General features: G+C 68.4%; 56 protein-coding genes and 1 other RNA gene (1 of these 57 only partly in view). 13 read left to right on the forward strand and 44 right to left on the reverse strand.

Annotation, left to right across the window (positions count from 1 at the left end; genetic code table 11):
• The 5 genes from BLU22_RS00285 to BLU22_RS00305 form a co-directional block, all read right to left on the reverse strand.
• A protein-coding gene (locus BLU22_RS00285) for a sensor histidine kinase (protein ID WP_090211248.1) crosses the window boundary here: on the reverse strand, positions 1–380 show its 5' end (the start). It extends 886 nt beyond the left edge of the window; the window shows 380 of its 1,266 coding nt (coding positions 1–380); it begins with the start codon at positions 378–380; its stop codon lies off the left edge, out of view.
• Entirely contained in the window at positions 370–1,050 is a 681-nt protein-coding gene (locus BLU22_RS00290) for a response regulator transcription factor (protein WP_090211250.1), read from the reverse strand. Before BLU22_RS00290 ends, BLU22_RS00285 begins: the two co-directional genes overlap by 11 nt.
• A gap of 178 nt (positions 1,051–1,228) precedes the next feature.
• Positions 1,229–2,869: a chaperonin GroEL gene (groL, locus tag BLU22_RS00295; protein WP_090211252.1), complete on the reverse strand. Its 1,641-nt coding sequence runs from the start codon at positions 2,867–2,869 to the stop codon at positions 1,229–1,231.
• A 53-nt stretch (positions 2,870–2,922) separates the two neighbouring features.
• A complete protein-coding gene (locus BLU22_RS00300; protein ID WP_090211254.1) occupies positions 2,923–3,216 on the reverse strand; it encodes a co-chaperone GroES in 294 nt (97 codons plus the stop codon).
• Positions 3,217–3,406: 190 nt separating this feature from the next.
• Positions 3,407–3,880, reverse strand: coding sequence for an FxsA family protein (locus BLU22_RS00305; RefSeq protein WP_090211256.1), 474 nt, complete (start codon positions 3,878–3,880; stop codon positions 3,407–3,409).
• A gap of 295 nt (positions 3,881–4,175) precedes the next feature.
• Between BLU22_RS00305 and BLU22_RS00310 the strand changes: the two genes are divergently transcribed.
• A complete protein-coding gene (locus BLU22_RS00310; RefSeq protein WP_090211258.1) occupies positions 4,176–4,934 on the forward strand; it encodes an SDR family oxidoreductase in 759 nt (252 codons plus the stop codon).
• A gap of 118 nt (positions 4,935–5,052) precedes the next feature.
• Here the strand turns inward: BLU22_RS00310 and BLU22_RS00315 are convergent, their stop codons facing one another.
• Positions 5,053–6,051 (reverse strand): DUF481 domain-containing protein, encoded by a 999-nt coding sequence (locus BLU22_RS00315; protein WP_090211259.1) that lies wholly within the window; start codon positions 6,049–6,051, stop codon positions 5,053–5,055.
• A 111-nt stretch (positions 6,052–6,162) separates the two neighbouring features.
• Between BLU22_RS00315 and BLU22_RS00320 the strand changes: the two genes are divergently transcribed.
• Both BLU22_RS00320 and BLU22_RS00325 read left to right on the forward strand, forming a co-directional pair.
• Positions 6,163–6,507, forward strand: a complete 345-nt coding sequence (locus tag BLU22_RS00320; RefSeq protein ID WP_090211261.1) for an MGMT family protein — start codon at positions 6,163–6,165, stop codon at positions 6,505–6,507.
• A gap of 34 nt (positions 6,508–6,541) precedes the next feature.
• Positions 6,542–8,086 (forward strand): AmpG family muropeptide MFS transporter, encoded by a 1,545-nt coding sequence (locus BLU22_RS00325; RefSeq protein ID WP_090211263.1) that lies wholly within the window; start codon positions 6,542–6,544, stop codon positions 8,084–8,086.
• A 65-nt stretch (positions 8,087–8,151) separates the two neighbouring features.
• Here the strand turns inward: BLU22_RS00325 and BLU22_RS00330 are convergent, their stop codons facing one another.
• Both BLU22_RS00330 and BLU22_RS00335 read right to left on the reverse strand, forming a co-directional pair.
• The gene (locus tag BLU22_RS00330; RefSeq protein ID WP_090216137.1) at positions 8,152–8,982 is read right to left on the reverse strand and encodes a mechanosensitive ion channel family protein; all 831 of its coding nucleotides are present in this window, start codon (positions 8,980–8,982) and stop codon (positions 8,152–8,154) included.
• A 169-nt stretch (positions 8,983–9,151) separates the two neighbouring features.
• Positions 9,152–9,631, reverse strand: a complete 480-nt coding sequence (locus BLU22_RS00335; protein ID WP_090211264.1) for a YajQ family cyclic di-GMP-binding protein — start codon at positions 9,629–9,631, stop codon at positions 9,152–9,154.
• Positions 9,632–9,760: 129 nt separating this feature from the next.
• On the opposite strand from BLU22_RS00335, the gene BLU22_RS00340 reads away from it, so the two are divergent.
• Genes BLU22_RS00340 through BLU22_RS00350 form a run of 3 tightly spaced genes read left to right on the forward strand, consistent with a single transcriptional unit; the run spans position 9,761 to position 11,563 of the window.
• Entirely contained in the window at positions 9,761–10,714 is a 954-nt protein-coding gene (locus BLU22_RS00340) for a putative 2-dehydropantoate 2-reductase (protein WP_090211266.1), read from the forward strand.
• Between the two features lie 50 nt (positions 10,715–10,764).
• Complete coding sequence (locus BLU22_RS00345) at positions 10,765–11,343, forward strand: cob(I)yrinic acid a,c-diamide adenosyltransferase (RefSeq protein WP_090211267.1); 579 nt, start codon at positions 10,765–10,767, stop codon at positions 11,341–11,343.
• Position 11,344: 1 nt separating this feature from the next.
• Positions 11,345–11,563, forward strand: a complete 219-nt coding sequence (locus BLU22_RS00350) for a DUF3820 family protein (RefSeq protein ID WP_090211269.1) — start codon at positions 11,345–11,347, stop codon at positions 11,561–11,563.
• Between the two features lie 99 nt (positions 11,564–11,662).
• Here BLU22_RS00350 and BLU22_RS00355 read toward each other — a convergent pair whose 3' ends face one another.
• Positions 11,663–12,037 carry a YidH family protein gene (locus BLU22_RS00355; RefSeq protein WP_090211271.1) on the reverse strand — a complete coding sequence of 125 codons (375 nt, stop codon included), beginning with the start codon at positions 12,035–12,037 and terminating at the stop codon, positions 11,663–11,665.
• 75 nt (positions 12,038–12,112) lie between these two features.
• On the opposite strand from BLU22_RS00355, the gene BLU22_RS00360 reads away from it, so the two are divergent.
• Entirely contained in the window at positions 12,113–12,463 is a 351-nt protein-coding gene (locus BLU22_RS00360; RefSeq protein ID WP_090211272.1) for a DUF3147 family protein, read from the forward strand.
• A gap of 18 nt (positions 12,464–12,481) precedes the next feature.
• Here BLU22_RS00360 and BLU22_RS00365 read toward each other — a convergent pair whose 3' ends face one another.
• The 3 genes from BLU22_RS00365 to BLU22_RS00375 are packed head-to-tail and all read right to left on the reverse strand — an operon-like array spanning position 12,482 to position 16,095.
• On the reverse strand, positions 12,482–13,405 hold the full coding sequence (locus tag BLU22_RS00365) for an FAD:protein FMN transferase (RefSeq protein WP_231975251.1): 924 nt from the start codon (positions 13,403–13,405) through the stop codon (positions 12,482–12,484).
• The gene (locus BLU22_RS00370; RefSeq protein ID WP_090211275.1) at positions 13,389–15,608 is read right to left on the reverse strand and encodes a PepSY domain-containing protein; all 2,220 of its coding nucleotides are present in this window, start codon (positions 15,606–15,608) and stop codon (positions 13,389–13,391) included. The genes BLU22_RS00365 and BLU22_RS00370 overlap by 17 nt, the downstream gene beginning before the upstream one ends.
• A 16-nt stretch (positions 15,609–15,624) precedes the next feature.
• Positions 15,625–16,095, reverse strand: a complete 471-nt coding sequence (locus BLU22_RS00375; protein ID WP_090211276.1) for a DUF2271 domain-containing protein — start codon at positions 16,093–16,095, stop codon at positions 15,625–15,627.
• 131 nt (positions 16,096–16,226) lie between these two features.
• Here BLU22_RS00375 and BLU22_RS00380 point away from each other — a divergent pair, with 131 nt between their 5' ends.
• Positions 16,227–18,527 (forward strand): heavy metal translocating P-type ATPase, encoded by a 2,301-nt coding sequence (locus tag BLU22_RS00380; protein ID WP_090211278.1) that lies wholly within the window; start codon positions 16,227–16,229, stop codon positions 18,525–18,527.
• Positions 18,528–18,674: 147 nt separating this feature from the next.
• On the opposite strand, the gene BLU22_RS00385 is transcribed toward BLU22_RS00380, so the two are convergent.
• The 3 genes from BLU22_RS00385 to secA form a co-directional block, all read right to left on the reverse strand.
• Complete coding sequence (locus BLU22_RS00385) at positions 18,675–19,616, reverse strand: Nudix family hydrolase (protein WP_090211279.1); 942 nt, start codon at positions 19,614–19,616, stop codon at positions 18,675–18,677.
• A gap of 76 nt (positions 19,617–19,692) precedes the next feature.
• On the reverse strand, positions 19,693–20,910 hold the full coding sequence (gene argJ / locus BLU22_RS00390; RefSeq protein ID WP_090211281.1) for a bifunctional glutamate N-acetyltransferase/amino-acid acetyltransferase ArgJ: 1,218 nt from the start codon (positions 20,908–20,910) through the stop codon (positions 19,693–19,695).
• Positions 20,911–21,013: 103 nt separating this feature from the next.
• On the reverse strand, positions 21,014–23,755 hold the full coding sequence (gene secA / locus BLU22_RS00395; protein WP_090211283.1) for a preprotein translocase subunit SecA: 2,742 nt from the start codon (positions 23,753–23,755) through the stop codon (positions 21,014–21,016).
• A gap of 234 nt (positions 23,756–23,989) precedes the next feature.
• On the opposite strand from secA, the gene BLU22_RS00400 reads away from it, so the two are divergent.
• Entirely contained in the window at positions 23,990–24,454 is a 465-nt protein-coding gene (locus tag BLU22_RS00400) for a DUF721 domain-containing protein (protein ID WP_090211284.1), read from the forward strand.
• A 66-nt stretch (positions 24,455–24,520) separates the two neighbouring features.
• Here the strand turns inward: BLU22_RS00400 and lpxC are convergent, their stop codons facing one another.
• From lpxC to rsmI, 18 genes are all read right to left on the reverse strand, one after another.
• On the reverse strand, positions 24,521–25,432 hold the full coding sequence (gene lpxC, locus BLU22_RS00405; protein ID WP_090211285.1) for a UDP-3-O-acyl-N-acetylglucosamine deacetylase: 912 nt from the start codon (positions 25,430–25,432) through the stop codon (positions 24,521–24,523).
• A gap of 111 nt (positions 25,433–25,543) precedes the next feature.
• Positions 25,544–26,740: a cell division protein FtsZ gene (gene ftsZ, locus BLU22_RS00410; protein ID WP_090211287.1), complete on the reverse strand. Its 1,197-nt coding sequence runs from the start codon at positions 26,738–26,740 to the stop codon at positions 25,544–25,546.
• 51 nt (positions 26,741–26,791) lie between these two features.
• Positions 26,792–28,030 (reverse strand): cell division protein FtsA, encoded by a 1,239-nt coding sequence (gene ftsA / locus BLU22_RS00415; RefSeq protein WP_090211288.1) that lies wholly within the window; start codon positions 28,028–28,030, stop codon positions 26,792–26,794.
• 21 nt (positions 28,031–28,051) lie between these two features.
• Positions 28,052–28,909: a cell division protein FtsQ/DivIB gene (locus BLU22_RS00420; RefSeq protein WP_090211290.1), complete on the reverse strand. Its 858-nt coding sequence runs from the start codon at positions 28,907–28,909 to the stop codon at positions 28,052–28,054.
• A gap of 3 nt (positions 28,910–28,912) precedes the next feature.
• Entirely contained in the window at positions 28,913–29,860 is a 948-nt protein-coding gene (locus BLU22_RS00425) for a D-alanine--D-alanine ligase (RefSeq protein WP_090211292.1), read from the reverse strand.
• A complete protein-coding gene (murC, locus tag BLU22_RS00430) occupies positions 29,857–31,323 on the reverse strand; it encodes a UDP-N-acetylmuramate--L-alanine ligase (RefSeq protein WP_090211293.1) in 1,467 nt (488 codons plus the stop codon). The genes BLU22_RS00425 and murC overlap by 4 nt, the downstream gene beginning before the upstream one ends.
• On the reverse strand, positions 31,316–32,386 hold the full coding sequence (gene murG, locus BLU22_RS00435) for an undecaprenyldiphospho-muramoylpentapeptide beta-N-acetylglucosaminyltransferase (RefSeq protein ID WP_090211295.1): 1,071 nt from the start codon (positions 32,384–32,386) through the stop codon (positions 31,316–31,318). The genes murC and murG overlap by 8 nt, the downstream gene beginning before the upstream one ends.
• Positions 32,376–33,590, reverse strand: coding sequence for a putative lipid II flippase FtsW (gene ftsW / locus BLU22_RS00440; protein ID WP_090211296.1), 1,215 nt, complete (start codon positions 33,588–33,590; stop codon positions 32,376–32,378). The genes murG and ftsW overlap by 11 nt, the downstream gene beginning before the upstream one ends.
• The gene (gene murD, locus BLU22_RS00445; protein ID WP_090211298.1) at positions 33,590–34,951 is read right to left on the reverse strand and encodes a UDP-N-acetylmuramoyl-L-alanine--D-glutamate ligase; all 1,362 of its coding nucleotides are present in this window, start codon (positions 34,949–34,951) and stop codon (positions 33,590–33,592) included. The genes ftsW and murD overlap by 1 nt, the downstream gene beginning before the upstream one ends.
• A gap of 6 nt (positions 34,952–34,957) precedes the next feature.
• On the reverse strand, positions 34,958–36,040 hold the full coding sequence (mraY, locus tag BLU22_RS00450) for a phospho-N-acetylmuramoyl-pentapeptide-transferase (RefSeq protein WP_090211299.1): 1,083 nt from the start codon (positions 36,038–36,040) through the stop codon (positions 34,958–34,960).
• Positions 36,041–37,414: a UDP-N-acetylmuramoyl-tripeptide--D-alanyl-D-alanine ligase gene (locus BLU22_RS00455; protein WP_090211302.1), complete on the reverse strand. Its 1,374-nt coding sequence runs from the start codon at positions 37,412–37,414 to the stop codon at positions 36,041–36,043.
• Positions 37,407–38,873: a UDP-N-acetylmuramoyl-L-alanyl-D-glutamate--2,6-diaminopimelate ligase gene (locus BLU22_RS00460; protein WP_090211303.1), complete on the reverse strand. Its 1,467-nt coding sequence runs from the start codon at positions 38,871–38,873 to the stop codon at positions 37,407–37,409. The genes BLU22_RS00455 and BLU22_RS00460 overlap by 8 nt, the downstream gene beginning before the upstream one ends.
• On the reverse strand, positions 38,873–40,606 hold the full coding sequence (locus tag BLU22_RS00465; RefSeq protein ID WP_394327531.1) for a peptidoglycan D,D-transpeptidase FtsI family protein: 1,734 nt from the start codon (positions 40,604–40,606) through the stop codon (positions 38,873–38,875). Before BLU22_RS00465 ends, BLU22_RS00460 begins: the two co-directional genes overlap by 1 nt.
• On the reverse strand, positions 40,603–40,890 hold the full coding sequence (gene ftsL, locus BLU22_RS00470; protein ID WP_090211306.1) for a cell division protein FtsL: 288 nt from the start codon (positions 40,888–40,890) through the stop codon (positions 40,603–40,605). Before ftsL ends, BLU22_RS00465 begins: the two co-directional genes overlap by 4 nt.
• A complete protein-coding gene (rsmH, locus tag BLU22_RS00475; RefSeq protein ID WP_090211308.1) occupies positions 40,887–41,831 on the reverse strand; it encodes a 16S rRNA (cytosine(1402)-N(4))-methyltransferase RsmH in 945 nt (314 codons plus the stop codon). The genes ftsL and rsmH overlap by 4 nt, the downstream gene beginning before the upstream one ends.
• A 3-nt stretch (positions 41,832–41,834) precedes the next feature.
• Positions 41,835–42,290 carry a division/cell wall cluster transcriptional repressor MraZ gene (gene mraZ, locus BLU22_RS00480; protein ID WP_090211310.1) on the reverse strand — a complete coding sequence of 152 codons (456 nt, stop codon included), beginning with the start codon at positions 42,288–42,290 and terminating at the stop codon, positions 41,835–41,837.
• A 330-nt stretch (positions 42,291–42,620) separates the two neighbouring features.
• Positions 42,621–42,968, reverse strand: an RNA gene (gene rnpB, locus BLU22_RS00485) — RNase P RNA component class A.
• A 40-nt stretch (positions 42,969–43,008) separates the two neighbouring features.
• Entirely contained in the window at positions 43,009–43,878 is an 870-nt protein-coding gene (rsmI, locus tag BLU22_RS00490) for a 16S rRNA (cytidine(1402)-2'-O)-methyltransferase (protein ID WP_090211312.1), read from the reverse strand.
• 106 nt (positions 43,879–43,984) lie between these two features.
• On the opposite strand from rsmI, the gene BLU22_RS00495 reads away from it, so the two are divergent.
• The 4 genes from BLU22_RS00495 to BLU22_RS00510 are packed head-to-tail and all read left to right on the forward strand — an operon-like array spanning position 43,985 to position 47,316.
• Positions 43,985–45,799 (forward strand): penicillin-binding protein activator, encoded by a 1,815-nt coding sequence (locus tag BLU22_RS00495; RefSeq protein WP_090211313.1) that lies wholly within the window; start codon positions 43,985–43,987, stop codon positions 45,797–45,799.
• Positions 45,796–46,170, forward strand: a complete 375-nt coding sequence (locus BLU22_RS00500; protein WP_090211316.1) for a YraN family protein — start codon at positions 45,796–45,798, stop codon at positions 46,168–46,170. Before BLU22_RS00495 ends, BLU22_RS00500 begins: the two co-directional genes overlap by 4 nt.
• Before the next feature lie 25 nt (positions 46,171–46,195).
• Positions 46,196–46,789 carry a phosphoheptose isomerase gene (locus tag BLU22_RS00505; RefSeq protein WP_090211318.1) on the forward strand — a complete coding sequence of 198 codons (594 nt, stop codon included), beginning with the start codon at positions 46,196–46,198 and terminating at the stop codon, positions 46,787–46,789.
• On the forward strand, positions 46,786–47,316 hold the full coding sequence (locus BLU22_RS00510) for a BON domain-containing protein (protein WP_090211319.1): 531 nt from the start codon (positions 46,786–46,788) through the stop codon (positions 47,314–47,316). Before BLU22_RS00505 ends, BLU22_RS00510 begins: the two co-directional genes overlap by 4 nt.
• Positions 47,317–47,366: 50 nt before the next feature.
• Here BLU22_RS00510 and BLU22_RS00515 read toward each other — a convergent pair whose 3' ends face one another.
• The 11 genes from BLU22_RS00515 to BLU22_RS00565 all read right to left on the reverse strand — a co-directional run bounded on the left by BLU22_RS00515 (position 47,367) and on the right by BLU22_RS00565 (position 54,437).
• Positions 47,367–47,780, reverse strand: a complete 414-nt coding sequence (locus BLU22_RS00515; protein ID WP_090211321.1) for a ClpXP protease specificity-enhancing factor — start codon at positions 47,778–47,780, stop codon at positions 47,367–47,369.
• A gap of 2 nt (positions 47,781–47,782) precedes the next feature.
• Positions 47,783–48,409, reverse strand: a complete 627-nt coding sequence (locus BLU22_RS00520; protein WP_090211322.1) for a glutathione S-transferase N-terminal domain-containing protein — start codon at positions 48,407–48,409, stop codon at positions 47,783–47,785.
• 87 nt (positions 48,410–48,496) lie between these two features.
• Positions 48,497–49,279, reverse strand: a complete 783-nt coding sequence (locus tag BLU22_RS00525; protein ID WP_090211324.1) for a cytochrome c1 — start codon at positions 49,277–49,279, stop codon at positions 48,497–48,499.
• A complete protein-coding gene (locus BLU22_RS00530) occupies positions 49,279–50,490 on the reverse strand; it encodes a cytochrome b (RefSeq protein WP_090211325.1) in 1,212 nt (403 codons plus the stop codon). Before BLU22_RS00530 ends, BLU22_RS00525 begins: the two co-directional genes overlap by 1 nt.
• The gene (gene petA, locus BLU22_RS00535; protein WP_090211327.1) at positions 50,490–51,083 is read right to left on the reverse strand and encodes a ubiquinol-cytochrome c reductase iron-sulfur subunit; all 594 of its coding nucleotides are present in this window, start codon (positions 51,081–51,083) and stop codon (positions 50,490–50,492) included. Before petA ends, BLU22_RS00530 begins: the two co-directional genes overlap by 1 nt.
• A 249-nt stretch (positions 51,084–51,332) precedes the next feature.
• Entirely contained in the window at positions 51,333–51,725 is a 393-nt protein-coding gene (rpsI, locus tag BLU22_RS00540; RefSeq protein WP_090211329.1) for a 30S ribosomal protein S9, read from the reverse strand.
• A gap of 14 nt (positions 51,726–51,739) precedes the next feature.
• The gene (gene rplM, locus BLU22_RS00545) at positions 51,740–52,168 is read right to left on the reverse strand and encodes a 50S ribosomal protein L13 (RefSeq protein WP_090211330.1); all 429 of its coding nucleotides are present in this window, start codon (positions 52,166–52,168) and stop codon (positions 51,740–51,742) included.
• 264 nt (positions 52,169–52,432) lie between these two features.
• The gene (locus BLU22_RS00550; RefSeq protein WP_090211332.1) at positions 52,433–53,263 is read right to left on the reverse strand and encodes a M48 family metallopeptidase; all 831 of its coding nucleotides are present in this window, start codon (positions 53,261–53,263) and stop codon (positions 52,433–52,435) included.
• Positions 53,264–53,340: 77 nt separating this feature from the next.
• Positions 53,341–53,958 (reverse strand): SOS response-associated peptidase, encoded by a 618-nt coding sequence (locus tag BLU22_RS00555; RefSeq protein WP_090211333.1) that lies wholly within the window; start codon positions 53,956–53,958, stop codon positions 53,341–53,343.
• 33 nt (positions 53,959–53,991) lie between these two features.
• Entirely contained in the window at positions 53,992–54,255 is a 264-nt protein-coding gene (locus BLU22_RS00560; protein WP_090211336.1) for a putative signal transducing protein, read from the reverse strand.
• Complete coding sequence (locus BLU22_RS00565; protein WP_090211338.1) at positions 54,255–54,437, reverse strand: CPXCG motif-containing cysteine-rich protein; 183 nt, start codon at positions 54,435–54,437, stop codon at positions 54,255–54,257. The genes BLU22_RS00560 and BLU22_RS00565 overlap by 1 nt, the downstream gene beginning before the upstream one ends.
• Position 54,438 lies beyond the last annotated feature (1 nt).

Here is a 54,438-nt window from a genome sequence, read left to right on the forward strand (position 1 = left end):
CGCTCGAAGTCGCTCTGGTCCTGCAGCAGCACGTACTCGCGACCGTCGACCCGGCGCAGCATGGCGTGGAAGGCGCCCTCGCCGCGGAACACCTCCTGAAAGCCCTCCTCCAGCCCGCGCAGGTCGGCCGGCAGGGCGAACTCGTCGGGACCGTCGGTGAAATAGAACAGCTGGTCGGGACGCGGCTGGGCGCGCCACTCGTCCATGGTTTCCATCTTCAGCAGGCGGTCGAGATCGCGGCCGAGCTGGGCGGACAGCAGGCGCTCCTCGATCATGTGCACCACCAGCACGGTGCCCACCGCGAAGGCCCCGGCCACCAGCAGGCTCATCAGCGCGAAGGCGATGACGATGCGCTGCGCCAGGCTCGACTTAAAGCGCATGGTCGTCCGCCAGGCGATAGCCGACGCCGTGCACGGTATGCAGCAGCGGGGTCGGGAAGGGTTTGTCGATGGTCTGGCGCAGCTGGTGGATGTGGCTGCGCAGGCTGTCGCTGTCCGGACAGTCGTCGCCCCACAGCGCCTCTTCCAGCGCCTCGCGGCGCAGCACGTGGGGGCTGCGCTGCATCAGCAGGGCGAGCAGCTTGAGGCCCAGCGGGTTGAGCTTGAGACGCTGCCCGGCGCGACTGACCTCCAGGGTGTCGAGATCGTAGCTGAGATCGGCGACCTGCAGCAGCCGGCGCACGCCGCCCTGGCTGCGGCGCAGCACCGCCTCGATGCGCGCGGCCAGTTCGGACAGCGCGAAGGGCTTGAGCAGATAGTCGTCGGCGCCGGCGTTGAAGCCCTGCAGGCGGTCGTCGAGCTGGTCGCGGGCGGTGAGCATGATCACCGGCACGCTGCTGCGCGCCTCCTCGCGCAGGCGCCGGCACAGGCTGTAGCCATCCAGGCCGGGGAGCATGACGTCGAGGACGATCAGGTCGTAATGGTTGCCCACCGCCAGGTGCAGCCCGGACAGGCCGTCCTGGGCACAGTCGACGCTGTAGCCCTTGAGTTCCAGATAGTCGGCCAGGTTGGCCAGGATGTCGCGGTTGTCTTCGACCAGCAGGATTCGCATGCAGTCATCTCCGGCGGGAATCGGGGGGCGGCGCGCGAACGCCGGCGGCGTCGCACCTTACCCGAGCCGGCGCGCCGGCGACAGCCCCGCCCGAGGCGGCGAAGCGAGCGGGCAAAAGAAAACCCCGGGCCTTGCGGCACCGGGGTTTTCGGTCAGGCTAGGGAGCCGGACGGCTGGATCACATCATGCCGCCCATGCCACCCATGCCGCCCATGTCAGGCATGGCCGGAGCGGCCTTGTCTTCCGGAATGTCGGCGACCATGGCTTCGGTGGTGATCATCAGGCTGGCGATGGAGGCCGCGGACTGCAGGGCAGTACGGGTCACCTTGGCCGGGTCGAGGATGCCCATCTCGATCATGTCGCCGTACACGCCGGTGGCGGCGTTGTAGCCGAAGTTGCCGCTGCCCTGCTTGACCTTGTCGACCACCACGCTCGGCTCGTCGCCGGCGTTGGCGACGATCTGGCGCAGCGGAGCCTCGACGGCGCGACGCAGCAGGGCGATACCGACGTTCTGGTCTTCGTTGTCGCCCTTCAGGCCTTCGATGGCCAGCAGGGCGCGCACCAGGGCGACACCGCCGCCAGGCACCACGCCTTCTTCGACGGCTGCGCGGGTGGCGTGCAGGGCGTCTTCGACACGGGCCTTCTTCTCTTTCATCTCGACTTCGGTGGCAGCGCCGACCTTGATCACCGCAACGCCGCCGGCCAGCTTGGCCAGACGCTCTTGCAGTTTCTCCTTGTCGTAGTCCGAAGTGGTCTCCTCGACCTGCTTGCGGATCTGCGCGACGCGGGCTTCGATGTCGGCCTGGGCGCCGGCGCCGTCGATGATGGTGGTGTTTTCCTTGTTCAGGACCACGCGCTTGGCGTTACCCAGGTGCTCCAGGGTGGCGCCTTCCAGCGACAGGCCGACTTCCTCGGAAATCACGGTACCGCCGGTGAGGATGGCGATGTCCTGCAGCATGGCCTTGCGGCGGTCGCCGAAGCCCGGCGCCTTGACCGCGGCGACCTTGACGATGCCGCGCATGTTGTTGACCACCAGGGTGGCCAGGGCTTCGCCCTCGACGTCTTCGGCGACGATCAGCAGCGGACGGCCGGCCTTGGCGACGGCTTCCAGCACCGGGAGCATTTCGCGGATGTTGGAGATCTTCTTGTCGACCAGCAGCAGCAGCGGGCTTTCCAGCTCGGCGGCCATGGTGTCCGGCTTGTTGATGAAGTACGGGGACAGGTAGCCACGGTCGAACTGCATGCCTTCGACGACCGACAGCTCGTTGTCCAGGCCCGAGCCTTCCTCGACGGTGATCACGCCTTCCTTGCCGACCTTCTCCATGGCTTCGGCAATGATGTTGCCGATGGAGTCGTCGGAGTTGGCGGAGATGGTGCCGACCTGGGCGATGGCCTTGGTATCGGCGCACGGCTTGGACAGCTCCTTGATCTGGGCAACGATGGCGGTGGTCGCCTTGTCGATGCCGCGCTTCAGGTCCATCGGGTTCATGCCGGCGGCAACGGCCTTGAGGCCTTCGTTGACGATGGCCTGGGCCAGCACGGTGGCGGTGGTGGTGCCGTCGCCGGCCTGGTCGTTGGCCTTGGAAGCCACGTCCTTGACCAGCTGGGCGCCCATGTTCTCGAACTTGTCCTTCAGCTCGATTTCCTTGGCCACGGACACGCCGTCCTTGGTGATCAGCGGAGCGCCGAAGCTCTTGTCCAGCACCACGTTGCGGCCTTTCGGGCCGAGGGTGGCCTTGACGGCATCGGCCAGCACGTTCACGCCGACCAGCATCTTCTTGCGAGCGGAATCGCCGAATTTGACTTCTTTAGCAGCCATGTTTCTCAAACCTCGAAATGGAATTCAGGAAATGCGCGAAAAGCGGCGGGAAATCAGTCTTCCAGGACGGCGAGGATTTCGCTCTCGCCCATCACCAGCAGGTCTTCGCCGTCGACCTTGACGGTGTTGCTGCCCGAATAGGGGCCGAACACCACCTTGTCGCCGACCTTCACAGCCAGCGGGCGCACTTCGCCGTTGTCCAGAACGCGACCGGCGCCGACAGCGACGACTTCACCGCGATTCGGCTTCTCGGCAGCGGAACCCGGCAGGACGATGCCGCCTGCGGTCTTGGTTTCTTCTTCGCTGCGACGAATCACGACGCGGTCATGCAGAGGACGAAGCTTCATTGTCGATCTCTCCTAACAGGTTGTTTCCAGCGACCGGTGATGCTCACCGGCGGGTTGGCAGAGTCCGGCGGGGCCGGAAGCGACGTGCCGGGCACGTCGCGAAAGTCGGGGCAGGATGGCCGGGCCAGCCTGCGCTGAACATCCAGATGGGGGCCAGCCAGGGCATTTCAAGGGCGGGGCGAAAAATTTTTCAGTCGTCGCGACGTTCCCACTCGCCCTCGATGATCTGCGGGCGCGGACGCTCGCTGCCGCCCGGCGCCGCCCGCGGGCCGGCAGCGGGGCCGCCGGGCGGCACGGACGACGACGGGCCGGAGCGCGGCACCGCCCGGCTCAGCCGCGCACGCAGCAGGCGGCGGGTCACCGGCAGCAGACAGAGCAGGCCGACGACGTCGCTGATGAAACCGGGCAACAGCAGCAACAGACCGGCGAAGGCCAGCAGCAGGCCATCGAGCATTTCCTGCTCCGGCGCCTCGCCGCTGAGCAGCCTGGCGCGCGCGCGCCAGGCGGTGGCCGGGCCGGCAATGCGCAGCAGGAAGCCGCCGGCCAGCACCCCGGCGAAGATCAGCAGCAGCGTGGCGAGAACCCCGATACTGCTGCCGACCTTGATCAGCAGCGCCAGTTCGAGCAGCGGGAACAGGATGAAAACGAACAGCAGTACACGCATCGCGAGACTTTTCCTTGGGGCGCGCAAGGCCCTGACAAGAGGTTAGATGGCGTCATCTTGCCGGCAATTCAACCACAGGCTCCACCATCCGTCGCCCGCGGCAGCGCGGGGCGATACGCTGTGGACTGCAAGCGGGTATTCCGCAACGCAAAATTCTCGTGCATGCTGCAGCGCAAGACGCTCTCCACCTGACACCTCGCACAGAATCCGTCGCAACGGACAGGCACCCAGCACAACCGGCTGCGGCGCCGTCGAAGGGGTCGACATCCGTCTCAAGAGCCTTGGAGCATTTCCCATGCAAGTCAAAGACAAAGTCATCATCATCACCGGCGGCGGCCAGGGTCTGGGCCGCGCCATGGCCGAATACCTGGCGGCGCGCGGCGCACGCCTGGCCCTGGTCGACCTCAACCCGGAGAAGCTCGACCAGGCGGTCGGCGCCTGCATCGCGCACGGCGTCGAGGCGCGCGCCTACGTGTGCAACGTCGCCGACGAGGCACAGGTCGAGCAGATGGTCGCCCAGGTCGCCAGCGACTTCGGCGCGCTCCATGGTCTGGTCAACAACGCCGGCATCCTGCGCGACGGCATGCTGCTCAAGGTCAAGGACGGCGTGGTCCAGAAACTGTCGCTGGCCCAGTGGCAGTCGGTGATCGACGTCAACCTGACCGGGGTGTTCCTCTGCACCCGCGAGGTCGCGGCGAAGATGCTCGAACTCAAGTGCGAGGGCGCCATCGTCAACATCTCCTCGGTGTCGCGCGCCGGCAACATGGGCCAGAGCAACTACTCGGCGGCCAAGGCCGGGATCGCCTCGCTGACCGTGGTCTGGGCCAAGGAGCTGGCGCGCTACGGCATCCGCGTCGGCGCCGTCGCCCCCGGCTTCATCGGCACCGAGATGGTCGCCAGCATGAAGCCCGAAGCCCTGGAGCGCATGACCTCGGCCATCCCGCTGCGCCGCCTCGGCACGCCGGAAGAGATCGCCCAGGCGGTCACCTTCATCTTCGAGAGCGACTACTTCACCGGCCGCGTGCTGGAGATGGACGGCGGCATCCGCCTGTAACACCCGGCAGTTCCATCGCCCTTCTGCAACGCAGCAGCGGAGCGATGGGACTACCCCTTACCGCCATACCGCACCGCAAAAAATACCCGCCAAACGACGCCAGAATCCTCCACTCCGCTCACCAGCCCACGCCCACACCGAAGGTGTAGCGCGCCTCGTCCACATCGCCCAGCTCGCTGCGCAACTGGTCCCACTCGCCCTTGAGCTGCAGCGCCGCCCAGCTGTTGAGCCGGTAACGCAGGCCCAGAGCCGTTTCCAGCTTGTAGTCGATGACATGGTCGAAGGGCGCCCCCAGTTCGCCATGGCTGAACAGCTCGACGCGCTTGCCAAACAGGTGGCGGTTGTAGTCCCACTTGACGCCCAGGGCATAGAGATGCTCCTTGCCGCCGGCGGCGAAGGCGAAATCGTGGCGGTTGAGCAGGGTCGCCAGGGAGAAGGCGCCCAGCGAGTCGTCCCAGAACTGGTAGCCCGGCCCGCTGCCCAGGGTGCGCTGCAATGCCAGCGCATCGACCCGGTCGCGCTGGTACTCGAACTTGCCCTGCCAGAACCAGTGCTCGTCGAGGAAACGGTCGAGAGCGTACTCGCCGCCCACGTTGTCGGCGCTCTTCACCCCGTTCTTGAACTCGCGCTCGAAGCCGCCGGTGAGGTTGTGCCGCCACAGGGCGTGGCGCGCGCTGGTCTTGAAGTCCAGCTCGAAGTCCTCGACATCCTTGGCGGCCTTCTCGTACTCCAGGGCCAGGTCGATGCGCCCGCTCCATATCCAGTCCTCGACCAGCGGACGCGGCGGCAGGATCTGGCGGATCTCGCGCAGCGCGAGCGGGCGCGCGGGCACCTCGTGCAGCGCCACCCGGCCCGCCGCCGCGCGCTGCAGGCCCCGCGTCTGCACGCGGCGGCCATCGGCGCGCTGAATCAATAGCGTCTGCGCGCTGTCCAGGCTGGCCACCTGCTTCCAGTCGAGGGTCACGCTGCCGGCATAGGCCGTCTCGATCAGCAGCTTGCCGCCATCGAGCAGCTGGATGCGCCCGCTCAGGCGGTCGCCGTTGTTCAGCCAGACGGTATCGCCCCAGGCGGACGGCAACAGGGCGCACAACACAACGGAGAGCAGGAAACGGAACATGCACGGACTTCGGCGTAGGAGCGGGCGCGCATTATAGAATGAGGCGCCGCGCCGGCGACCGCCCGGCACAGCAAGCACCGCACTCCCCGGCGCCGGATCACGGAGACCGCCATGCCCGCAACCGCCGACGACCCCGTACAGAACCGCAAGGCGGCGCTCTACGCCGCGCTCGCCGAGCTGCCGGCGGGCCAGGTGATCAGCTACGGCCAGCTCGCCGCACTGGCCGGACTCGGCCGCGCCGCCCGCTGGGTCGGTCGCTGCCTGAGTCAGTTGCCGGAGGATAGCCGCCTGCCCTGGCATCGGGTGGTGGCCGCCGGCGGTCGCCTGAGCCTGCCGCCCGGCAGCCCGGCCGGCGACGAGCAGCGCCGACGTCTGGCCGCCGAGGGAATCGCCGTGCATGGCGGGCGCCTCGACATCCGTCGCTACGGCTGGCATCCGCCGCGGCAGAGCGGTTAGAGTGCGCGCTTTCCTTTGCCTTTCGTAGCCTTCCATGCCCCATAGAACCTGGCGCGAAGCCTTCGCCACCTATGCCAGCCCCGCGGCCCTGGCACTCCTGCTGCTCGGCTTCGCCGCCGGTCTGCCGATGGTGCTGGTGTTTTCCACCCTGTCGGTGTGGCTGCGCGAAGCCGGGGTGGCCCGCGAGACCATCGGCTACGCCAGCCTGATCGGCCTGGCCTACGCCTTCAAGTGGGTGTGGTCGCCGCTGCTCGACCAGTGGCGCCTGCCGCTGCTCGGCCGTCTCGGCCGGCGCCGCTCCTGGCTGGCGCTGTCGCAGCTGCTGGTCGCCGCCGGCCTGGCCGCGATGGCGCTGTTCGACCCGCAGACCCACCTGGCCTGGCTGATCGCCGTGGCGGTGCTGGTGGCCTTCGCCTCGGCCACCCAGGACATCGCCCTCGACGCCTATCGCCTGGAGATCGCCGAGAACACCCAGCAGGCGGCGCTCGCCGCCTGCTACACCACCGGCTACCGGGTGGCCATGCTGCTGGCCAGCGCCGGTGCGCTGTTCGTCGCCGAGGGCTTCGGCTCGGTGGGCGGCAGCTACCTGTACCCGGCCTGGGCCAGCACCTACCTGCTGTTCGCCCTGCTGATGCTGCCCGGCCTGCTCACCACCCTGTGGATGCCCGAACCGCCGGTGCCGCAGCAGACCCAGCAGAGCGCCGCGCGCTACGGGCTGAGCCACCAACTGATCTCGGTGCTGGTGCTGATCGTGCTGCTGATCTCGGTGCCGGCGATGTTCACCCAGCTCTACCACAGCGGCGTGGACGGGGTGTTCAGCAGCCGGGTGACCCTGCTCGACCTGATCCTCGACGACCGCGCCTTCCTGCGCTTCACCCTCTACACCCTGCTCACCCTGCTGTGCCTGTCGTCCTTCGGCCGCCGCGGCCTGGCGCCGGTGCTGACGCCGATCAGCGACTTCATCCAGCGCTACCGCTGGCAGGCGCTGGTGCTGCTCGGACTGATCGCCACCTACCGGATGTCGGACACGGTGATGGGGGTGATGGCCAACGTGTTCTACATCGACCTGGGCTTCTCCAAGGACCAGATCGCCAGCGTCAGCAAGCTGTTCGGCCTGGTGATGACCCTGCTCGGCGCCGGGGTCGGCGGCGTGCTGATCGCCCGCTTCGGCATCCTGCCGATCCTGTTCATCGGCGGCCTGGCCTCGGCGGCGACCAACCTGCTGTTCGCCATGCTCTCCGGCATGGGCCCCAACCTGCAGATGCTGGTGTTCACCATCTCGGCGGACAACTTCAGCGGCGGCCTGGCCACCGCGGCCTTCGTCGCCTACCTGTCGAGCCTGACCAACCTGCAGTTCTCCGCCACCCAGTACGCCCTGCTCAGCTCGATCATGCTGCTGCTGCCGCGCCTGATGGGCGGCTACTCGGGGGTGATGGTGGAGAAGCTCGGCTACGCCGACTTCTTCCTAGTCACCGCGCTGATCGGCGTACCGACCCTGCTGCTGATCGGCCTGCAGTGGGGCCGCGAGCGGCGCCAGCCACTCCCGGCGCCGGCCACCGGCGAGTCGCCGCCGCACTGAACGGGTCATGATGCAAAAGGCCGATCCCGGAGGATCGGCCTTTTGCAGGGTGGCGGCGCCGCGACTCAGTTGCCGGGCTGCACCAGATGCACTACCCGCTGCGGAAAGGGAATGCCGATGCCGGCATCGGCCAGCTGCTCCTTGGCCCGCTCGGTGAACTCGAAGGTCACCGCCCAGAAGTCGACGGTATCCACCCACACCCGCAGCGACAGGTTGACCGCGTTGTCGCCCAGTCCGGTCACCCAGACCACCGGCGCCGGCTCGGCCAGCACGCGCGGGTCGGCGGCAATCGCCAGCAGCACCTCGCGGGCGCGCTTGATGTCGCTGGCGTAGTCGATGCCGATGTTGATGTCGACACGCCGACGCCCTTCGCGCGAGTGGTTGACGATGGTGCCGTTGGACAGGCTGCCGTTGGGCACGATCACCGTCTTGTTGTCGCCGGTCTTCAGCACCGTATGGAAGATCTGGATGCTGTCCACGCTGCCGGCCACGCCCTGCGCCTCGATCCAGTCGCCGATGCGGAACGGCCGGAAGAACAGGATCAGCACGCCGCCGGCGAAGTTGGCCAGGCTGCCCTGCAGGGCCAGGCCGATGGCCAGGCCGGCGGCGCCGAGGGCGGCGATGAACGAGGTGGTTTCCACGCCGACCATCGAGGCCACGCTGATCAGCAGCATGACCTTGAGGGCGATGCCGGCCAGGCTGCCGACGAAGCCGGTCAACGCCTTGTCGACGCTGCGCGCGGCCAGCAGGTTGCCGACCCGGCGGGTCAGCTTGCCGATCAGCCACCAGCCGACCAGCAGGGTCAGCAGCGCCAGGGTCAGCTTGCCGCCGTACTCCAGCAGGATCGGCAACCAGCTCTCCGACAGCCTGACCAGTTCCTGCACGTTCAGATCCAGGGGCTCCATGACACATCTCCTTCTGTGAGGGCGGCCGCGCGCCCTGCCCGCTCGTCGCGGGCAGGGCTGCAGCTTCGCAAGCGCGAAGCCAGGCGGCACAGGGATAGGGGAAGGGTGGACGTCGCCACCCGGCGTAAAGTTCCGGGCGGCGGTGAACGGCGGGCGGCGATCAGTCGCGGAAGTTGTTGAACTGCAGCGGCATGCCCAGTTCCTGGGTGCGCAGCAGGGCGATGGCTTCCTGCAGGTCGTCGCGCTTCTTGCCGGTGACCCGCACCTGCTCGCCCTGGATCGCCGCCTGCACCTTGAGCTTGGCGTCCTTGATCAGCGCGACGATCTTCTTCGCCAGCTCCTTGTCGATGCCCTCGCGCAGGGTGACCTCCTGCTTGACCACCTTGCCCGAGGCGTAGGGGTCCTTGTACTCCAGGCACTGGATGTCGATCTTGCGCTTGACCAGCGCCAGCTTGAGGATCTCGACCATCTGCTCCAGCATGAAATCGGCCTCGGCGGTCAGGGTGACCGTCTTGTCCTTGAACTCGAAACTGCCCTTGCCGCGCAGGTCGTAGCGGCGATCCAGTTCCTTGATGGCATTGTCGACGGCGTTGGTGACTTCGTGCTTGTCCAGCTCGGACACCACATCGAACGAAGGCATGGGACACTCTCCACAGAGACGACGCGCGCGACCGCAGTCGGCGCGCCTGACTTGACGATAAATTCGAGGCGCCATTATAACCGAGCGCCCGCGCCCCTGCCCCGCAGGCCGCGCCCCGAGAGAACCGCCATGCCCGCTCCCCTCCCCGCACCGCCCGACAGCGCATCCCCTGCGCCCTGGCACATCCTCGGCGCCGGCAGCCTCGGCGGCCTGTGGGCGACCCGCCTGGCCCGCGCCGGCCTGCCGGTCTGCCTGTTGCTGCGCGACGCGCAGCGCCTGGCCGACTACCACGCGGCCGGCGGCCTGACCCTGGAGCAGGGCGATCTGAGCCGGTGCCTGCGCATCGCCGCCGCCAGCAGCGCGGCGCCCGGCGCGATCCGCCGCCTGCTGCTGGCCTGCAAGGCCTACGACGCCGCGCCTCTCGCCCGCCGTCTGGCGCCTTGGCTGGCGCCCGGCGCCGAGGTTTTGCTGCTGCAGAACGGCCTGGGCAGCCAGGCCGAGGTCGCCGCCGCCCTGCCCCAGGCCCGCTGCATCTGCGTATCGAGCACCGAAGGCGCGTTCCGCCGCAGCACCTTCCACATCGTCCACGCCGGCGGCGGCGACAACTGGCTCGGCCGCCTCGACGGCGGTCCGGCGCCGCACTGGCTGGAGGAACTGGAGCGGGCCGGCATTCCGGCGCGCTGGACACCGCAGATTGCCGAGCGGCTGTGGCGCAAGCTGGCGATCAACTGCGCGATCAACCCGCTGACCGTGCTGCACGACTGCCGCAACGGCAACCTGCAGGGCCTGGCCGGCGAGGTCGACGGTCTCTGCGACGAGCTGCAGCGCCTGCTCCACGGCGTCGGCCAGGACGCCGCCGCCGAGGGCCTGCACGCCGAGGTCTGGCGGGTCGTCGTCGCCACCGCCGCCAACAGCTCCTCGATGCACCAGGACGTCGCCGCCGGGCGACGCAGCGAAATCGCCTATCTGCTCGGCCACGCCAGCCGCGAAGCCCTGCGCCTCGGCCTGCCGCTGCCGCGCCTGCAGGCCCTGCAGAGCCGCCTGCAGGCCCACCTGCGCGCCCGCGGATTGCCGGCGGACTGACGCCCGGCTACCCTGCCGGCTTTCCGCCCCCGCAACAGGAAGCCGCCTTCATGGGTTACCGCTTGTCGAAGATCTACACCCGCACCGGCGACGCCGGCGAGACCGGCCTGGCCGACGGCCGCCGGGTCACCAAGGACCATCCGCGCATCGAGGCGATGGGCGAGGTCGACACCCTGAACAGCCAGCTCGGCCTGCTGCTCGCCGAACTGGCCGAGCAGGAAGCCCTGTGGCCGGGCCTGAGCGAGATCCTCGAGGTGCTGCTGCCCTGCCAGCACCGCCTGTTCGACCTCGGCGGCGAGCTGGCGATGCCCGAATACCAGGCCCTGCAGGCGCCGGAAATCGCGCGTCTGGAGCAGGCCATCGACGCCTGGAACGAGGAAGTCGGCCCGCTGAAGAACTTCATCCTCCCCGGCGGCTCGCGCCTGCTGGCGCAGGCCCACGTCTGCCGCAGCTTCGCGCGCAGCGCCGAGCGCCGCTGCCAGCACCTCAACGCCGTCGAGCCGCTGCGCGGCGAATGCCTGGCCTACCTAAACCGCCTCTCCGACCTGCTGTTCGTCGCCGCCCGGCTGATCGCCAAGCGTCAGCAGATCGGCGAAGTGCTCTGGCAGGCCGCCAGGCCCGAGACCTGAGATGAACGGCAGCGACCTGCTCCTGCTGGTGCGCCGCGAAATGCCCTTCGGCAAGTACCAGGGCCGCCGGCTCTGCGAGCTACCCGGCCCCTACCTGGCCTGGTTCGCCCGCGAGGGCTTCCCGGCGGGCGAGCTGGGTCGCCTGCTGGCGCTGATGCACGAGATCGACCACAACGGCCTGCGCGGCCTGCTCGAACCGCTGCGCCAGCCGGGGCGCTAGCAAGAGGCTGTGCATGGGCTGGCCGGGCGCGGCGCACGCAGGCTCAAACGACCGCGAAGCCCGCCCGCCGACCGCAAGCCGGCGCGGCGGAAACCGCGCTCAATGCGGCCGCCACAGCCACAGCGCGCCGCCCAGCGCCAGGCCCAGCACGGCCACCACGAGATTCACCGCCAGGCCCCATTTCACCCCATAGCCCGGAGGAAACTCGGCCGGCGTCAGCGAGCGCAGCACGCTCAGGTATTGCCTGGCCGAATAGGCTGACGCCGCACTGCCCAGCAGGATGAACGCCAGACCCAACCAGAAACTCGCCAGCAGGCTCTGGTGCTGCTGGGGATCGGACGACAGGGCCCGGATCAGCAGCCCCGAGCGCTCGACGACGAAGCCGAACGCGATGAGCGACAGGCTGGTCCGGTTCCAGGCCAGCAAGGTGCGCTCTGCGGCAAAGAGCACCCGGGGATCTTTCAGGTCGGACATGCCATCCTCCTGCACAGCTACGCTGAAATTCGACAGACCGTCCGCGCACGGCGGTTTTGCGCCGAGGAGCACACCATGAGCTGGATCGTCGCCAAGTATGCACTGACCGCCGCCCTGGTCGTGCTGGTCTCGGAAATCGCCAAGCGCAGCGACAAGCTCGGCGGTTTCGTCGCCGCGCTGCCGCTGGTCACCCTCCTGACCCTGGTCTGGCTGTATGTGGAGCGCCAGTCGCCGGAAAAGATCGCCAACCACGCCTGGTACACCTTCTGGTACGTGCTGCCGACCCTGCCGATGTTTCTCGCCTTCCCGGCGCTGCTGCCGCGCCTGGGCTTCTGGCCGACCCTGCTGGCCTGCGTGCTCATTACCGTCGTCTGTTTCGGCCTGTTCGCCCTGGCCGTGCGCCGCTTCGGCATTGAGCTGCTGTGAGCCGGCGGCCACGCCGGATCAGAGTCCCACTGTGACCTCGCAGATCCGCTCGCCCTCGCGCAGCAGGAACACCACGCCCAGGCCCTGCTCGCGGGCCAGCCGGGCACCGCGCTCGACGCCCAGCACCATCAGCGCCGTGGCCCAGGCGTCGGCGTACAGGCAACTGCCGGCCAGCACGGTGACCGAGGCGATGCCGTTGTGCAGCGGCGCGCCGCTGTGCGGGTCGAGGGTGTGGGAATAGCGCTGGCCGTCGCGCTCGCGCCAGTGGCGGTAGTCGCCGGAGGTGGCGATGGCCGTGTCGGCCAGTTCCAGGCTGGCGAACACCTCGCGGCGGCCGTACTCGGGCTTCTCCAGGGCGACGCGCCAGGCGCCGTCGGGCTTCGCGCCGCGGGCGCGCAGCTCGCCGTCGATGCCCACCAGATAGCGCTGGATGCCGTGGCGCTCCAGGCAGCGGGCCAGTTCGTCGACGCCGAAGCCCTTGGCGATGCCGTTGAGGTCGAGGCTGACCTCGGCCTCCTTGCGCACGGCGCGCCGCTCGGTGTCGAGGGTCAGCGCCGTGGCCGCCGTGCAGCGAGGCGTTGCGCTTGCGCCTGCCGGCGCCGGGCCGAAGCCCCAGGCGCTGACCTGCGCGCCGAGGGCGATGTCGAAGGCACCGTGCGACAGGCTGCCGACGTGCAGGCCGGCGAGCAGCACCTGGTACAGCTCGTCCGGCAGCTCGAACCACTGGCCGAGCGGTGTGCGGTTCAGTTGCATCAGGGTGGAGTCCGGCTTCCAGGTCGACATCTGCGCATCGACCCGGTCCACCGCCGCCTGCAGTTCGGCCTGGATGGGCCGGGTGTCGAGCCCGGCGGCGGCGAAGAACACCGCGGTGAAGCGGCTGCCCATGGTCGGCCCGCTGAGGCTGTAGCGCAGCAGCGGTTCGCAATCAGTAAACGTCTTCACGGAAGCGCCCCTGTGCCTTGAGTTGATCGAGGTTGCTGCCCATCTCGGCCAGCAGGGTTTCCAGCACGGCGCGCACGCCGGCGGCCATCTCCCGCGAGCCGCAGACCAGCACCTGGGCGCCCTGTTGCAGCAGTGCGCGGATACTGGCGCCATCCTCGCGCAGGCGGTCCTGCACGTAGGCCGGCGTCGGCCCCTCGGAGAAGGCCCGCTGCAGGCGCTGCAGGCGGCCGTCCGCCAGACACTGCCGGAGCTCCTCGCCATACAGCTGGTCGCTGGCGTGGCGTCCGCCCCAGTAGAGCTGGATGGGGCGGCGGGATTCATTCCTGCGCACGAAGCCGATCAGCGGCGCCACACCCACGCCGGCGCCGATCAGCAGCACCGGATGCTCGCCGGCCTGCGGACGGAAGCCCGGATGCGGCTGGAGGCTCGCCGCCAGCTCGGCGCCCGGCTGCAGGTCGTGCAGGTAGCTGGAGCACAGCCCCTGCGGATGCCGGCGCACGCAGATCTCGACGAAACCGTCGTCAGCGGCGCTGGCGATGGAGTACAGGCGCGGCGCAGTGTCTTTCTGCGAAGCGTCGGCCTGCGCGGTATCGACCGCCGCGGTGTCGAGCGGACGGATGGCCAGCAGGTCGCCGGGGGCGAAGCGGGTGCTGCCGGGGGCCACGGAGAAGCGCAGCACAGCGGCCGGCTGGCCGCCGCGCTCGCTGTAGCACTGGCGCTCCTGCAGGGTCAGGCGCACCGCGCTGCTTGCCAGCAGCGCCGATTGCAGGCGCAGCGGGGTACCGAGACATTCGCCGAGCTGCCCGGCCCAAGCGTTCAGCTCGCCGCTAGCCTGGCGGTCGACGCGCTGCAGCGGCAGCAGCGGCTGGCAACCGCGTTGCAGCAGGGCCTGCTCGACCGCTTCGGCATAGGCGCAGAAGCGCGGGAACTGGCGATCGCCGAAGCCGAGCACCGCCACCGGCAGGCCGCGGGCGGGCCAGCGGACTTCGGCCAGGCGGCCGAGGAACTGTGCGGCGCTGTCCGGCGCCTGGCCGTCGCCGTAGGTGGCGGCGAGCAGCAGCAGGCAGCGTGCCTGCGGGTAATCGTCCTGCACGGCGTTCATGGCGGCGACGTGCACCGGCCAGCCGGCAGCCTCGAGTTGCGCCTGCAGCTGGCGGGCGTAGGTCCAGGTCGAGCCGCCCTGGCTGCCGACCAGGATCACCGCCCGGGCCTCATCGGCCGGTACGCCCTGGTCCTGCACGCCGGCGCGGCTGCGCCGCTGCCACCAGCCGAGCAGGCCGCTGCCGCCGAGGAACAGGGTGGACAGCGACAGGCCGGCGAGGACCATGGACCACAGCGGCATGCCCTCGCCGGTGTGCAGGGCGTAGGCGGTCTCAAAGAGGTTCTGCGCCGCGCCGTTGCGCTGGAAGCTGATCCACTGGCCGCTGGCGGCGTTGACGAAACCGCTGCCGCTGGCGGTACGCACGCCGAGGTAGTGGATGTCGTCCGCGGCGCTGGGGAATTCCAGTTCGCGCAGCTGGGGCAGCTCCACCTGGCGCAGCGCCGCGAGGCTGCCCAGCGGCAGGTGTGGGGTGGCCTGGATGCCTTCCGGCCAGGCCGGCTCGTTGTCGGCGCCGTCGCCGAGCAGGCCCAGGCTGGTCGCCGACAGGTACAGGCCGCTGAGGGCGAGCACGGCCAGCCCCGGCAGAGTCCAGCGGGCGATCACCGTGTGCCAGTGCAGCATGCCCTGGCCGGCGCGGATCGGCGTCAGCAGGCGGCGCCAGCCACCGAGGCGGCGGGCCAGCAGGATCGCGCCGCTGATCGCCAGCAGCGCCAGGGCCAGCGCCGCCAGGCCGCTCAGCCAGCGGCCGGTCGAGCCGAGCAGCAGCTCGCGGTGCAGGTCGCGCAGCCACTCGAGGGTGGCCGACGGGGCGTAGGGGCCGAGGTCTGCGCCGGTCGCCGGGTCGACCACGTGTACCGGCTCCTCGACATCGCCGCCGAGGGTGGCGAGCAGGGTGCCGTTGGCGCTGCGCTCCAGGCGCTCGACGTTGGGCAGGTGCTGGCTGACGCGCTCGGCGACGACGGCCACGCTGTCGCCGGGGGCGTCCAGCTGGCCGAACTGTTCGCTCAGGCTGGCGCCCGACAGCACCAGCCCGGTGGCGGCGGAAACCAGCAGCAGGGCGCCGAGCAGGAGGCTGGTCAGCAGATGCAGGCGACGATTCATGGTGGCCTCGTGGGGATCAGAAACGGTAGCTGAGGCGGTCGATGTAGCCGCTGCCGCTGGCTTCGCCCGGCTCGCGGGTCAGCGGCAGGCGGACCTCGGCGCGGTTGTCACGCTTGTCCTCGACCGCGCTGTCGACGCGGATCTCGTAGCCGGCATCGAGCAGGGCCTGCTCCAGTTCGACCTCGACCGTCAGGTTGTCGCCACTGCCGACGCTGGCGCCGGTCAGGCCGTCGTACTCGGCGCTCTGCGCGCCGCCACCGCGGGTCCAGTCGCGCAGGTGGCGGTAGTACTTGGCCTTCTTGCCGGCGACCCACAGGGTCTTCTGGTACTGGCCGTCGGCATCGGTCAGGTAGATGGCCAGGTAGGCGCCCTTGCCGCGGTATTCCTTGAGGGTGACGTCCAGGGTCAGGGACTGGGTCTGTGCCTGGGCCAGCAGCGGTGCGGCGGTGGCGCCGGCCAGGGCCAGCGAGATGAGCGTCTTGTGCATGGGGCGACTCCTGCAGGTTCGATGTGGCCAGGTTAGGCAACCGCGATGAATTCAGGCTGAAGGCCTGCGGGACGCGGCTTAATCAGGACTTAAGCTGATACCTGTAAGCCCGTGCGACCGGGGAGGAGAACATGGACCTGAGCATCTGGGAGCGCCTGCTGCGCTGGCGCGACCCGGCACTGTTGCTGCTGAGCGGACTGGCGCTGCTGGCCGGCGGCCTGGCCCAGTGGCGGGGCGACGCCGGACTGGCGGCGGCGAGCTGGGCGGCGGGCAGCCTGCTGATGGCGCTGGTGCTGGGCGTCGAGATCGTCCGCCGCCTGCTGCGCGGCGAAACCGGCGTCGACCTGCTGGCCCTGCTGGCCATCGGCGCCGCCCTGGCGTTCGAGCAATGGCTGGTCGCCGCGGTGGTGGCGCTGATGCTGGCCAGCGGCCGCACCCTGGAGTTCCTCACCCACCAACGCGCCGAGCGCGAGCTGCGCGCGCTGATCGACCGCGCGCCGCGCGAGGCCTGGCTGGACGAGGGCGGCGACCTGCGCCGGGTGCCGGTCGAGCAGGTGCGGATCGGTCAGGTGCTGCTGGTGCGCCTGGGCGAGGTGGTGCCGGTCGACGGCCGGCTGCTCAGCCCCAGCGCCAGCCTCGACGAGTCGGCACTGAGCGGCGAGTCGCTGCCAGTGACACGCCCGTGCGACAGCCTGCTGGCCAGCGGCGTGGTCAACATCGGCGCGCCGTTCCAGCTGCAGGCCACGCAGACCGCCGCGCAGAGCACCTATGCCGGGGTGGTGCGGCTGGCCGAGGCGGCGCGCCGCTCGCGCGCGCCCTTCGTGCGCCTGGCCGACCGCTACGCGCTGTTCTTCATCCCCTTGAGCCTGGCGCTGGCGGGACTGGCCGGATGGCTGAGCGGCGATCCGCTGCGCGTGCTGGCGGTGCTGGTGGTGGCCACGCCCTGCCCGCTGATCCTCGCCGTGCCGATCGCCATCATGGGCGGCATCTCGCGGGCCGCGCGGCGCGGCATCCTGATCAAGGACGGCGCCACCCTGGAGGCGCTGGCCGGGGTGCAGCAGCTGTTCCTCGACAAGACCGGCACCCTGACCAGCGGCCAGGCCCGGCTGCAGTCGGTGGAGGTCAGGGACGACGGCGATCCGCAGCGGGTGCTCGGCTGGGCGGCGTCGCTGGCCCAGGCGTCGGTGCACCCGATCTCCCAGGCCATCGTCTGCGCCGCCCAGCAGCAAGGGTTGCCGCTGCAGGCGCCGCAGGCGGTGGAGGAAAGCCCCGGCGCCGGGCTGTGCGGTCGGGTCGACGGCCATCGGGTGCGGCTCGGCACCCTGTCGTTCGCCCAGGCCGAGCAAGCGGACAACCGCTGGGCGGCGAGCATCCTGCGGCGCATGGACTACGCCGCCTGCGGCGGCAGCTTCGTGCAGGTCGACGGCGAGCTGGTCGGCGCCCTGCTGTTCGCCGACAGCGTGCGCCGGGAAACGCCGCGGGTGATCCGGCGCCTGCGCGCCGCCGGCATCCGGCGCATCGTCATGCTCACCGGCGACCGCCTGGAAACCGCCGAGATGATCGCCCTGGCCGCCGGCATCGACGAGCTGCGCGCCGGGCTGTCCCCGGCGGACAAGGTATGCGCCGTGCAGGAGGCGCGCAGCGCCGGGATGACCCTGATGGTCGGCGACGGCATCAACGACGCGCCGGCGCTGGCGGCGGCCGACGTCGGCATGGCGATGGGCGCGGCCGGCGCCACCGCCTCGGCGGAGGCGGCGGGCGCGGTGTTGCTGGTCGACCGTCTGGATCGCCTGGTCGAGGCGCTGGAGATCGCCCGGCAGACCCGCGCGATCGCCCGCCAGGGCGTGCTGGCCGGCATGGGGCTGTCGCTGTTGGCCATGCTGGCCGCGGCCTTCGGCTACCTGCCGGCGCTGGCCGGCGCGGTGGTGCAGGAGCTGATCGACGTCGCGGTGATCCTCTATGCGCTGCGCGCGCTAGGCCCGCACGGGGCGGCGACACCCTGGCTCAGCGGCGAGCAGATCGACCGTCTGCAGGACAAGCACGCCCAGCTGACGCGCGTGCTGGATCGCCTGCAGCAACTGGCCGTGGAGTACCACCGGCTGGAGCCGGAGGCCGGACGCCGGGCGTTCGCCGCACTGGTGGATGACCTGCAGCTGCTGCTGGTCGAACACGAGCACGACGACGAGCGCAGCCTCTACCCCTGGCTGTCGGCGCAACTGGCCGGCGAAGACCCGCTGTCGGCGCTGAGCCGCGGGCATCGTGAGATATTCCGCCTGATTCACCTGCTGACTCGCATGCGTGACGACCTGCTGGAGGATCCGGCGGCCATCCCGAGCGATGAGCTGCAGACGCTGCTGATTCGCCTGGACACCCTGGTGCGCCTGCACTTCGAGCAGGAGGAGGAGCTGTTCGAGTGCCTGGACAGGCGTTGAGCAGCGCCTGCCGGCACCGCACGGCCTTCCCGCCGCCAGCCGGGACTCTGGCGCATCGACGCTCCGCCAGGCCCGCCCCTCTGCGCACGATGGGCGGCGCGACGGGCCAGCGCCCGCGCCGCCCGCCGCGCAGCCGACCTCAGGCCGTCAGCACGGCCACAGGCCCCGAATCCCCGCCACGCCCTGGGCGCCGCTGCGCCAGGCGCGCTCGCGCTCGTCTGGGCCGAGCCCGCCGAGCAGGTAGACCGGCTGGTTGAAGCCGCGGATCAGCTCGGCGGCACGCTCCCAGCCCAGCGGTGCGACCCCGGGATGGCTGGCGGTGGGCTGCACCGGCGACAGGGTGGCGAAGTCGACGCCCAGTTGCGCGGCCAGCGCCAGCTCCTCGGCGTCGTGGCAGGAGGCGGCCAGCCAGCGGCCGGCGGGCAGCGGGCGCGGTGCGCCGGCCAGTTCGCGCAGCTGCGCGGCCGTGAGGTGCCAGCCGGCGGCGGGGAAGTCCGCCACCCAGGCCAGCGGCCCCTTGAGCAGCACCTCGGCGCGTCCGGCGCACAGCGCCAGCACCTCGTCGGCCAGGGCGCGATAGGCGCTGACCGACAACTGCGGCGCGCGCAGCTGCAGCAGACGAACGCCGCGCGCCAACGCCCGCTCGATGCCCGCCAGCAGCTCGGCGGCGGCCCCTGCGGCCGGGGTGATCAGGTAGTCGGCCGGCAGGCGCGCGGCAGTGACGATCGGCCGGTTGGCGGCGGGGAACTGGAAGTCGTCCAGCGCGCTCTCCTCCGCCCAGACCAGCGGCTGGCCTTCCATGCCGCGCGGCGTGCCGGCGAAGCCACTGACCTCCCAGACATCCAGCAGCACCGAGAGATCGGGGTAGTCGTGGCGCACCTCGATCAGCGGGCGGGCCTGTTCGACGCGGATGTCCAGTTCCTCGTGCAGCTCGCGGGCCAGCGCCGCCTCGACCGGCTCGCCGGCCTCGACCTTGCCGCCGGGGAATTCCCACAGCCCGCCCTGGTGCTTGTCCGCCGGTCGTTGCGCCAGCAGGATGCGCCCGTCCGTGCCGCGGATCACCGCGGCCACCACATGCAATGCCTTCACGTTTTCGCTCTCCCCAATGCACGAGGGCGTGCAGCACTCGCGCGCTGCACGCCCCCGGTCCTTCACCGCCTGCCGATCAGGAACGGTATTCGGCGTTGATCCGCACGTACTCGTGGGACAGGTCGGTGGTCCAGATGGTCTCGCTGCAGTCGCCGCGGCCCAGCTCGATGCGGATGGCGATTTCCTCGCGGGCCATCACCGCCGCGCCCTGCTCCTCGGTGTAGGTCGCGGCGCGGCCGCCCTGGCGGGCGATGCACACGTCGCCGAGGAACACGTCGATCAGGCTGACGTCGAGGTTGGCCACGCCGGCGTAGCCGACCGCAGCGAGGATGCGCCCCCAGTTCGGGTCGGAGGCGAACAGCGCGGTCTTGATCAGCGGCGAATGAGCCACCGCGTAGGCGACGTCCAGGCACTCCTGGTGATTGCCGCCGCCGTTGACCTGCACGGTGACGAACTTGGTGGCGCCCTCGCCGTCGCGGACGATGGCCTGGGCGACTTCCATGAACACCTCGAACACCGCCTGCTTGAGCTGGGCGTACAGCTCGCCGGCCTTCTCGGTGACTTCCGGCAGGGCGGCCCGGCCGGTGGCGATCAGCATGCAGCAGTCGTTGGTCGAGGTGTCGCCGTCGATGGTGATGCGGTTGAACGACTTGTTGGCGGCGTCGCGCACCAGGTCCTGCAGCACCGGCTGGGCGACCTTGGCGTCGGTGGCGATGTAGCCGAGCATGGTGGCCATGTTCGGGCGGATCATCCCGGCGCCCTTGCTGATGCCGGTGACGGTGACGGTGACGCCGTCGTGCTGGAACTGGCGGCTGGCCCCCTTGGGCAGGGTGTCGGTGGTCATGATGCCTTCGGCGGCCAGCGCCCAGTTGTCTTCCTTGAGGTCGGCCAGCGCGGCCGGCAGCGCGGCCTCGATCTTCTCAACCGGCAGCGGCTCGCCGATCACCCCGGTGGAGAACGGCAGGATCGCGTCCTCGGCGACGCCGGTCAGCGCGGCCAGCGCGGCGCAGCTGCGGCGGGCGTTGGCCAGGCCGTCGGCGCCGGTGCCGGCGTTGGCGTTGCCGGTGTTGGTCAGCAGGTAGCGCACCGCGCCGCCGAGGCGCTCGCGGGTGATCAGCACCGGCGCGGCGCAGAAGGCGTTGGTGGTGGTCACCCCGGCGATGGTCGAGCCTTCGGCGCAGCGCATCACCACCACGTCCTTGCGGCCGACGCGCTTGATGCCGGCCGAGGCGATGCCGAGTTCGAAACCGGGAACCGGGTGCAGGGTGGGCAGGGGACCGAGACCGACAGCCATGGGGTAGCTCCTAGAAATGCGCGCTGCGCGAAAGGGATGGGAACAGTATCAAAAACGCCGCGAGCGGCAAGGCCGGTCGCGGCGTGGGCAGGCCCTCGGCCGATCAGCTGATCTGGCCGTGGCAGTGCTTGTACTTCTTGCCGGAGCCGCACGGACAGGGCTCGTTGCGACCGACCTTGGGCTCCTGGCGCACCGGCACCTGGGCCACCGCCACGTCGCCATCGGCCTGGGTCTCGGCGGCCGGAGCGTCGTCCAGGGCCGGCGCGGCGGCATGCTGGAACTGCATGCGCGCGGCCAGGGCCTCGGCCTCGCGGCGCAGGCGCTCCTCTTCCTCGGCCGGGTCGTTCTGGCGCACCTGGACGTGGGACAGCACGCGGATGGCGTCGCGCTTGATGTTCTCCAGCAGCTCCTGGAACAGGGCGAAGGACTCGCGCTTGTACTCCTGCTTGGGGTTCTTCTGCGCGTAGCCGCGCAGGTGGATGCCGTGCCGCAGGTGGTCCATGGTCGACAGGTGGTCCTTCCACAGGTCGTCCAGCACACGCAGCAGGATCTGCTTCTCGAAGGTGCGCAGGGTTTCGCTGCCGGCCAGCTCTTCCTTCGCCTGGTAGGCCTGGACCAGTTCGTCGAGGATGCGCTGGCGCAGGGTTTCCTCGTAGAGCTTGTCGTCCTCGTCGAGCCACTGCTGGATCGGCAGCTGCAGGCCGAAGTCGCCGTAGAGGACGGCTTCCAGGCCGGCGATGTCCCACTGCTCGGGCAGCGACTGCGGCGCGATGTGGGCGTCGATGGCACGTGCCAGCACCTCGGTGCGGAACTCGGCGATGGTCTCGCCGACATGCTCGGCGGCCAGCAGGCTGTTGCGCATGTGGTAGATCACCTTGCGCTGCTCGTTGGCCACGTCGTCGAATTCGAGCAGCTGCTTGCGGATGTCGAAGTTGCGCCCCTCGACCTTGCGCTGCGCCTTCTCGATGGCGTTGGTGACCATGCGGTGCTCGATGGCCTCTCCGGACTGCATGCCGAGGGCCTTCATGAAGTTCTTCACCCGGTCGGAGGCGAAGATGCGCATCAGGTTGTCTTCCAGCGACAGGTAGAAGCGGCTGGAACCCGGGTCGCCCTGGCGACCGGCACGGCCGCGCAGCTGGTTGTCGATGCGTCGCGATTCGTGGCGCTCGGAGGCGATCACGTGCAGGCCGCCGGCCTCGATCACCTGCTGGTGGCGCTTCTGCCAGTCGGCCTTGATCTGCGCGACCTGCTCGTCGGTCGGATTCTCCAGGGCGGCGACCTCCACCTCCCAGTTGCCGCCGAGGAGGATGTCGGTACCGCGGCCGGCCATGTTGGTGGCGATGGTCACCGCGCCGGGACGACCGGCCTGGGCGATGATCTCGGCTTCCTTGTCGTGGAACTTGGCGTTGAGCACCTTGTGCTCGATGCCGGCCTTGCCGAGCAGCTGCGACAGGTACTCGGAGCCCTCCACCGAAGCGGTGCCGACCAGCACCGGACGGCCCTGGGCCTGGCATTCCTTGACGTCGGCGATGATCGCCGCGTACTTCTCTTCCTGGGTCAGGTAGACCAGGTCGTTGAAGTCCTTGCGCGCCACCGGGCGGTGGGTGGGGATCACCATCACGTCGAGGCCGTAGATCTGGCGGAACTCGAAGGCTTCGGTGTCGGCGGTGCCGGTCATGCCGGCGAGCTTGCCGTACAGGCGGAAGTAGTTCTGGAAGGTGGTCGAGGCCAGGGTCTGGCTCTCGGCCTGGATCTGCACGCCTTCCTTGGCCTCGATGGCCTGGTGCAGGCCCTCGGACAGGCGGCGGCCCTGCATGGTGCGCCCGGTGTGCTCGTCGATCAGCACCACCTGGCCGTTCTGCACGATGTATTCGACGTTGCGGTGGAACAGGGTGTGGGCACGCAGCGCGGCGTAGGCGTGGGTCAGCAGACCGAGGTTGTGCGCCGAGTAGAGGCTCTCGCCCTCGGCCAGCAGGCCGGCCTGGGTGAGCAGTTCCTCGAGGAACTGGTGACCCTGTTCGGTCAGTTCGACCTGACGACTCTTCTCGTCGATGATGTAGTGGCCTTCCTGGCCCTCGGCACCCTCTTCCGCCTCGACCTGGCGCTCCAGGCGCGGGATCAACTGGTTCATCTGCAGGTACAGACGCGAGCTATCCTCGGCCGGGCCGGAGATGATCAGCGGGGTACGCGCCTCGTCGATGAGGATCGAGTCCACCTCGTCGACCACGGCGAAGTTCAGCTCGCGCTGGAACTTGTCTTCCAGGCTGAAGGCCATGTTGTCGCGCAGGTAATCGAAGCCGAATTCGTTGTTGGTGCCGTAGGTGATGTCGGCGGCATAGGCGGCGCGCTTGTCGGTCGGGTCCTGGAAGGGAGTGACCACGCCGACGCTGAGGCCGAGGAACTCGTACAGCGGACGCATCCAGTTGGCGTCGCGGCGCGCCAGGTAGTCGTTGACGGTGACCACATGGACGCCCTTGCCGGACAGCGCATTGAGGTAGACCGCCAGGGTGCCGACCAGGGTCTTGCCCTCGCCGGTACGCATCTCGGCGATCTTGCCCTCGTGCAGGGTCATGCCGCCGATCAGCTGCACGTCGAAGTGACGCATGCCCATCACCCGCTTGCCGGCCTCGCGGGCCACGGCAAAGGCCTCGGGCAGCAGCTTGTCGAGCGACTCGCCCTGGGCCAGACGCGCCCTGAACTCTTCGGTCTTGGCCTTGAGCTGCTCGTCGGAGAGCGCAACCATCCGCTCTTCCAGCGCATTGATGGCCTGGACCGCCTTGCTCATGCGCTTGACTTCACGGTCGTTCCGGCTTCCAAAGAGTTTCTTCAACAAAGGCGCAAACATATCGAGAGGGTCATCCATCTGGAGTCATGGAGGACACTCCCAGGGGAGTGCCCGGTGCCGTCAATGCGGCCGCGAAAGAGGCATTCTACCCGGAAACGCCGGCGAGAAAAGACGCCGCATGCGCATGTCCCAGCGCCCGCCAGAGCGCACCCGGCATGCTCGCCGGACGCTGCGACGGCTGCGCGCGACGCCATCTGCTACCATGACGATCCGCTCTGCCCCAGGCCCTTCGCGATGACCTTCCGCCCCCTGCCCGCCCGCGCGCCGGCCGTCCTGCTGCGCGGGACGAAGACCCTCCAGCAGCTGTTCGGCGAGGCGCAGCGCCTGGCGCGCCTGCAGCAATTGCTGGAGAGCCAACTGCAGCCGGCCGCCCGCATGCACTGCCAGGTGGCCTCCTGGCGCCATGGCTGCCTGCTGCTGATCGTTACCGACGGGCAATGGGCCACCCACCTGCGCTACCAGCAGAAGCGTCTGCTGCGCCAGTTGCAGACCTGCAAGGAGTTCGCCGGGCTGGAGCGGATCCTGATCAAGGTGCAGCCCGCAACGCCCGCTCCGCAGAGCCGCCGCGCGCAACCGAGGCTCACCGACAGCGCCGCACAGACCCTGCGCAGCACCGCGGCCGGCATCGCCGACCCGCGCCTGCGCGCCGCTCTGGAGCGGCTGGCCAGCCACACCGAGCCGGCGGCGCGCGACGACTGAAGCGGACGCCGGACAAAAAAAGGCCACCGCGAAGGGTGGCCTCAAGAAAAGGGAGGGTACTGCGCGTCAGACGGCGGCCGCCGGACGCATGTAGGAAATCGGTGCCGTGGAGGCATCCTCGAAGGTCACCACTTCCCAGGCATCCTTGTCGGCCATCAGGGTCCGCAGCAGGCGGTTGTTCAGCGCATGGCCGGACTTGTGGCCACGGAACTCGCCGATCAGGCTGGTGCCGAGCAGGTACAGGTCGCCGATGGCGTCGAGGATCTTGTGCTTGACGAACTCGTCCTCGTAACGCAGGCCGTCCTCGTTGAGCACACGGAACTCGTCGACCACGATGGCGTTGTCGACACTGCCACCCAAGGCGAGGTTCTGCGAGCGCAGGAACTCGATGTCGCGCATGAAGCCGAAGGTGCGCGCGCGGCTGACTTCCTTGACGAACGAGGTGCTGGAGAAGTCGACGCTGGCCGTCTGGGTGCGACCGCGGAACACCGGATGGTCGAAGTCGATCTCGAAGGTCACCTTGAAGCCGTCGAACGGCACGAAGGTGGCGCGCTTGTCGCCCTCCTCCACGCTGACTTCACGCTTGATGCGGATGAACTTCTTCGCCGCCTCCTGCTCCTGCAGACCGGCGGACTGGATCAGGAACACGAAGGGACCGGCGCTGCCGTCCATGATCGGCACTTCCGGGGCCGACAGCTCGATATAGGCGTTGTCGATGCCCAGGCCGGCCATGGCCGACAGCAGGTGCTCGACGGTGTCCACCTTGGCGTCACCCTTGATCAGGGTGGTGGACAGGGTGGTGTCGCCCACGAACTCGGCCCGGGCCGGGATTTCCACCATCGGATCGAGGTCGGTGCGGCAGAACACGATACCGGTGTCCACCGGGGCCGGCTTCAGGGTCAGGTAAACCTTCTCCCCCGAGTGCAGGCCGACGCCGGTGGCACGGATGATGTTCTTCAAAGTGCGTTGTTTGATCATGGCTTTGGCCGTATCTGCACAAGTTGTGAACTGTTCTCAGCAATGGGCGGGATGATAGCAGACCCCGCCTTTGCTGAACACCAATCAGAACAATCCTCCTGATACAGAATATCAATCGGCCTGACGACGCAGGAACGCCGGAATGTCCAGATAGTCGAGGTCTTCCTGGGTATTGAGCTTGACCGCCGGAGTGCTGGCCGGACGCTGCGCGCCGCGCATCGACGGGTGCAGGTCGTAGTTGGTGCCCGCATAGTCGCGCCCCACCGGAGCCGCACTCGCCATGGCTGCCGGCGCCGCGCCGACCGACGCCTGCAGGGTGTTGTCGACCACCTTGGTGGGCTTCTCCATGCGCGCACCCAGGCCGGTGGCGACCACGGTGACGTGCAGCTCGTCGCGCATTTCCGGATCGATCACCGCACCGATCTTCACGGTGGCGTGCTCGGAGGTGAACTGCTCGATGATGCTGCCCACCTCGGTGTACTCGCCCAGCGACAGGTCGAGACCGGCGGTGATGTTGACCAAGATGCCGCGCGCGCCCTGCAGGTTGATGTCCTCCAGCAGCGGGTTGCGGATCGCCGCCTCGGTGGCTTCGCGGGCGCGGTTCGGGCCGCTGGCGTGGCCGGTACCCATCATCGCCATGCCCATCTCGCTCATCACGGTACGCACGTCGGCGAAGTCGACGTTCATCAGACCCGGACGCTGCATGATGTCGGAGATGCCGCGCACCGCGCCGGCCAGCACGTCGTCGGCCTTGGCGAAAGCGGACAGCAGGCTGGCGTCCTTGCCGAGGATGGTCAGCAGCTTCTCGTTGGGGATGGTGATCAGCGAGTCGACGTGCTCGGACAGGGCGCGGATGCCCTCGTCGGCGATCTGCATGCGCCGGCGGCCTTCGAAGGGGAACGGCCGGGTGACCACCGCAACGGTGAGGATGCCCATCTCCTTCGCCACTTCGGCGATGATCGGCGCCGCACCGGTGCCGGTGCCACCACCCATGCCGGTGGTGATGAACACCATATTGGCGCCGTCGAGCAGCTCGGCGATGCGCTCGCGATCTTCCAGCGCGGCCTGGCGACCGACTTCCGGGTTGGTGCCGGCGCCCAGGCCCTTGGTGATGTTCTGGCCCAGTTGCAGGACGGTCTTGGCCTCGACCTTCTTCAGCGCTTGGGCATCGGTGTTGGCGCAGATGAAGTCGATATCCTCGATGTTGCTGCGCAGCATGTGATTGACCGCGTTGCCGCCGCCACCGCCGACACCGATGACCTTGATCACCGCGCTGGATTGGAAGTTGTCGACCAGTTCAAAATTCATTTTCCCTCTCCTTATCCCTTTCTACTCGTTATTTGCCGGGGCCCGTCGAACTCAGAAGTTGCCCTGTACCCAGCGCTTGAGGCGCTCGAACATCGGCGGCTTGTTCTCTTCGACCGCACTGCCGGCAAAGGTTGCCCCATTCTGTTTTTTCAGCCCGTACAGCAGCAAGCCTACCCCCGTGGCGTAGACGGGGTTGCGCACCACGTCATCCAGACCACGGATCCCCTGCGGCACGCCCAGGCGTACCGGCATGTGGAAAATCTCCTCGGCCAGCTCGACCGCGCCCTCCATCTTCGCGGTACCGCCGGTCAGCACGATCCCCGCCGGGATCAGATGATCGAAGCCGCTGCGCCGCAGCTCGCCCTGGACCAGATTGAACAGTTCCTCGTAACGCGGCTCGACCACCTCGGCCAGCGCCTGGCGCGACAGCTCGCGCGAGGGACGGTCGCCGACGCTCGGCACCTTGATGGTTTCGCTGGCCCCGGCCAGCTTGGCCAGCGCACAGGCGTAGCGGATCTTGATTTCCTCGGCGTACTGGGTCGGCGTACGCAGCGCCATGGCGATGTCGTTGGTCACCTGGTCGCCGGCGATCGGGATCACCGCAGTGTGGCGGATCGCACCTTCGGTGAAGATCGCGATGTCGGTGGTGCCGCCGCCGATGTCGACCAGGCACACGCCCAGCTCCTTCTCGTCGTCGTTGAGCACCGAGGCCGACGAGGCCAGCTGTTCGAGAATGATGTCGTCGACTTCCAGGTTGCAGCGCCGCACGCACTTCTCGATGTTCTGCGCCGCATTCACCGCGCAGGTGACCACATGCACCTTGGCCTCCAGGCGCACGCCGGACATGCCCAGCGGCTCGCGTACGCCGCCCTGGTTGTCGATCGCGTAGTCCTGGGCCAGGGTGTGCAGCACCCGCTGGTCGGCGGGAATCGCCACCGCCTGGGCGGCATCCAGCACCCGCTCGATGTCCGCGGGGCTGACCTCGCGCTCGCGGATGGCGACGATGCCATGGGAGTTGAGGCTGCGGATGTGGCTGCCGGCCACCCCGACGAACGCCGAGTGGATGCGGCAGCCGGCCATCTGCTGCGCCTCGTCGATGGCATGCTGGATGGCCTGCACGGTGGACTCGATGTTGACCACCACCCCCTTCTTCAGGCCGCGGGACGGATGGGTACCGATCCCGACCACTTCCAGCTGACCGTCCGCCGCCACCTCGCCGACCAGCGCCACCACCTTGGAGGTGCCGATATCCAGGCCAACGATCATCTTGCCGCTCTGCACGCTTGCCATGATCCCAGTTCTCTCCTCAATTCACTGCCCGGCCGCGGGAGTTGTCCCGCCGGCCGCTGCCGCGGGCGACTCGCGCCACGCCACGGCCAGGCCGTTGGGGTAGCGCAGGTCGACGCGCGCGATATTCGCTATGTGCTCTTTCAGGGCCGCATCGTAGACGCTGACGAAGCGGCGCATCTTGTCCACTACATGATCACGCCCGAGCAGCAGCTCGAAGCCCTGCCCGGTCGTGAGATACCAACTGCCGCGCTCGCGCATTTCCAGGCTCGCCACGGTGAAATCCAGCGGCCGCAGCAGCTGGCTGAACATCTGGTACTGCTGCATCACGCGCTGCTGGGCGCGCTGCGGCCCCCACAGCTTGGGCAGGTGCTCGTAACCGGCGACCTGCCCAGGCGCGAAGGCCTGGCCCTGGTTGTTGAGCAGCGCCTGATCGCCCCAGCGCGCCACCGGCAGCTGCTCGTCGAGATGGACGATCAACTGGTCCGGCCACACCTTGCGCACATGCGCCTCGGCGATCCACGGCATGGCTTCCAGCTCGCTGCGCATCGCCGCCAGGTCGACGCCGAAGAACGTGGTCTGGATCAGCGGAGCGATCCGCTGCTGCACCTCTGCGCGGCTGACGTAGTGCAGGTCGCCCTCCACGCTGACCCGCCCGATCGGCTGGTCGGCATAGGGCTTCAGGCGCCCGCCCAGCTCGAAGGCAGCGTACCCCAGCCCGGCCAGCAGCAGTGGCCAGAACAGGCGCAGAAAACCGCTCAGCGACGGACGGGGCAGACGCTTGCGCAGAGGTTCGCGCACCACCAGCCGACTGGCACCGCGCGGGCTCGGCTTGCGCAGCCCTCCGGGAGTCGGGCGCTGGTGATGCAGCAGCAGGATCATGACTCAGCTCCTTGCCTCACAGCTGTCGGCCAGGATCGCCAGTACCAACGACTGGAAATCCAGGCCGGCGGCGCGAGCGGCCATCGGGACCAGGCTGTGATCGGTCATTCCAGGTACGGTATTGACCTCCAGCAGCCAGAACTGCCCGTCGGCGTCCTGCATCACGTCGGCGCGGGCCCAGCCCCGCACACCGACCGCCTCGCAGGCGCGCGCGACGAGCGTCTTCAGTTCGTGTTCCTTGTCCGCCTCCAACCCGCAGGGAATCTGGTAGCGGGTATCGTCGGCCCTGTACTTAGCATCGTAGTCGTAGAAACTGTGACTGGTGCCCAGACGAATCGGCGGCAGCACCTCGCCGCGCAGCATGGCGACGGTGAATTCCGGCCCGCTGATCCACTGCTCGACCAGCACCTGGGAGTCGTAGGTGCCGGCCGCGCGCCAGGCGGCGACCAGTTCGTCGAGGTTGCCGACCTTGGCCATGCCGATGCTCGAGCCCTCGTGGGCCGGCTTGACGATCAGCGGGAAGCCCAGCGCGGCGGCGGCCGCCTCGCAGTCGGCGACGCTGGCCAGCGTGGCGTGCCGCGGCGTCGACAGGCCGAGGCTCTGCCACACCTGCTTGGTGCGCAGCTTGTCCATGGCCAGCGCCGAGGCCAGCACGCCGCTGCCGGTGTAGGGGATGTTCAGGCACTCGAGCAGCCCCTGCATGCTGCCGTCCTCGCCGCCACGCCCGTGCAGGACGATGAAGGCGCGGTCGATGCGCTCGGCGGCCAGGCGCTGCAGCAGATCGGCGCCGACATCGATGCCGAAGGCATCGACACCGGCATCCTGCAGCGCGGCCAGCACCGCGGCCCCGGACTTCAGCGACACCTCGCGCTCGGCGCTCCTGCCGCCGAACAGCACGGCGACGCGGCCGAAGGCAGCAGGTTGCAGGTGGGTGGACAGGGTGTCGCTCATGCCGGTTTCCTCTCTGCGTCGGCGCCGGACAGGGTGCCGAACAACGGGTTGCTGATCAGGTGCGGGGCCACGCCACCGATATCGCCGGCGCCCTGGCAGAGCAGGATGTCGCCGGCGCGCAACAGCGGCGCGAGCAGCGGCGCCAGATCGGCGCCACGCTCGACGTAGATCGGGTCGAGCACTGCGCGCTGGCGGATGCTGTGGCACAGCTGGCGGCTGTCGGCGCCGGGGATCGGTTCCTCGCCGGCCGGGTAGACCTCCATCAGCAGCAGCACGTTGGCCTCGCCGAGGACCTGCACGAAGTCCTCGTAAAGGTCGCGGGTGCGGCTGTAGCGGTGCGGCTGGTAGAGCATCACCAGACGCCGCTCCGGCCAGCCGTCGCGCACCGCGCGGATCACCGCGGCGACCTCGCGCGGATGGTGGCCGTAATCGTCCACCAGCATCACGCTGCCGCCCTCGACGGGCAGCTCGCCGTAGACCTGGAAGCGCCGGCCGACCCCCTGGAAGCCGGCCAGGCCGGCGAGGATGGCTTCGTCGCCGATCCCCTCGTCGGTGGCGATGGCGATGGTCGCCAGAGCGTTGAGCACGTTATGCCGGCCCGGCATGTTCACCGACACCGCCAGCGGCTCGCGACCGCTGCGCAGCACGGTGAAGAAGGTGCGCATGCCTTCCTGGCGTACATCGATGGCGCGCAGGTCGGCGCCCTCGTCGAAGCCGTAGGTGACGATCGGCCGGCTCACCAGGGGCAGGATCTCGCGCACCACCGGATCGTCGATGCACAGCACAGCCAGACCGTAGAACGGCAGGTTGTGCAGGAAATCGACGAAGGTCTTCTTCAGCTTGTTGAAGTCGCCGCCGTAGGTGCTCATGTGGTCGGCGTCGATGTTGGTGACCACCGAGACCATCGGCTGCAGGTGCAGGAAGCTGGCGTCGCTCTCGTCGGCCTCGGCGATCAGGTAGCGGCTGGCGCCGAGCTGGGCGTTGGTGCCGGCCGCGGTCAGCTTGCCGCCGATGACGAAGGTCGGATCGAGGCCGGCGGCGGCGAACACCGAGGCCAGCAGGCTGGTGGTGGTGGTCTTGCCGTGGGTGCCGGCCACCGCGATGCCGTGGCGGTAGCGCATCAGCTCGGCGAGCATCTCGGCGCGCGGCACCACCGGGATGCGCCGTTCCAGCGCGTGGGCGACCTCCGGGTTGGCCGGATTGATGGCACTGGACACCACCAGCACGTCGGCCTGCTCGGCGTTCTCGGCACGATGGCCGATATGGATCTGCGCACCGAAGCTCTGCAGCCGCGTGGTTACCGGCGAGGCCTTGAGGTCGGAGCCGGAGACCTGGTAGCCGAGGTTGAGCAGCACCTCGGCGATGCCGCACATGCCGACCCCGCCGATGCCGACGAAGTGGATGCGGCGGATGCGGCGCATGCGCCGCACTTCTGCCGGGTTGTGCGGATGGGCGTCAGCCATGCGCCACCTCCAGGCAGATGTCGACCACCGCGCGGGTGGCCTCGGGCTTGGCCAGGCGACGCGCGATGGCGCCCATGGCTGCGAGTTTTTCGCTGTGCATCAGAACCTCGGTCAGCTGCGCGGCCAGCCCGGCCGCGTCGGTCGTGCGTTGCGGCAGCAGGACGGCGGCGCCGGCCCGGGCCAGGAATTCGGCATTGCGCGTCTGGTGATCGTCGATCGCATGGGGCAGCGGCACCAGCAGCGACGGCAGGCCGGCGGCGGCCAGCTCGCTGACGGTCAGCGCGCCGGCGCGACAGATCACCAGATCGGCGGCGCGGTAGGCGGCGGCCATGTCGGCGATGAACGGCAGCACCTCGGCCTCGATCCCGGCCTCGCGGTAGCGCGCGGCGGTGACCTCGGCATGCTGACGTCCGGCCTGGTGGCAGACCTGCGGACGCAGCTCGGCGGGCAGCAGCGCCAGCGCCGCCGGCAACAGCTTGTTCAGCGGCTCGGCGCCCAGGCTGCCGCCCAGCACCAGCAGACGCCGCGGCTCTGCCGGTGCGCTTGGATGCGCCGCCGGCGCGAACAGTTCCGCGCGCACCGGGTTGCCGGTGGTGCGGCGTTTGGCGGACGCGGCGAAGGTGTCCGGGAAGGCCTCGCAGATCCGCGCGGCGAACGGCGCCAGGGCGCGGTTGGCGGTGCCGGCCACGGCATTCTGCTCGTGGATCACCAGCGGGATGCCGGCCAGCCGCGCCGCCCAGCCGCCGGGGCCGGTGACGAAGCCGCCCATGCCCAGCACGCACACCGGCTCGATCTCGCGCAGCACGCGGCGCGCCTGCCAGAGCGCCCTGGCCAGGCGGAACGGCGCCTTGAGCAGCGACAGCAGGCCCTTGCCGCGCAGGCCGCTCATCTCGATGCGGTGCAGCGGCAGGCCGGCCTGGGGCACCAGCTCGTTCTCGATGCCACGCGGGGTGCCCAGCCAGTGGACGGTATAGCCACGGGACTGGAACTCGCGGGCGCAGGCCAGCGCCGGAAACACATGGCCGCCGGTTCCCCCGGCCATGATCAGGACGTTAGCGGCCATGACGCGGCTCCTCTTCGGCAAAATCCGCTTCGGTGAATTCGATCTCGGCGTTGCCGAGCTGGTTGCGCCGCTCCCAGTCGATGCGCAGCAGCAGGGCCAGGCTGACGCAGCAGATCACCAGCGAGCTGCCGCCATAACTGAGGAACGGCAGGGTCAGCCCCTTGGTGGGCAGCAGGCCGACGTTCACGCCGATGTTGATCAGGAACTGGCCGACCCAGAGGATCGCCAGGCCGTAGGCCACGTAGGCGGCGAAGAACTGCTGCTCGCGCTCGGCGCGCAGGCCGATGTACAGGGCGCGCAGGGTGACCAGCACGAACAGGCCGACGGTGAGCAGCGCGCCGATCATGCCCAGCTCCTCGGCGAGCACCGCGAAGACGAAGTCGGTATGCGCCTCGGGCAGGTAGAACTGCTTCTGCACGCTGTTGCCCAGGCCCACGCCCAGCCACTCGCCGCGGCCGAAGGCGATCAGCGCCTGGCTGAGCTGGTAGCCGGCGCCGAACTGGTCGGCCCAGGGGTCGATGAAGTTGGTCAGGCGCTTGAGGCGATAGGTCTGGCTGGTCATCACCACCACGCCGACCAGCACCACGGCGGCCACCATGGGCAGGAAGCGCACCAGGCTCACCCCGCCGAGGAACAGCATGCTGATCCCGGCGCCGACCAGCACCACGGTGGCGCCGAAGTCCGGCTCGGCGAGCAGCAGCGGCGCCATGATGCCCAGCACGATCAGCGGCATGAACAGGCCCTTCCAGCTGCTGCGCACCTGCGCCTGACGGCGCACCAGGTAGCTGCCGAGGTAAATCACCGCGAACAGCTTGGCCAGCTCGGAGGGCTGCACGTTGAAGATGCCGAAGCCGATCCAGCGCCGCGCGCCGTTGACCTCGCGGCCGATGCCCGGAATCAGCACCAGCACCAGCAGGGCGATGGCGGCGAGCAGCAGCTTACCGCTGTGCTTCTGCCAGCTGGCCAGCGGCACCAGCAGGATCGCCCCGCCGATGGCGAAGCCGATGGCCAGGTAGACCAGATGGCGGATCGTGTAATACAGCGAGTTGCCCGACTGCGCCGCCGCCACCTCGGAGGACGCCGAGGTCACCATCACGAAACCGAGGCCGAGCAGCGCAAGACAACCCGCCAGCAGCGGGAAGTCCAGGTCGACGCCGCGGCGACTGTGCAGCGGGGATGGCGAAAGACGCAGGGGCAGGCGCATCAGGGCAGTTCCTCGACCGCGTTGGCGAAGCGCCGGCCGCGCTGCTCGAAGTTCTTGAACATGTCCAGGCTGGCGCAGGCCGGCGAGAGCAGCACCACATCGCCGGCCTGGGCCAGCTCGGCGCAGCGGCGCACCGCGTCCTCCAGACTGTCGACCCGCGTCAGCGGCACCACCGGCTGACCGTCGTCGCCCTGCAGCGCAGCGGCGATCAGCCCGGCATCGCGTCCGAGCAGCACCACGGCGCGGCAGTAGCGCGCCACGCTGGCGCGCAGCGGCGCGAAGTCGGCGCCCTTGCCGTCGCCGCCGGCGATCAGCAGCAGCCTGCCGTCGATCTCCACGCCCAGACCGTCGATGGCCGCCAGGGCGGCGCCGACGTTGGTGGCCTTGGAGTCGTCGTACCAGGTCACGCCGCGGCGCTCGCGCACCCACTGGCAGCGGTGCGGCAGGCCGGTAAAGTCGTGCAGCACTTCGAGCATCGGCGCCACCGGCAGGCCGACGGCATGGCCGAGAGCCAGCGCGGCGAGGGCATTGGCCTGATTGTGCGCGCCCCGGACCTTCAGTTCGCGCACCGACATCAGCTTGGCGAACTGGAAAGCGAGGAACTTCTCGCCGTTGTCCTCGATGAGACCGAACGAGCGGAAGTCCGGCTTGTCCAGTCCGAAGCTCCAGCACGGCACCTGATCGGCGATCAGCGGGCGCGACAGCGGGTCCTGGCGATTGACCACCACCTGGCGGGCGCCGCGGAAGATCCGGTGCTTGGCCAGATGGTAGGCCTCGATGCCGTCGTAGCGGTCCATGTGGTCGTCGCTGACGTTCAGGCAGGTGGCCACCTCGGCGTTCAGCCGCTCGGTGGTCTCCAGCTGGAAGCTGGACAGCTCCAGCACATACAGCTCCACGTCGTCGCGCAGCAGATCCAGCGCCGGGGTGCCGAGATTGCCGCCGACCGCGACCTTGCGCCCGGCAGCGGCGGCCATGGCGCCGACCAGGGTGGTCACGGTGCTCTTGGCGTTGGAGCCGGTGATGGCGACGATCGGCGCCTTGGCGTGGCGGGCGAACAGGTCGATGTCGCCGGACAGCTTCACCCCGCGCGCGGCAGCCGCCTGCAGCGCCGGGGTGGCCAGCGCCAGGCCGGGGCTGACGTACAGCTCGCTGGCACGGCAGAGGAAGTCGACATCCAGCGCGCCGCAGCGCACCTCGACCTGCGGGAAGTCCTCGCGCAGGCTGGCCAGTTCGGGCGGGTTGTCGCGGGTGTCGACCACCGCGAAGGGCAGCCCCTGGCGGGCCAGGAAACGCACCAGCGACATGCCGCTCTTGCCGAGGCCGACGACGATGCGGAACTGGTCGGAAGCGATCAGGCTCATGTGTGCTTACCTCAGCTTGAGGGTGGCCAGGCCGACCAGCACCAGCACCACGGTGATGATCCAGAAACGCACGATCACCCGCGGCTCGGGCCAGCCCTTGAGTTCGAAGTGGTGGTGGATCGGCGCCATGCGGAACACCCGCTTGCCGGTCAGCTTGAAGGAAGCGACCTGGATCATCACCGACAGGGTTTCCATGACGAACACCCCGCCCATGATGAACAGCACCACTTCCTGGCGGACGATCACCGCGATGGTGCCCAGCGCCGCGCCCAGGGCCAGGGCACCGACGTCGCCCATGAACACCTGCGCCGGATAGGTGTTGAACCACAGGAAACCCAGGCCCGCGCCGATCAGCGCGCCGCAGAACACGATCAGCTCGCCGGCCCCCGGCACGTAGGGGATCAGCAGGTACTCGGCGAAGTTGGCGTTGCCCGACAGGTAGCAGAAGATCCCCAGGCCGCCGCCGACCATCACCGTGGGCATGATCGCCAGGCCGTCGAGGCCGTCGGTGAGGTTCACCGCGTTGCTCGAACCGACGATCACGAAGTAGGTCAGGACGACGAAAAAGATCCCCAGCGGGATCTCGATGTTCTTCAGCAGCGGCAGGATGAAGGTGGTTTCCACCGGGGTCTGCGCGGTCGTATAAAGGAAGAGCGCAGCGCCAAGGCCGAACACCGATTGCCAGAAGTACTTCCAGCGACTCGGCAGGCCGCGGGAGTTCTTCTCGATCACCTTGCGGTAGTCGTCGACCCAGCCGATGGCGCCGAACAGCAGGGTCACCGCCAGCACCACCCAGACGTAGCGGTTGGACAGGTCGGCCCACAGCAGGGTGCTGATGGCGATGGCCGAGAGGATCAGCGCACCGCCCATGGTCGGCGTGCCCTTCTTCGACAGGTGCGACTGCGGGCCGTCGTCGCGCACGGACTGGCCGATCTGCCGGCTGCGCAGGGTGCGGATCATCCACGGCCCCAGCCACAGCGACAGTACCAGGGCGGTGAGCACGCCGAGAATGCCGCGCAGGGTCAGGTATTGAAAGACCGCGAAGCCCTTGTGGAACTGCTGCAGATACTCGGCCAACAGCAAAAGCATTTAGTGTTCTCCCGCACGGGCACAGAGCGCCGCGACGACCTTGTCCATCGCCGCGCTGCGCGATCCCTTGATCAGTAAGGTGGTTTCCGGAGAGCGTTCGGCAGCCAGCGCGGCGATCAGTTCAGCCTGGCCGGCGAAATGTCGCGCGCCCGGGCCGAACGCCTCGACCGCGTGGCGCATCAGCGGGCCGACCGCATACAGCGCGGCCACCTTGTCGCGGGCGTACTCGCCCACCTCGCGGTGCCCCTGCGCGGCCCATTCGCCCAATTCGCCCATGTCGCCGAGCACCAGAACGGTGCGTCCGGAAAAGCCGGCGAGTATATCAACCGCCGCACACATTGACGCGGGGTTGGCGTTGTAACTGTCGTCGATGAGGCGCATGCCAGAGGGGTCGAGCTGCGCCACGCCGCGCCCCGGCACCGGCTGCAGGCTGTGCAGGCCGGCGACGATGGCCGCCAGCGGCACACCGAGAGCATGGGCGGCGGCGGCGGCGGCCAGGGCGTTGGCGACGTTGTGACGCCCCAGCAGGTTGAGCTGGATGCGTGCCGTGCCGGCTGCACCGGTCAGGGTGAAGCCGATGCACCCGCGTGCATCGCCGCACAGGTCGCTCGCACCGATATCGGCCGCGGCCTCAAGGGCGAAGCTCAGCACCCGGCGCCCGGCGGCGCGCTTCACCCAGATGGCGAAGGCCGCATCGTCGGCATTGAGGATCGCCACGCCGTCGGCCGCCAGGCCTTCGAGAATCTCGCCCTTGGCCTCGACGATCTTTTCCGGACCGCCGAACTCGCCGACGTGGGCGCTGCCGGCATTGGTGATGATCGCCACCTGCGGACGGGTCAGGCCGACCGTATAGGCGATCTCGCCGACATGGTTGGCGCCCAGCTCGATCACCGCGCTGCGGTGCTGCGGGGCCAACTCGAGCAGGGTCAGCGGCGCGCCCAGATCGTTGTTGAGGTTGCCACGGGTGGCCAGCACCGCCGCGGCGTCGCCATGGGCGGCGCGCAGGATGGCGGCGAGCATTTCCTTGACCGAGGTCTTGCCGCTGGAACCGGTCACCGCCGCGACCTGGCCGGCGAACGCGGCGCGATTCAGCGCGCCGAGGCGTCCCAGCGCCAGGCGGGTGTCGGCGACCTGCAGCTGCGGCAGTTCGAGGTCCGGCTGCGCGCGCTCGACCAGCGCGCAGGAGGCGCCACGCGCCGCCACTTCGGCGAGAAAGTCGTGGCCGTCGAAACGCTCGCCCGGCAGAGCGACGAACAACTGGCCGGCGGCGACGCTGCGGCTGTCGATGCTCACCCCGCTGAAGAAGGCGTCGGCCTCCACCAAGCGGCCGTCCAGCGCCGCACAGACGCGACTCAGGGTCCAGGTCTCAAGCATCGGGCACCTCGCGGGCAGCCAGCGCGCGCGCGGCCTGTTCGATATCGGAGAAGGGCTGGCGCACCCCGGCGATTTCCTGGTAGTCCTCGTGGCCCTTGCCGGCCAGCAGGACCACATCCTCGGGGGCCGCCGCGGCGATCAGCGCCCGGATCGCCGCGGCGCGACCGGGCATGAAGGTCACTGCGGCGGGATTGGCAAAACCGGCGCGGATGTCGGCGAGTATCCGCTCGGCCGGCTCGCCGCGCGGGTTGTCGTCGGTCACCCAGACGGCATCGGCGCGCGACTCGGCGACCGCGGCCATCAGCGGACGCTTGCCGCGGTCGCGTTCGCCGCCACAGCCGAACAGGCACAGCAGACGGCCGCGCGCATGCGGACGCAGGGCGTCGAGAACCTTTTCCAGGGCGTCGGGGGTATGCGCGTAGTCGACCACCACCAGAGGCTGCGTGCCACCGCCGAGGCGCTGCATGCGCCCGGCCGGGCCCTGCAGCTGCGGCAGCACGCGGAGAATCTCGTCGAGCGGATGACCGAGGCCCATCAGCGCGCCGACCACCGCCAGCAGGTTGCTGAGGTTGAAGCGGCCGAGCAGCGGGCTGACCAGCAGGCCGTCGCCCTGGGCGGTGACCAGCCGGGCGCGCACGCCGTCCTCGCCGAACTCGGCCTCGGCGCAGTACAGGGTCGCAGCCGGGTCGTCCAGGCTGTAGCCTATCAGCCGCGAAGGCGCCTCGCGGGCGGCCAGTTCGCGGCCGAACGGATCGTCGAGGTTGATCACCCGACAGCACAGCCCCGGCCAGGCGAACAGCCGCGCCTTGGCCTCGCCGTAGGCGGCCATGTCGCCGTGGTAGTCGAGGTGATCGCGGGACAGGTTGGTGAACACCGCCACGTCGAAGTCCAGCGCCTCGACCCGACCCTGGTCGAGGCCATGGGAGGAAACCTCCATGGCCACCGCGCGGGCGCCGGCCTGCTTGAGGCGCGCCAGCTCGGCCTGCACGGCGAGCGGATCGGGGGTGGTGTGGCGACCGCATTGCAGGTCGTCGTAGAAGCCGATTCCCAGAGTACCGATCAGCCCGCAGCGGGTGCCGAGCAGATCGAGGGCCTGGGCGACGAGCTGGCTGACGCTGGTCTTGCCGTTGGTGCCGGTCACACCGACCAGTTCCAGGCTGCGGCTCGGATCGCCGTAGAAGCGCCCGGCAATCGCCGACAACTGCGCCTGGAGGCCCTTGACCGGCACCAGCACGGTCGCCGCCGCCTCGGCCAGCGGCGGCGCACCCTCGGCCTCGTAGGCCACCGCCGCCGCCTCGCGGGCGATGGCGTCGGCGATGTAGGCGCGTCCGTCGCTGCGGGTTCCGGGCACGGCGAGGAACAGGTCGCCCGGACGCAGCGCGCGGCTGTCCAGGGTCAGTTCGCGGATCAGCGCGTCGCGACGCGCCTGGGGAAACATCTTCAGCAGACTCATCGGCATCAGCCGCGTCCTCCGGTTGCCGGCAACGCACCGGCCTGCTGCTTCTCGGGCAGCGGCGGCAGGTTGTCGGGAGCTATGTTCATCAGGCGCAGGGCACCGGCCATCACCTTGCCGAAGACCGGGGCCGCCACCAGACCGCCGTAGTAGCCACCGCTACCCGGCTCGTCGATCATCACCACCGCGGCCAGGCGCGGCTCGCCGATCGGCGCCACCCCGGCGAAGAAGGAACGGTAGGCCTTTTCCACATAGCCCTTGCTGCCGACCGCCGCCTTGCGCGCGGTGCCGCTCTTGCCGCCGACATGGTAGCCGGGCACCTTGGCCCGCGCGCCGCCGCCGCCCGGCTCCTCGACCACCGCCTGCAGCATGCCCAAGAGGGTGCGGGCGATCTGCGGATCGACCACCTGGGTGGCGCCCGGCGCGGCGTCCAGGCGCACCATCGACAGGGGCACCCGCGCTCCGCCGTTGCCCAGCACCGAGTAGGCCTGGGCGAGCTGCACGGCGGTCACCGACAGGCCGTAGCCATAGGCCAGGGTCGCCGTTTCGGCCTGCTTCCAGTTGCGGTGATTGGGCAGGTTGCCGACCCGCTCGCCGGGGAAGCCCAGCCCGGTGTCCTGGCCGAAGCCGACCTGCTGCATGACGGCGTGGATCGGCTCGGCGCCGATGTCGAAGGCGATCTTGCTGATGCCGACGTTGCTCGACTTCATCAGGATGCCGGTGAGGGTCAGCACGCCGCCGCGCGACACGTCGCGGATGGTGTAGCGGCCGATGCGCAGGCTGCCCGGGTAGGTGTCGACGGTGTCCTCGGGCTTCCAGCGCCCGCTGCCCAGCGCCGCAGCGATGGAGAACGGCTTGACCGTGGAGCCCGGCTCGAACACATCGATCATCGCCCGGTTGCGCATCGCCGCCGGCTCCAGGCTGCGTTTGTTGTTGGGGTTGTAGGTCGGCTGGTTGACCATGGCGAGGATCTCGCCGCTCTTCACGTCGACGATCACCAGGCTGCCGGCCTTGGCATTGAACTCGGTCAGGGCATTGCGCAGCTCGCGGTGGGCGAGGTACTGCAGGCGCAGGTCGATGGACAGCGCGAGGGTCTTGCCCGGCTTGGCGTTGCGCGCCACGCCGACATCCTTGATCAACTGGCCACGCCGGTCCTTGAGCACCTGGCGCTGGCCCGGCTCGCCGGCCAGCCAGTGGTCGAAGGCCTTTTCCACGCCTTCGCGACCGCGGTCGTCGACGTCGGTGAGGCCGACCACATGGGCGGTCACCTCGCCGGCCGGGTAGAAACGGCGGAACTCTTCGAGGCTGTAGACGCCGGGGAAGCGGTGCGCCATCACCACCTCGCCCTGTTCCGGGGTCAGACCGCGCACCAGGTACATGAACTCGCGGCCGGCGTTCTGCTCCAGACGCTGGGCCAGGGTGCGGGCATCCTGGCCCAGGGCGGCGGCCAGCTCAGGCCAGCGCTCGCGCGCGGCGGCCAGCTCCTTGGGGTTGCCCCACAGGGTCACCACCGGGGTACTGACCGCCAGCGGCTCGCCGTTGCGGTCGGTGATCAGGCCGCGATGGGCGGGAATCGGGATGTGCCGCACGCTGCGCGCATCGCCGTGGGCCTTGAGGAAGTCGTGATCGAAGATGTGCAGATCGACGATACGCCAGGCGATACCGGCCACCATCGCCAGCAGCACGGCGATGACGATGCGAAAGCGCCACGGATAGAGCGCCTGATCGAGCTGCATCATGGCGCCACCATGCGGACTTCCGCCGGGTCGGGGATGCGCATCTGCAGCTGCTGGCCGGCCAGGGACTCGACTCGGCTGTGGGCGGTCCAGGTACTCTGCTCAAGGATCAGCCGCCCCCACTCGGCCTGCGCCTTGTCGCGCACGCTGAGTTCGGCGTACAGCTCGTTGAGCAGCTTGCGATTCTTGTGCGCGCTCCAGGACACCGCCACCGCCGAACCGAGGATCAGCAAGAACAGTCCGAGCATCAGCAGACTGCCACTGGGCAGGCCGTCGCGACGTGTCACCGCAGCTTCTCCGCCACGCGCATCACTGCGCTGCGCGCGCGCGGGTTGGCCTTGAGTTCGTCGGCCGCGGCGTACTGCGGCTTGCCGAGCAGCTTCAGGCGCGGCTCGAACTTCGCCACCTGCACCGGCAGATGGCGCGGCAGATTGTCCGCCTCGCCCTTCACCTGGCGACGCATGAACTGCTTGACGATCCGATCCTCCAGCGAGTGGAAGCTGATTACCACCAGCCGGCCGCCGACCGCCAGTGCTTCCAGCGCGGCATCCAGCCCGCGCTCGAGATCGCCCAGCTCGTTGTTGATATGGATGCGCAGCCCCTGGAAGGCACGGGTGGCCGGATTCTTGCCCTTTTCCCAGGCCGGATTGGCAGCGGCGATCACCTCGGCCAGATCGGCGGTACGGGTGAACGGCTGCTCGGCGCGGCGCTGCACGATGGCCCGCGCCATGCGCCGCGAAAAACGCTCCTCGCCGTATTCGTAGAACACCCGGGCGATCTCTTCCTCGGCGGCAGTGGCGATCCATTCGGCGGCGCCGATCCCGGCAGCGGGGTTCATGCGCATGTCCAGCGGACCGTCGTTCATGAAGCTGAAGCCGCGCTCGGGATCGTCCAGCTGCGGCGACGACACGCCGAGATCCAGCAGGATGCCGTCGACCCGACCGTTCAGGCCGCGCGCCGCCAACTCCTCGCCCAGCTCGGCGAAGCTGCGCTGGACGATCTGGAAGCGGGCGTCCTCGGCCGCCAGCGCCAGGCCGCTGGCGATCGCCAGCGGGTCCTTGTCGAAGCCCAGCAGGCGCCCCGACTCGCCCAGCGCGCGCAGCACCTCGCGGCTGTGGCCGCCACGACCGAAGGTGCCATCCAGATAACAGCCATCGGGGCGTACGGCGAGGGCCGCGACAGCCTCGTGCAGCAGGACGGTGACATGGCTGAAGTTTGCTGCATTCATAGGTCAAAGAATCAGGTCGAGTAAGTCGTCCGGCAATGCGCCGGGTTCTTGGAGGCGCTGGAGGTCTTCGGCGCAGCGGGCGTCCCAGGCGGCCTCGTCCCACAACTGGAACTTGTTGAGCTGGCCAACCAGCGCTGCACGCTTGTCCAGTGCGGCCTGGCTGCGTAATCGCGGCGGGAGCAGGACGCGACCGGCGCCGTCCAGCTCCAGATCGACCGCATGACCGATCAGCAGGCGCTGCAGGCGACGGGTTTCCTCACGCAGGGAAGGAAGGGCGCGCAAACGATCCTCGATCAGGCTCCACTCGGCGAGCGGGTAGATGCACAGGCAGGGGTCGGTCACATCCAGGGTGACCACTAGCCGACCATTCGATGACGCCAAAATCTCGTCGCGATACCGGACCGGCATCGCAAGGCGACCCTTGGCGTCAAGAGTTACGATATTGGCCCCACGAAACACCACTGCGCGCCCCCGGAATGGTCAATCTGACCTGGCGGTAATACCCACTTCGCCCCACTTTTCACCACCAATGCACACTATAGAAATGCACCCACAACCCAGTCAAGGCGCGCTCGGCGGGAAAACTCCTTAACGGACGGCAACTTAGCGAAGAGACGAAAGATCGGAACCGTTCCGCGCAACTTTGCCGAGCCGCACCTCAAGAAAAGCAACGTGCGCGACAGCCAAAGATGCCTCGGCAAACTATGGGCAATTCCAATTCGAAATCTTGGAGCAAGGGGAAATAGCGCAGGGATTTAAAACGGCAGGAACAATTAAGAAGGGAGGGGGACGGAGAGCCGGCCTGTAAGCCGGGTTTTGTCGAGGACAGTCATTCCTCTAGGATCGCCATCGCTGACGACCTCAAGCAACCTACCCGGATCCAGCGCGGGCCACGCCAATGGATCCCTATTTGGTCTTGCTCCGAGTGGGGTTTACCTAGCCACGAACTGTTGCCAGCCGTGCGGTGCGCTCTTACCGCACCTTTTCACCCTTACCGGCGCTTGCGCGCTTAGGCGGTTATTTTCTGTGGCACTTTCCGTAGGCTCGCGCCTCCCAGGCGTTACCTGGCACTCTGCCCTATGGAGCCCGGACTTTCCTCCCCCCTGCAAGCAGGGCAGCGACTGTCCGGCCGACTCTCCGGCGCGCAGGGTACTCACTGCGCCCACGGATAACAAGCTCAATCCATCGTTTTGTGCCGTTCCAGCGCCTGCTGATAGAGTAGGTTCTTGCGTACCCCGGTGATCTCCGCCGCCAGCGCCGCCGCGCGCTTGAGCGGCAACTCCGCCAGCAGCAGATCGAGCACGCGCAGCGCCTCGGCGCTTAACGCCTCCTCCCCCACCGGCGCCTGCCAACCTTCGATCAGCAGCACGCATTCGCCGCGCTGCTGGTTGCTGTCGGCCGCCACCCATGCGCACAACTCGCCCAGCGACGCCCCCTTGATGGTTTCGAAGGCCTTGGTCAGCTCACGCGCCAGCACCGCCGGCCGATCATCACCAAACAGCACGCGCATGTCCTCCAGGCTTTCCAACAGACGATGCGGCGCCTCGTAGAAGATCAGCGTGCGCGGCTCCTCGACCAGCGCCTGCAGGCGCTGGCGCCGGCCTGCAGCGCGGGCCGGCAGGAAACCCTCGAAGATGAAACGGTCGGAGGCCAGACCGGCCGCCGACAGCGCGGCGATCAGCGCGCAGGCGCCCGGCACCGGCACCACCCGCACGCCGGCCGCCCGCGCATTGCGCACCAGGTGATAACCGGGATCGGAGATCAGCGGCGTGCCGGCGTCGGAAATCAGCGCCAGATCCTCGCCGGCCAGCAGGCGCCCGACCAACCGACCGCCCTGGTCGCGCTCGTTGTGTTCGTGACAGGCGACCAGCGGCGTGGCGATGCCGAAGTGCTGCAGCAGGCGCGCCGAGTGCCGGGTATCCTCGGCGGCGATCAGCGCCACCTCGCGCAGCACCCGCAAGGCCCGTGCGCCGATGTCTTCGAGATTGCCGATCGGCGTTGCCACCACATACAAAGTCCCCGAAACGCTCACATCGCCACCCCGCAACCGTCAAAGCGGCGGATTGTAGCGGGTTTCGCACCGACAAGATCGCGCCCGCCGCGAGCCTTGAGTACAATCGCGACCTTTGAAGACTGCGAATCGGATACCGCTCATGATCGCCAGCCTGCGCCCCCTTTCCATCCTCGGCCTCAGCGCACTGCTCGCCGCCTGTGCCGGCCAGCACGGCTCGGGGCTCGGCGAACTGCCGAGCAGCCCGCCCGGCAGCATCGCCCAGCTGCTGCAACAGGCCGAGCAGAGCAAGCCCCAGCAGGCCCTGCTGCTGCGCCTGAGCGCGGCCGACCAGGCCCTGCAGCAGCACGATCTGGCCCAGGCCCAGCGCATTCTCGACGCCCTGCCGCTCGACACCCTGGCGCCGGCCCAGCAGATGTTCGCCAGCACCCTGAGCGCCGAGCTGGCACTGGCCCGCCAGAAACCCAAGAGCGCTCTGCAGGCCCTGCAGCACCCGAGCTTCGCGCGCCTTGGCGAGCTGCCGATGACCCAGCAGGCGCGCAGCCGCCTGGCCAGAGCCGGCGCCCTGGAGCTCGACGGTCAGACCCTGGAAGCGGTGCGCGAGCGCATCGCCCTGGCCAAGCTGCTCGATGCCCGCCACAGCCAGGACAACCACGAGACCATCTGGCGGCTGCTCTCCGGCCTGTCCAGCGAGCGACTCGACGGCATCGCCGATACCGAGCGCGAACTGGCCGGCTGGAAGCAACTGCTCAAGCTGACCCGCAGCAACGCCAGCCCGGCACGCCAGGTCGCCGACATCGCCCAGTGGCAAGCCGCCAACCCGCAGCACCCGGCCGCCCTGCAGCTGCCGCTGGCGGTGGTCCAGCTGCAGGAAATCGCCAACCGCCCGCTGACCCATGTGGCCCTGCTGCTGCCCAGCCAGGGACAGCTGGCCAGCGTGGCCAGCGCCTTGCGCGACGGCTTCCTGGCCGCCCATTACCAGAGCGGCGCCCGCGGCGAGCTGAAGATCAGCCTGCACGACAGCAGCCAGCTCAACAACCTCGACGCCTTCTATCGCCAGGCGCGCAGCGAAGGCGTCGAACTGGTGGTCGGCCCGCTGGAGAAGCCCCTGGTCAACCAGCTCAGCCAGCAGGCGCAATTGCCTATCCCGACCCTGGCGCTCAATTACAGCGAAGGCCGCCAGGAAGGCCCGCCGCAACTGTTCCAGTTCGGCCTCTCCGCCGAGGACGAGGCCCGCGAGGTGGCCAACCGCGCCTGGGCGGACGGCCTGCGCCGCGCCGTCGCGCTGGTGCCGAGCGGCGAGTGGGGCGAGCGCGTGCTCGCCGCCTTCCGTCAGGACTGGGAAGCCCGCGGCGGCAGCCTGCTCGCCGCCGAACATGTCGACCAGCCGGTGCAACTGGCCCAGCAGATCGCCAACCTGCTGCAACTGCGCGACAGCGAGAACCGGGCCCGCACCCTTCAGGCCGGGCTCGGCAGCGCGGTCGCCGCACAGCCGGCGCGGCGCCAGGACATCGATTTCGTGTTCCTCGCCGCCACTCCGGCGCAGGCGCGGCAGATCAAGCCGGCCCTGTCCTTCCAGTACGCCGGCGACCTGCCGGTCTATGCCACCTCGCACCTGTTCACCGGCAGCAACGACCCGGCCCGGGACCGCGAACTCAGCGGCATCCGCTTCTGCGAAACGCCCTGGCTGCTGGGCAGCGACGGCGAAGGCCTGCGCAGCCAGGTGGTCGGCCAATGGCCCGCCGCCGCCGGCAGCCTCGGCCGCCTGTACGCCATGGGCGCCGACGCCTATCGCCTGGCGCCGCGCCTGAGCCAGCTGCAGATGGCTCCGGGCGTGCGCGTGGAAGGCCTGAGCGGCAGCCTGGCCCTGGCCCCCGGCCAGCGGATCAGCCGCAGCCTGCCCTGGGCCGAATACCGCGACGGCCGCCTGCAACGTCTGGAGCCCTCCCGGCAGTGACCGCCGACAGCCGTCAGGCGCGCGGCCAGGCCGCCGAAGGCTGGGCACAGACCCATCTGGAGGAGCACGGCCTGCAACTGCTGGTTCGCAACTGGCGCTGCCGCCTGGGCGAGCTCGATCTGGTCATGCTCGACGGCGATACCTTAGTATTCGCCGAAGTGCGCTATCGCCGCCACGCGGCCTGGGGCGGCGCCGAGTCCAGCGTGGACTCGCGCAAACAACGGCGCATCGCCGCCGCCGCCCAGGTTTTCCTGCAGACACACCCACAATGGTCGCGTCGCCCGTGTCGCTTCGACGTGATCGCAATAAGCCCGGGCGATCAGCACCTGCCCGTGCAGCTGAACTGGATTCGTGGCGCCTTCGAACTCTGAGCGCCGCCCAACCGAAGGTCACCCCATGGACATGCAATCCCGTATCCGCCAACTCTTCCTCGACAGTATCGAGACCAAGCGCCAGGCCACCGAAGTGCTGATCCCGCACATCGAGATGGCCAGCCAGGTGATGGTCAACGCCCTGCTCAGCGAGTGCAAGATCCTCGCCTGTGGCAACGGCGGCTCGGCCGGCGATGCCCAGCACTTCTCCTCCGAACTGCTCAACCGCTTCGAGCGCGAGCGCCCGAGCCTGCCGGCGGTGGCGCTGACCACCGACAGCTCGACCATCACCTCGATCGCCAACGACTACAGCTACAACGAGGTATTCTCCAAACAGATCCGCGCCCTCGGCCAGCCCGGCGACGTACTGCTGGCGATCTCCACCAGCGGCAATTCCGGCAACGTGATCCAGGCCATCCAGGCCGCGCATGACCGCGAGATGACCGTGGTGGCGCTGACCGGTCGCGATGGCGGCAACATGGCCTCGCTGCTGCTGCCCGAGGACGTCGAGATCCGCGTCCCGGCGCGCAGCACCGCACGCATCCAGGAAGTCCACCTGCTGGTGATCCACTGCCTGTGCGATCTGATCGACCGTCAACTGTTCGGGAGCGAAGAATGAACAAGACCCGCCTGCTGCTTGCCTTCGGCCTCGCACTGACGCTCGCCGGTTGCGGCGGGCGCAGCCTGGGCAACAAGATCGACGACCAGTTCCTCGCCCCCAAGGTCGGCAGCGAGATCAGCCGCAGCCACAGCGACCTCAACGACACCACCTCGCATATCGTGGTCACCAGCTACAACGGCGTGGTCCTGCTCGCCGGACAGACGCCGCGCGCCGACCTCAAGAGCCTCGCCGAGCAGGCTGCAAGGCGCGTGCAGGGAGTCAAGCGGGTGCATAACGAACTGCAGGTGCTGGCCCCCTCCTCCCCTCTGGCGCGCAGCACCGACGCCCTGCTGACCACCCGGATCAAGACCGCCATGCTGGCCGACAACACCGTGCCGGGCAGCCAGATCAAGGTGGTCACCGAGAACGGCATCGTCTATCTGCTCGGCCTGGTGACCCGCGCCGAGGCCAACCGCGCCACCGCCGTGGTGCAGGGCGTCGGCGGCGTGCAGCGCATCGTGCGGCTGTTCGAGTACACCGACTGAGGGAGTCGTGCGGACACAAAAAAGGCGATCCACATGGATCGCCTTTTTTCTTACTTGACCACCTTAAGACTCGGCCGGCCACTAGGGCGCGGCGGCGGCGCATCGTCCTCGGGACCATCCTCCCCACCGGCATCGCCCTCCTCGTCCGGACCGGGCTCCTCGAACTCGAAAAACATGCCCTGGCCGTTCTCGCGGGCGTAGATCGCCTGCACCGCCTGCACCGGCACGTAGAGGCTCTGCGGCACACCGCCGAAGCGCCCCTCGAAGGTCAGCACCTCATCACCCAGTTCCAGGTAACGCACGGCGCTGGGGGAAATGTTCAGCACGATCTGCCCGTCCTTGGCATAACCGGCAGGCACCCGGGTCCCCGGATACTCGCTGGCAACCAGGACATGGGGCGTGCAGCCGTTGTCGACGATCCATTCGTACAGGGCACGCAGCAGATAGGGTCGGCTGGAATTCATCATCAAGCTCCTCGGCGCAAGGCCCGTTCGGTGGTACTCAGACTGGCCTGGAAGCTGTCGCGGGCGAACTGCCGCTCCATATACTCCAGCAACGGCTTGGCCTGACGCGGCAGCTCGATATCCATGCTCGGCAGGCGCCAGAGAATCGGCAGCAGGCAGCAATCGACCAGACTGAATTCGTCACTGAGAAAGAATGGCTGGGCAGCGAACACTGGCGCAACCGCGCTGAGGCTCGCACACAGCTCGGCGCGTGCCGCCTCGCGCCCTCGCTCATCGGCACACGTATCGAGCAGGCGGTCGGCCAGCGAGCACCAGTCGCGCTGGATGCGGTGCATCAGCAGCCGGCTGTTGGCACGGGCCACCGGATACACCGGCAGCAACGCCGGATGGGGGTAGCGCTCTTCCAGATACTCCAGCAGCACGCCCGGCTCGTAGATCGCCAGATCGCGATCCACCAGGGTCGGCAGGCTGCGGTAGGGATTGGCGGCGGCAAGGGCAGGCGGGCATTGACCCGCTGCGACATCGACGATCTGCACGGCAACACCCTTCTCGGCCAGCGCCAGGCGCACGCGATGCGAGTAGTGGTCGGCAGGGTCGGAATAGCAGGCCAGGCGATTGACTGCGGCCATGATGGCCCTCCTGACAGGCGGATTGCGCTAGGCAGAAACACATGCGCGCCCCGGAGGGCGCGCATGCTTCAGGCAGGTCAGGCGCGCTTAGTGCACGTCTTTCCAGTACTCACGCTTGAGCAGGTAGGCGAACACGAAGAAGAACGCCAGGAACAGCAGCACATAGGTACCGATACGCTGGCTCTCCAGCTTCACCGGGTTGGCCGAGTAGGCCAGGAAGCTGACGAGGTTCTTGATCTTCTCATCGAACTCCGCCTCGCTCAGCGAACCGGTCTTCGGCACGATGGTCAGCTGGTCGCAGGCCTCGTCGGTGACCGGCGCACCGGTCAGCGGATCGAAGACCTTCTTGCCGTCTTCGACGATCTGCACCTGCTTGCAACCGATGACCTGGCGACCCTGCAGCTCGGACAGCACGTTCGGCATGCCCACGTTCGGGAACACCTTGTTGTTCACGCCGTAGGGACGCGCCGGATCTTCGTAGAAGGTGCGCAGGTAGGTGTACAGCCAGTCCTCGCCACGCACACGGGCGACCAGGGTCAGATCCGGCGGCGCAGCGCCGAACCAGACCTTGGCATCGCTGGCCTGCATGCCGGTCTTCATGTGGTCGCCGATCTTGGCACCAGTGAAGACCAGATTTTCCATCATGACGTCTTCGGGAATGCCCAGGTCGGTGGCGACGCGCTCGTAACGCTGGTACTCGGCGCCATGGCAACCCATGCAGTAGTTGGCGAAGGTACGCGCGCCATCCTGCAGGGCAGCCTTGTCGCTCAGATCGACGTCGACCTTGTCCAGCGGGTACTCAACGCCGCCCGCAGCGAAGGAAAAGGTCGGCAGCAGCGCGAAAATCAGTGCAGCGAATTGCTTTTTCATCAGCCAGTCACCCTTTCCGGAACCGGTTTGGTCTTCTCCATCCGGGTGTAGAACGGCATCAGGATGAAGAAGGCGAAGTACAGAATGGTGCAGATCTGCGACAGCAGGGTGCGGCCCGGAGTCGGCGACAGCACGCCCAGCACGCCGAGGATCACGAAGGACACGCAGAACACCAGCAGCCAGATCTTGCTCAGCCAGCCCTTGTAGCGCATCGAGCGTACCGGGCTGCGATCCAGCCACGGCAGCACGAACAGCACGGCGATGGCGGCGCCCATGGCGATCACACCGAGCAGCTTGTCCGGAACGGCGCGCAGGATGGCGTAGAACGGAGTGAAGTACCACACCGGAGCGATGTGTGCCGGAGTCTTGAACGGGTTGGCGGGTTCGAAGTTCGGCTTCTCGAGGAAGTAACCACCCATCTCCGGGAAGAAGAAGATCACGGTGCAGAACACGAACAGGAACACCACCACGCCGACGATGTCCTTGACGGTGTAGTAGGGATGGAACGGGATGCCGTCCAGCGGAACGCCGTTCTCGTCCTTCTTCTTCTTGATGTCCACGCCATCGGGGTTGTTGGAGCCGACTTCGTGCAGTGCCAGGATGTGCAGGACCACCAGGCCGAGAATCACGATCGGCAGGGCGATCACGTGCAGGGCGAAGAAGCGGTTCAGGGTGATGCCGGAGATCAGGTAGTCACCACGGATCCACTGGGTCAGGTCGGCACCGATCACCGGGATCGCACCGAACAGCGAGATGATCACCTGGGCGCCCCAGTAGGACATCTGGCCCCACGGCAGCAGGTAGCCCATGAAGGCCTCGGCCATCAGCGCCAGGTAGATCAGCATGCCGAAGATCCACACCAGTTCGCGCGGCTTCTGGTAGGAGCCGTACATCAGGCCGCGGAACATGTGCAGGTACACCACCACGAAGAACGCCGAAGCGCCGGTGGAGTGCATGTAGCGCAGGATCCAGCCGTACTCCACATCACGCATGATGTATTCGACGGAGGCGAAGGCGCCTTCTGCGGACGGCTCGAAGCTCATGGTCAGCCAGATACCGGTGAGGATCTGGTTGACCAGCACCAGCAGCGCCAGGGAGCCGAAGAAGTACCAGAAGTTGAAGTTCTTCGGTGCGTAATATTTGGACAGATGGTCTTCCCACATCTTGGTCGCGGGGAAACGCGCATCGACCCATTCCATGAATTTGCTCATCAGGCTTTCTCCTGATCCACACCGACGATGATCACATCATCGGACTCGTAGGTGTGCGGCGGGACCGGCAGGTTCAACGGCGCGGGCTGCGCCTTGTACACGCGGCCAGCCAGGTCGTAGCGGGAGCCGTGGCAGGGGCAGAAGTAGCCACCCACCCAATCGGCACCCAGGTCGGCCGGGGCGACTTCGGGACGGAAGGACGGCGCGCAGCCCAGATGGGTACACAGGCCTTCGACGACCAGCAGATCGGGCTTGATCGAACGAACCTTCGGGTCCACGTAGGTCGGTTGCTCGGAAGCCTTGGATTCCGGGTCTGCCACGGCACCCTCGAGCTTGGCCAGATTGGCCAGGATCTCGTCGGTGCGGCGAACGATGAACACCGGCTTGCCGCGCCACTCAGCAACGATCTGCTGACCCGGCTCGATCTTCGCCACGTTCACCTTCACCGGAGCACCGGCGGCCTTGGCCTTGGCACTGGGGAACCATGACCCCACGAACGGGACCGCAGCACCGACAGCTCCAGCCGCCCCCACCACCGAAGTGGCGGCGACGAGGAACCGACGCCGGCCCACATTCACGCCGTCATTACTCATTCAGTCGTCTCCCATCAGCTTTCTGTGACCTGCTCGGGCAGGCACTATAGTTAAAACCAGCTGCGCAAAAAATCCGCCAGATGGTAATGAAAAGCCCCTTTTCTGACAAGGTAATAACTGGCAACAACCGCAGGTAAAGCCTTGTGGATCAGGGAATTACGCCTGCGACAGACTGTCGCAGACAAATCTGGCGGATACGAAAACGCCCAGATCCCGAAGGAGTCTGGGCGTTTGCCAGAGCGTTGTCGATTAACGCTTGGAGTATTGCGGACGCTTACGGGCTTTGCGCAGACCAATCTTCTTACGCTCGACCTCACGGGCGTCACGAGTGACGTAACCGGCTTTACGCAGCGGGCTGCGCAGCGTCTCGTCGTACTCGATCAGGGCGCGAGTGATGCCATGACGGATAGCACCGGCCTGGCCGCTGACACCGCCACCGGCGACGGTGACGTAAACGTCGAACTTCTCGACATTCTCGGTCAGCTCGAGCGGCTGGCGCACGACCATGCGAGCGGTCTCGCGGCCGAAGAACTGCTCCAGGCTGCGATTGTTGATGGAGATCTTGCCAGTGCCCGGACGCAGGAATACACGCGCGGTAGCGGTCTTGCGACGGCCGGTGCCGTAGTTTTGAGTCGCCGACATTTGAGCCTACTCCGTTAAATCTTCAGTTCTTGGGGCTGCTGAGCGGTGTGCGGGTGGCTGGCACCAGCATACACTTTCAGCTTGCGATACATGTCGCGACCCAGCGGGTTCTTCGGCAGCATGCCCTTGACGGCGGTCTCGATCACGCGCTCGGGAGCACGAGCGATCAGCTTCTCGAAGTTGATCGACTTGATACCACCCGGGAAACCGGAGTGATGGTAGTACATCTTGTCGGAGCTCTTGGCACCGGTGACACGCACCTGCTCGGCGTTGATCACGACGATGTAGTCGCCGGTATCGACGTGCGGAGTGTACTCCGGCTTGTGCTTGCCACGCAGACGGCTGGCGATTTCAGTGGCAAGACGACCCAGGGTCTTGCCAGCGGCGTCGACAACGTACCAGTCGCGCTTGACGGTTTCCGGTTTCGCAGAGAAAGTTTTCATTGGTTTATAGCCTCAGAGGCCGCCTGATAATCAAGCGGCGAATCTTACTGGACAGTACTTGCCTCATTCAAGGCAATCGCAGTCGCGTGCGGACACTAATCGGGGGCTCGGGTCAGTGCGTCCGCTACGACAAATCGGCAGGCTAGGCATTCCCGCCGAGCAAGATGGGCTTGGCATCCCCCATCCATAAAAGCCCGCGAATTTTACCGACCCGACAGAAAAATACAAGTCACCTCAACGACAAATTCACGCCCCGAACACGCCTCAACGCTGACCGCGCGCCTGTTCGTAAAGAGGCATTACGCGCGGAATCGCGGCGCGCAGGTTGGCTTGTCGCGTCGACGAAGCCGGGTGGGTGCTCATGAACTCGGGCGGCGCACCATTGCCGGCCTGCGCCATCTTGTTCCACAGGGTGATGGCGGCATTCGGATCGAAGCCGGCGCGCGCCGCCAGCTCCAGACCGATCAGGTCGGCCTCGTTCTCGTGACCGCGGCTGTTGGGCAGGGTCATGCCGTACTGCACGGCGACATCGGCCAACTGGCCGCCCGCTTCGCCCAGCCCGAGCAGGGCAACAGCCCCTTGCTTGGCCAGCTCGGCACCATAGGCCTTGGAAATCGCCTCGCGACTGTGCTCGCGCAGGGCGTGGGCGATCTCGTGACCCAGCACCGCGGCCAGCTCGGCATCGTTCAGATTGAGCTGACGCACCAGCCCGCTGTAGACGATGATCTTGCCGCCCGGACCGACATTGGCATTCAGCTCGTCGCTGTCGATCAGGTTGATTTCCCAGTTCCAGTTCAGCGCATCGGCACGGAACGCCGGCGCCTGGGCGATCAAGCGCCGGGCCACGCCGTCGACCCGCTGGGCCAGCGCGCTGCTCTTGTCCAGCTTGCCGCTGCTGGCCGCCTTGCTCAGGGTTTCCCGGTAAGACTGGGCATACATCTGGTTCAGCTGGTCGCTGGACAGCATGCTGAACATGTACTGCTGGCGCTGCACCCCCACGGCACCGCCGCTGGTGGTATTGACCGCCTGGCAGCCGCTCAGCAGCAACGCACCGGCAAGACCGGCAAGACCGGCAAGACGCAAGACACGGGGCATGGATATTCTCTCCTGAAGGCGCAAGGCCATCATCTTAGGGCGCTGGCCGAAATCGGACAATTTGCCCGCCGGCAAGTTCAGGCCGGGGTCAGGCATTGCGGGCCCTCCTCCTGCGGACTGTTGCCCAGCCCGGCCAGCAGTCGCTCGCGCAAGCCCACCCGGCCAGCGCCCAGCAGGGCCTGCAGCGCCTGCGGGTCGGCCTGCGGGTCCAGCCACAAGGCCTCGCCGGCGGCGTCCAGCAGCAACGGCCGGCGCTGCGGTCCGGCTGCCACGGTGACCACCGCGGCGCTCAGGTAGGTACGACCACCGACCGGATAGGCCTCCCACAACGCCGCCATCGACAGCAGACCGCCCTGCTCCGCGCTCATCCAGAACGGCCGACGCCGCGGGCCGCGCCACTCATAGAAGCCGTTGGCCGGCAGGATGCCGCGGCGCCGGGCGAACGCCTCGCGAAACAACGGCTGCTCGGCGAGGGTTTCCGCACGCGCCTGGGCCGGCGCTCGCGACAGGTCTGCCAGCCAGGGCGGCGTCAGCCCCCAGTGCACCGCAGCCGCCTCGCGCCCGTCGGCCGTTGCGCGCAGCAGCAGCACCGACTGGCCGGGCGAGATGTTCCAGCGCGACTCCAGGCGCGCCGGAAAGCCGGGCACGGCCGCCAGGGACTCCGGCCAGCGAAACAGGGCAAAACGTCCGCACATGAGAAAGGCCTTATCCACAGCAAACAGGACAGCTCAGCAATCGAGCACCCCGGGCTCCCCGCCCGGCTCGCCGCTGTCGTCCAGCGGCCGGGCGCTATTGTACGCCGCGATCAGCGCCCGGGCGCGCGGCGCATCGGCATCCGCCACCTGGATCGCCAGCAATCCGGCCAGCGGCAGCTCGCCCAGCGCACCGAGCAGATAACCGCCCAGCAGGCGCGCATCGATGCTCTCGCCGGCCAGCATGTCGACCAGCCGCTCACCTTCCAGCCCGTCGGCCGGCTCGTAGATCCGCTGCATCAGTCGTCCTCGCGCCCGACCCGCAGCGTCCAGCTGCGGCCATCGGTGCGCAGCTCGAAACATACCGGTCGACAGCAGACCGGACAGTCCTCGACATAGGACTGGTCGCCGGCCGACAGATCGAGCAGCGTTTCTACCGACTCGCCGCAATACGGACAGTCATAGCCCTGAACTTCCAGCATC

This window comes from Pseudomonas guangdongensis (assembly GCF_900105885.1).
Lineage (GTDB): Bacteria > Pseudomonadota > Gammaproteobacteria > Pseudomonadales > Pseudomonadaceae > Geopseudomonas > Geopseudomonas guangdongensis.

What these genes read in the sequence shown, in the direction of transcription:
- BLU22_RS00335 (WP_090211264.1), bottom strand. Translation starts at nt 9,631, where the DNA reads ATGCCTTCGTTCGATGTGGTGTCCGAGCTGGACAAGCACGAAGTCACC.
- ftsZ (WP_090211287.1), bottom strand. Translation starts at nt 26,740, where the DNA reads ATGAATTTTGAACTGGTCGACAACTTCCAATCCAGCGCGGTGATCAAG.
- BLU22_RS00375 (WP_090211276.1), bottom strand. Translation starts at nt 16,095, where the DNA reads ATGCACAAGACGCTCATCTCGCTGGCCCTGGCCGGCGCCACCGCCGCA.
- BLU22_RS00305 (WP_090211256.1), bottom strand. Translation starts at nt 3,880, where the DNA reads ATGCGTGTACTGCTGTTCGTTTTCATCCTGTTCCCGCTGCTCGAACTG.
- mraY (WP_090211299.1), bottom strand. Translation starts at nt 36,040, where the DNA reads ATGCTTTTGCTGTTGGCCGAGTATCTGCAGCAGTTCCACAAGGGCTTC.
- ftsW (WP_090211296.1), bottom strand. Translation starts at nt 33,590, where the DNA reads ATGCGCCTGCCCCTGCGTCTTTCGCCATCCCCGCTGCACAGTCGCCGC.
- BLU22_RS00300 (WP_090211254.1), bottom strand. Translation starts at nt 3,216, where the DNA reads ATGAAGCTTCGTCCTCTGCATGACCGCGTCGTGATTCGTCGCAGCGAA.
- secA (WP_090211283.1), bottom strand. Translation starts at nt 23,755, where the DNA reads ATGTTTGCGCCTTTGTTGAAGAAACTCTTTGGAAGCCGGAACGACCGT.
- BLU22_RS00380 (WP_090211278.1), top strand. Translation starts at nt 16,227, where the DNA reads ATGGACCTGAGCATCTGGGAGCGCCTGCTGCGCTGGCGCGACCCGGCA.
- petA (WP_090211327.1), bottom strand. Translation starts at nt 51,083, where the DNA reads ATGAGTAATGACGGCGTGAATGTGGGCCGGCGTCGGTTCCTCGTCGCC.
- BLU22_RS00340 (WP_090211266.1), top strand. Translation starts at nt 9,761, where the DNA reads ATGCCCGCTCCCCTCCCCGCACCGCCCGACAGCGCATCCCCTGCGCCC.
- rpsI (WP_090211329.1), bottom strand. Translation starts at nt 51,725, where the DNA reads ATGTCGGCGACTCAAAACTACGGCACCGGCCGTCGCAAGACCGCTACC.
- murG (WP_090211295.1), bottom strand. Translation starts at nt 32,386, where the DNA reads ATGGCCGCTAACGTCCTGATCATGGCCGGGGGAACCGGCGGCCATGTG.
- BLU22_RS00400 (WP_090211284.1), top strand. Translation starts at nt 23,990, where the DNA reads ATGACCTTCCGCCCCCTGCCCGCCCGCGCGCCGGCCGTCCTGCTGCGC.
- BLU22_RS00515 (WP_090211321.1), bottom strand. Translation starts at nt 47,780, where the DNA reads ATGAATTCCAGCCGACCCTATCTGCTGCGTGCCCTGTACGAATGGATC.
- ftsA (WP_090211288.1), bottom strand. Translation starts at nt 28,030, where the DNA reads ATGGCAAGCGTGCAGAGCGGCAAGATGATCGTTGGCCTGGATATCGGC.
- BLU22_RS00355 (WP_090211271.1), bottom strand. Translation starts at nt 12,037, where the DNA reads ATGTCCGACCTGAAAGATCCCCGGGTGCTCTTTGCCGCAGAGCGCACC.
- BLU22_RS00325 (WP_090211263.1), top strand. Translation starts at nt 6,542, where the DNA reads ATGCCCCATAGAACCTGGCGCGAAGCCTTCGCCACCTATGCCAGCCCC.
- BLU22_RS00555 (WP_090211333.1), bottom strand. Translation starts at nt 53,958, where the DNA reads ATGTGCGGACGTTTTGCCCTGTTTCGCTGGCCGGAGTCCCTGGCGGCC.
- BLU22_RS00495 (WP_090211313.1), top strand. Translation starts at nt 43,985, where the DNA reads ATGATCGCCAGCCTGCGCCCCCTTTCCATCCTCGGCCTCAGCGCACTG.
- BLU22_RS00425 (WP_090211292.1), bottom strand. Translation starts at nt 29,860, where the DNA reads ATGAGCGACACCCTGTCCACCCACCTGCAACCTGCTGCCTTCGGCCGC.
- BLU22_RS00510 (WP_090211319.1), top strand. Translation starts at nt 46,786, where the DNA reads ATGAACAAGACCCGCCTGCTGCTTGCCTTCGGCCTCGCACTGACGCTC.
- BLU22_RS00525 (WP_090211324.1), bottom strand. Translation starts at nt 49,279, where the DNA reads ATGAAAAAGCAATTCGCTGCACTGATTTTCGCGCTGCTGCCGACCTTT.
- BLU22_RS00370 (WP_090211275.1), bottom strand. Translation starts at nt 15,608, where the DNA reads ATGAATCGTCGCCTGCATCTGCTGACCAGCCTCCTGCTCGGCGCCCTG.
- BLU22_RS00460 (WP_090211303.1), bottom strand. Translation starts at nt 38,873, where the DNA reads ATGCCGATGAGTCTGCTGAAGATGTTTCCCCAGGCGCGTCGCGACGCG.
- murD (WP_090211298.1), bottom strand. Translation starts at nt 34,951, where the DNA reads ATGAGCCTGATCGCTTCCGACCAGTTCCGCATCGTCGTCGGCCTCGGC.
- rplM (WP_090211330.1), bottom strand. Translation starts at nt 52,168, where the DNA reads ATGAAAACTTTCTCTGCGAAACCGGAAACCGTCAAGCGCGACTGGTAC.
- BLU22_RS00465 (WP_394327531.1), bottom strand. Translation starts at nt 40,606, where the DNA reads ATGATGCAGCTCGATCAGGCGCTCTATCCGTGGCGCTTTCGCATCGTC.
- BLU22_RS00310 (WP_090211258.1), top strand. Translation starts at nt 4,176, where the DNA reads ATGCAAGTCAAAGACAAAGTCATCATCATCACCGGCGGCGGCCAGGGT.
- BLU22_RS00320 (WP_090211261.1), top strand. Translation starts at nt 6,163, where the DNA reads ATGCCCGCAACCGCCGACGACCCCGTACAGAACCGCAAGGCGGCGCTC.
- lpxC (WP_090211285.1), bottom strand. Translation starts at nt 25,432, where the DNA reads ATGATCAAACAACGCACTTTGAAGAACATCATCCGTGCCACCGGCGTC.
- BLU22_RS00530 (WP_090211325.1), bottom strand. Translation starts at nt 50,490, where the DNA reads ATGAGCAAATTCATGGAATGGGTCGATGCGCGTTTCCCCGCGACCAAG.
- rsmH (WP_090211308.1), bottom strand. Translation starts at nt 41,831, where the DNA reads ATGAATGCAGCAAACTTCAGCCATGTCACCGTCCTGCTGCACGAGGCT.
- BLU22_RS00360 (WP_090211272.1), top strand. Translation starts at nt 12,113, where the DNA reads ATGAGCTGGATCGTCGCCAAGTATGCACTGACCGCCGCCCTGGTCGTG.
- BLU22_RS00560 (WP_090211336.1), bottom strand. Translation starts at nt 54,255, where the DNA reads ATGCAGCGGATCTACGAGCCGGCCGACGGGCTGGAAGGTGAGCGGCTG.
- BLU22_RS00565 (WP_090211338.1), bottom strand. Translation starts at nt 54,437, where the DNA reads ATGCTGGAAGTTCAGGGCTATGACTGTCCGTATTGCGGCGAGTCGGTA.
- groL (WP_090211252.1), bottom strand. Translation starts at nt 2,869, where the DNA reads ATGGCTGCTAAAGAAGTCAAATTCGGCGATTCCGCTCGCAAGAAGATG.
- BLU22_RS00290 (WP_090211250.1), bottom strand. Translation starts at nt 1,050, where the DNA reads ATGCGAATCCTGCTGGTCGAAGACAACCGCGACATCCTGGCCAACCTG.
- BLU22_RS00420 (WP_090211290.1), bottom strand. Translation starts at nt 28,909, where the DNA reads ATGATCCTGCTGCTGCATCACCAGCGCCCGACTCCCGGAGGGCTGCGC.
- BLU22_RS00455 (WP_090211302.1), bottom strand. Translation starts at nt 37,414, where the DNA reads ATGCTTGAGACCTGGACCCTGAGTCGCGTCTGTGCGGCGCTGGACGGC.
- BLU22_RS00550 (WP_090211332.1), bottom strand. Translation starts at nt 53,263, where the DNA reads ATGCCCCGTGTCTTGCGTCTTGCCGGTCTTGCCGGTCTTGCCGGTGCG.
- BLU22_RS00505 (WP_090211318.1), top strand. Translation starts at nt 46,196, where the DNA reads ATGGACATGCAATCCCGTATCCGCCAACTCTTCCTCGACAGTATCGAG.
- BLU22_RS00520 (WP_090211322.1), bottom strand. Translation starts at nt 48,409, where the DNA reads ATGGCCGCAGTCAATCGCCTGGCCTGCTATTCCGACCCTGCCGACCAC.
- argJ (WP_090211281.1), bottom strand. Translation starts at nt 20,910, where the DNA reads ATGGCTGTCGGTCTCGGTCCCCTGCCCACCCTGCACCCGGTTCCCGGT.
- BLU22_RS00345 (WP_090211267.1), top strand. Translation starts at nt 10,765, where the DNA reads ATGGGTTACCGCTTGTCGAAGATCTACACCCGCACCGGCGACGCCGGC.
- BLU22_RS00350 (WP_090211269.1), top strand. Translation starts at nt 11,345, where the DNA reads ATGAACGGCAGCGACCTGCTCCTGCTGGTGCGCCGCGAAATGCCCTTC.
- BLU22_RS00315 (WP_090211259.1), bottom strand. Translation starts at nt 6,051, where the DNA reads ATGTTCCGTTTCCTGCTCTCCGTTGTGTTGTGCGCCCTGTTGCCGTCC.
- murC (WP_090211293.1), bottom strand. Translation starts at nt 31,323, where the DNA reads ATGGCTGACGCCCATCCGCACAACCCGGCAGAAGTGCGGCGCATGCGC.